The 57,671-nt window shown below is 40.3% G+C and carries 62 protein-coding genes (2 of these 62 cut by a window edge); 21 read left to right on the top strand and 41 right to left on the bottom strand.

Features of this window, described 5'->3' with window-relative positions; all coding sequences use genetic code 11:
* The 6 genes in view from WKF66_RS00525 to WKF66_RS00550 are tightly spaced (at most 41 nt apart) and all read left to right on the top strand, a layout consistent with a single transcriptional unit that may run on beyond the window.
* Window positions 1-438, top strand: partial view of a DinB family protein gene (locus tag WKF66_RS00525; RefSeq protein ID WP_489672443.1) — the 3' portion only. The gene continues 75 nt to the left of window position 1, outside the view; only the last 438 of its 513 coding nucleotides appear in the window; its start codon lies off the left edge, out of view; its stop codon occupies window positions 436-438.
* 18 nt (window positions 439-456) lie between these two features.
* The gene (locus WKF66_RS00530; RefSeq protein WP_489672444.1) at window positions 457-1,788 is read left to right on the top strand and encodes a flippase; all 1,332 of its coding nucleotides are present in this window, start codon (window positions 457-459) and stop codon (window positions 1,786-1,788) included.
* 41 nt (window positions 1,789-1,829) lie between these two features.
* Window positions 1,830-2,456 carry a class I SAM-dependent methyltransferase gene (locus WKF66_RS00535; RefSeq protein WP_489672445.1) on the top strand — a complete coding sequence of 209 codons (627 nt, stop codon included), beginning with the start codon at window positions 1,830-1,832 and terminating at the stop codon, window positions 2,454-2,456.
* Window positions 2,457-2,461: 5 nt separating this feature from the next.
* Entirely contained in the window at window positions 2,462-3,106 is a 645-nt protein-coding gene (locus WKF66_RS00540; protein WP_489672446.1) for a class I SAM-dependent methyltransferase, read from the top strand.
* A 15-nt stretch (window positions 3,107-3,121) separates the two neighbouring features.
* Window positions 3,122-3,889: a class I SAM-dependent methyltransferase gene (locus tag WKF66_RS00545; RefSeq protein ID WP_489672447.1), complete on the top strand. Its 768-nt coding sequence runs from the start codon at window positions 3,122-3,124 to the stop codon at window positions 3,887-3,889.
* 1 nt (window position 3,890) lies between these two features.
* The gene (locus tag WKF66_RS00550; RefSeq protein WP_489672448.1) at window positions 3,891-4,805 is read left to right on the top strand and encodes a glycosyltransferase; all 915 of its coding nucleotides are present in this window, start codon (window positions 3,891-3,893) and stop codon (window positions 4,803-4,805) included.
* Between the two features lie 248 nt (window positions 4,806-5,053).
* Here WKF66_RS00550 and WKF66_RS00555 read toward each other — a convergent pair whose 3' ends face one another.
* Complete coding sequence (locus WKF66_RS00555) at window positions 5,054-5,806, bottom strand: class I SAM-dependent methyltransferase (protein WP_489672449.1); 753 nt, start codon at window positions 5,804-5,806, stop codon at window positions 5,054-5,056.
* A 1-nt stretch (window position 5,807) separates the two neighbouring features.
* A complete protein-coding gene (locus WKF66_RS00560; RefSeq protein ID WP_489672450.1) occupies window positions 5,808-9,029 on the bottom strand; it encodes a S41 family peptidase in 3,222 nt (1,073 codons plus the stop codon).
* A gap of 115 nt (window positions 9,030-9,144) precedes the next feature.
* Between WKF66_RS00560 and WKF66_RS00565 the strand changes: the two genes are divergently transcribed.
* Together WKF66_RS00565 and WKF66_RS00570 are read left to right on the top strand one after the other, a co-directional pair.
* A complete protein-coding gene (locus tag WKF66_RS00565) occupies window positions 9,145-10,416 on the top strand; it encodes a glycosyltransferase family 4 protein (protein WP_489672451.1) in 1,272 nt (423 codons plus the stop codon).
* 18 nt (window positions 10,417-10,434) lie between these two features.
* Window positions 10,435-11,184, top strand: a complete 750-nt coding sequence (locus WKF66_RS00570) for a glycosyltransferase family 2 protein (RefSeq protein ID WP_489672452.1) — start codon at window positions 10,435-10,437, stop codon at window positions 11,182-11,184.
* A gap of 6 nt (window positions 11,185-11,190) precedes the next feature.
* On the opposite strand, the gene WKF66_RS00575 is transcribed toward WKF66_RS00570, so the two are convergent.
* Both WKF66_RS00575 and typA read right to left on the bottom strand, forming a co-directional pair.
* On the bottom strand, window positions 11,191-11,907 hold the full coding sequence (locus WKF66_RS00575; RefSeq protein WP_489672453.1) for a 3-ketoacyl-ACP reductase: 717 nt from the start codon (window positions 11,905-11,907) through the stop codon (window positions 11,191-11,193).
* A gap of 108 nt (window positions 11,908-12,015) precedes the next feature.
* The gene (gene typA / locus WKF66_RS00580) at window positions 12,016-13,821 is read right to left on the bottom strand and encodes a translational GTPase TypA (RefSeq protein ID WP_489672454.1); all 1,806 of its coding nucleotides are present in this window, start codon (window positions 13,819-13,821) and stop codon (window positions 12,016-12,018) included.
* A gap of 217 nt (window positions 13,822-14,038) precedes the next feature.
* On the opposite strand from typA, the gene WKF66_RS00585 reads away from it, so the two are divergent.
* Entirely contained in the window at window positions 14,039-14,281 is a 243-nt protein-coding gene (locus tag WKF66_RS00585) for a hypothetical protein (RefSeq protein ID WP_489672455.1), read from the top strand.
* On the opposite strand, the gene WKF66_RS00590 is transcribed toward WKF66_RS00585, so the two are convergent.
* Window positions 14,268-15,092, bottom strand: coding sequence for an alpha/beta hydrolase (locus tag WKF66_RS00590; protein WP_489672456.1), 825 nt, complete (start codon window positions 15,090-15,092; stop codon window positions 14,268-14,270). The genes WKF66_RS00585 and WKF66_RS00590 overlap by 14 nt on opposite strands.
* A gap of 109 nt (window positions 15,093-15,201) precedes the next feature.
* On the opposite strand from WKF66_RS00590, the gene WKF66_RS00595 reads away from it, so the two are divergent.
* From WKF66_RS00595 to WKF66_RS00635, 9 genes are all read left to right on the top strand, one after another.
* The gene (locus tag WKF66_RS00595) at window positions 15,202-15,906 is read left to right on the top strand and encodes an esterase family protein (RefSeq protein WP_489672457.1); all 705 of its coding nucleotides are present in this window, start codon (window positions 15,202-15,204) and stop codon (window positions 15,904-15,906) included.
* Window positions 15,907-15,961: 55 nt separating this feature from the next.
* Window positions 15,962-17,011, top strand: coding sequence for an ATP-grasp domain-containing protein (locus WKF66_RS00600; protein ID WP_489672458.1), 1,050 nt, complete (start codon window positions 15,962-15,964; stop codon window positions 17,009-17,011).
* Between the two features lie 7 nt (window positions 17,012-17,018).
* Window positions 17,019-18,122, top strand: coding sequence for a carboxylate-amine ligase (locus tag WKF66_RS00605; RefSeq protein ID WP_489672459.1), 1,104 nt, complete (start codon window positions 17,019-17,021; stop codon window positions 18,120-18,122).
* Window positions 18,122-18,964, top strand: coding sequence for a glutamine amidotransferase-related protein (locus WKF66_RS00610; RefSeq protein WP_489672460.1), 843 nt, complete (start codon window positions 18,122-18,124; stop codon window positions 18,962-18,964). The genes WKF66_RS00605 and WKF66_RS00610 overlap by 1 nt, the downstream gene beginning before the upstream one ends.
* Window positions 18,961-20,148 (top strand): hypothetical protein, encoded by a 1,188-nt coding sequence (locus WKF66_RS00615; protein WP_489672461.1) that lies wholly within the window; start codon window positions 18,961-18,963, stop codon window positions 20,146-20,148. The genes WKF66_RS00610 and WKF66_RS00615 overlap by 4 nt, the downstream gene beginning before the upstream one ends.
* Window positions 20,149-20,210: 62 nt before the next feature.
* Window positions 20,211-20,357: a FeoB-associated Cys-rich membrane protein gene (locus tag WKF66_RS00620; RefSeq protein WP_489673324.1), complete on the top strand. Its 147-nt coding sequence runs from the start codon at window positions 20,211-20,213 to the stop codon at window positions 20,355-20,357.
* Between the two features lie 9 nt (window positions 20,358-20,366).
* A complete protein-coding gene (locus tag WKF66_RS00625; RefSeq protein ID WP_489672462.1) occupies window positions 20,367-20,966 on the top strand; it encodes a Crp/Fnr family transcriptional regulator in 600 nt (199 codons plus the stop codon).
* 86 nt (window positions 20,967-21,052) lie between these two features.
* Window positions 21,053-21,583 (top strand): YceI family protein, encoded by a 531-nt coding sequence (locus tag WKF66_RS00630; RefSeq protein WP_489672463.1) that lies wholly within the window; start codon window positions 21,053-21,055, stop codon window positions 21,581-21,583.
* A 41-nt stretch (window positions 21,584-21,624) separates the two neighbouring features.
* Window positions 21,625-22,500 (top strand): pirin family protein, encoded by an 876-nt coding sequence (locus WKF66_RS00635; RefSeq protein ID WP_489672464.1) that lies wholly within the window; start codon window positions 21,625-21,627, stop codon window positions 22,498-22,500.
* Between the two features lie 57 nt (window positions 22,501-22,557).
* On the opposite strand, the gene ispF is transcribed toward WKF66_RS00635, so the two are convergent.
* Together ispF and porV are read right to left on the bottom strand one after the other, a co-directional pair.
* Window positions 22,558-23,040, bottom strand: coding sequence for a 2-C-methyl-D-erythritol 2,4-cyclodiphosphate synthase (ispF, locus tag WKF66_RS00640; protein ID WP_489672465.1), 483 nt, complete (start codon window positions 23,038-23,040; stop codon window positions 22,558-22,560).
* 31 nt (window positions 23,041-23,071) lie between these two features.
* On the bottom strand, window positions 23,072-24,247 hold the full coding sequence (porV, locus tag WKF66_RS00645) for a type IX secretion system outer membrane channel protein PorV (protein ID WP_489672466.1): 1,176 nt from the start codon (window positions 24,245-24,247) through the stop codon (window positions 23,072-23,074).
* Between the two features lie 164 nt (window positions 24,248-24,411).
* On the opposite strand from porV, the gene WKF66_RS00650 reads away from it, so the two are divergent.
* Window positions 24,412-26,043: an SUMF1/EgtB/PvdO family nonheme iron enzyme gene (locus WKF66_RS00650; protein WP_489672467.1), complete on the top strand. Its 1,632-nt coding sequence runs from the start codon at window positions 24,412-24,414 to the stop codon at window positions 26,041-26,043.
* A gap of 40 nt (window positions 26,044-26,083) precedes the next feature.
* On the opposite strand, the gene WKF66_RS00655 is transcribed toward WKF66_RS00650, so the two are convergent.
* The 29 genes from WKF66_RS00655 to WKF66_RS00795 form a co-directional block, all read right to left on the bottom strand.
* Window positions 26,084-26,581 (bottom strand): acyl-CoA carboxylase biotin carboxyl carrier protein subunit, encoded by a 498-nt coding sequence (locus WKF66_RS00655; RefSeq protein ID WP_489672468.1) that lies wholly within the window; start codon window positions 26,579-26,581, stop codon window positions 26,084-26,086.
* 4 nt (window positions 26,582-26,585) lie between these two features.
* On the bottom strand, window positions 26,586-27,239 hold the full coding sequence (locus WKF66_RS00660; RefSeq protein ID WP_489672469.1) for a DUF4159 domain-containing protein: 654 nt from the start codon (window positions 27,237-27,239) through the stop codon (window positions 26,586-26,588).
* Window positions 27,236-27,940 carry a 16S rRNA (uracil(1498)-N(3))-methyltransferase gene (locus WKF66_RS00665; protein ID WP_489672470.1) on the bottom strand — a complete coding sequence of 235 codons (705 nt, stop codon included), beginning with the start codon at window positions 27,938-27,940 and terminating at the stop codon, window positions 27,236-27,238. Before WKF66_RS00665 ends, WKF66_RS00660 begins: the two co-directional genes overlap by 4 nt.
* A gap of 12 nt (window positions 27,941-27,952) precedes the next feature.
* Window positions 27,953-29,311 (bottom strand): hemolysin family protein, encoded by a 1,359-nt coding sequence (locus tag WKF66_RS00670; protein ID WP_489672471.1) that lies wholly within the window; start codon window positions 29,309-29,311, stop codon window positions 27,953-27,955.
* 71 nt (window positions 29,312-29,382) lie between these two features.
* The gene (locus tag WKF66_RS00675; protein WP_489672472.1) at window positions 29,383-29,928 is read right to left on the bottom strand and encodes an inorganic diphosphatase; all 546 of its coding nucleotides are present in this window, start codon (window positions 29,926-29,928) and stop codon (window positions 29,383-29,385) included.
* Window positions 29,929-29,933: 5 nt separating this feature from the next.
* Window positions 29,934-30,593, bottom strand: coding sequence for a DedA family protein (locus tag WKF66_RS00680; RefSeq protein WP_489672473.1), 660 nt, complete (start codon window positions 30,591-30,593; stop codon window positions 29,934-29,936).
* Window positions 30,594-30,638: 45 nt separating this feature from the next.
* Entirely contained in the window at window positions 30,639-32,012 is a 1,374-nt protein-coding gene (locus WKF66_RS00685; RefSeq protein WP_489672474.1) for an NADH-quinone oxidoreductase subunit N, read from the bottom strand.
* Window positions 32,013-32,016: 4 nt separating this feature from the next.
* Window positions 32,017-33,483, bottom strand: coding sequence for a complex I subunit 4 family protein (locus WKF66_RS00690; protein ID WP_489672475.1), 1,467 nt, complete (start codon window positions 33,481-33,483; stop codon window positions 32,017-32,019).
* Between the two features lie 21 nt (window positions 33,484-33,504).
* Entirely contained in the window at window positions 33,505-35,397 is a 1,893-nt protein-coding gene (gene nuoL, locus WKF66_RS00695; protein ID WP_489672476.1) for an NADH-quinone oxidoreductase subunit L, read from the bottom strand.
* 18 nt (window positions 35,398-35,415) lie between these two features.
* Window positions 35,416-35,745, bottom strand: a complete 330-nt coding sequence (gene nuoK / locus WKF66_RS00700; protein ID WP_410885526.1) for an NADH-quinone oxidoreductase subunit NuoK — start codon at window positions 35,743-35,745, stop codon at window positions 35,416-35,418.
* The gene (locus WKF66_RS00705) at window positions 35,745-36,242 is read right to left on the bottom strand and encodes an NADH-quinone oxidoreductase subunit J family protein (RefSeq protein ID WP_489672477.1); all 498 of its coding nucleotides are present in this window, start codon (window positions 36,240-36,242) and stop codon (window positions 35,745-35,747) included. Before WKF66_RS00705 ends, nuoK begins: the two co-directional genes overlap by 1 nt.
* Entirely contained in the window at window positions 36,243-36,743 is a 501-nt protein-coding gene (locus WKF66_RS00710; protein WP_489672478.1) for a NuoI/complex I 23 kDa subunit family protein, read from the bottom strand.
* A 33-nt stretch (window positions 36,744-36,776) separates the two neighbouring features.
* Window positions 36,777-37,814, bottom strand: coding sequence for an NADH-quinone oxidoreductase subunit NuoH (gene nuoH / locus WKF66_RS00715; protein ID WP_489672479.1), 1,038 nt, complete (start codon window positions 37,812-37,814; stop codon window positions 36,777-36,779).
* Entirely contained in the window at window positions 37,814-38,818 is a 1,005-nt protein-coding gene (locus WKF66_RS00720) for an NADH-quinone oxidoreductase subunit G (protein ID WP_489672480.1), read from the bottom strand. Before WKF66_RS00720 ends, nuoH begins: the two co-directional genes overlap by 1 nt.
* Window positions 38,819-38,823: 5 nt before the next feature.
* Window positions 38,824-40,191, bottom strand: coding sequence for an NADH-quinone oxidoreductase subunit NuoF (gene nuoF, locus WKF66_RS00725; RefSeq protein ID WP_489672482.1), 1,368 nt, complete (start codon window positions 40,189-40,191; stop codon window positions 38,824-38,826).
* Window positions 40,191-40,703, bottom strand: coding sequence for an NADH-quinone oxidoreductase subunit NuoE family protein (locus tag WKF66_RS00730; RefSeq protein WP_489672483.1), 513 nt, complete (start codon window positions 40,701-40,703; stop codon window positions 40,191-40,193). Before WKF66_RS00730 ends, nuoF begins: the two co-directional genes overlap by 1 nt.
* Window positions 40,696-41,910: an NADH-quinone oxidoreductase subunit D gene (locus WKF66_RS00735; RefSeq protein ID WP_489672484.1), complete on the bottom strand. Its 1,215-nt coding sequence runs from the start codon at window positions 41,908-41,910 to the stop codon at window positions 40,696-40,698. The genes WKF66_RS00730 and WKF66_RS00735 overlap by 8 nt, the downstream gene beginning before the upstream one ends.
* A 6-nt stretch (window positions 41,911-41,916) precedes the next feature.
* Window positions 41,917-42,420: an NADH-quinone oxidoreductase subunit C gene (locus tag WKF66_RS00740; protein WP_489672485.1), complete on the bottom strand. Its 504-nt coding sequence runs from the start codon at window positions 42,418-42,420 to the stop codon at window positions 41,917-41,919.
* Entirely contained in the window at window positions 42,420-42,962 is a 543-nt protein-coding gene (locus WKF66_RS00745) for an NADH-quinone oxidoreductase subunit B (RefSeq protein WP_489672486.1), read from the bottom strand. The genes WKF66_RS00740 and WKF66_RS00745 overlap by 1 nt, the downstream gene beginning before the upstream one ends.
* A gap of 105 nt (window positions 42,963-43,067) precedes the next feature.
* Window positions 43,068-43,439, bottom strand: a complete 372-nt coding sequence (locus WKF66_RS00750; protein ID WP_489672487.1) for an NADH-quinone oxidoreductase subunit A — start codon at window positions 43,437-43,439, stop codon at window positions 43,068-43,070.
* Between the two features lie 79 nt (window positions 43,440-43,518).
* On the bottom strand, window positions 43,519-45,240 hold the full coding sequence (locus tag WKF66_RS00755) for a tetratricopeptide repeat protein (protein WP_489672488.1): 1,722 nt from the start codon (window positions 45,238-45,240) through the stop codon (window positions 43,519-43,521).
* A 136-nt stretch (window positions 45,241-45,376) separates the two neighbouring features.
* Complete coding sequence (locus WKF66_RS00760) at window positions 45,377-46,294, bottom strand: PstS family phosphate ABC transporter substrate-binding protein (protein ID WP_489672489.1); 918 nt, start codon at window positions 46,292-46,294, stop codon at window positions 45,377-45,379.
* A complete protein-coding gene (locus tag WKF66_RS00765; protein ID WP_489672490.1) occupies window positions 46,294-46,521 on the bottom strand; it encodes a hypothetical protein in 228 nt (75 codons plus the stop codon). Before WKF66_RS00765 ends, WKF66_RS00760 begins: the two co-directional genes overlap by 1 nt.
* Window positions 46,522-46,523: 2 nt before the next feature.
* The gene (locus WKF66_RS00770) at window positions 46,524-47,345 is read right to left on the bottom strand and encodes an energy transducer TonB (protein WP_489672491.1); all 822 of its coding nucleotides are present in this window, start codon (window positions 47,343-47,345) and stop codon (window positions 46,524-46,526) included.
* 25 nt (window positions 47,346-47,370) lie between these two features.
* Window positions 47,371-47,901 (bottom strand): ExbD/TolR family protein, encoded by a 531-nt coding sequence (locus WKF66_RS00775; RefSeq protein WP_489672492.1) that lies wholly within the window; start codon window positions 47,899-47,901, stop codon window positions 47,371-47,373.
* 23 nt (window positions 47,902-47,924) lie between these two features.
* On the bottom strand, window positions 47,925-48,530 hold the full coding sequence (locus tag WKF66_RS00780) for an ExbD/TolR family protein (RefSeq protein WP_489672493.1): 606 nt from the start codon (window positions 48,528-48,530) through the stop codon (window positions 47,925-47,927).
* Window positions 48,531-48,616: 86 nt separating this feature from the next.
* Window positions 48,617-49,447: a MotA/TolQ/ExbB proton channel family protein gene (locus WKF66_RS00785; protein ID WP_489672494.1), complete on the bottom strand. Its 831-nt coding sequence runs from the start codon at window positions 49,445-49,447 to the stop codon at window positions 48,617-48,619.
* A 338-nt stretch (window positions 49,448-49,785) separates the two neighbouring features.
* Window positions 49,786-50,142, bottom strand: coding sequence for a translation initiation factor (locus WKF66_RS00790; protein ID WP_489672495.1), 357 nt, complete (start codon window positions 50,140-50,142; stop codon window positions 49,786-49,788).
* Window positions 50,143-50,157: 15 nt separating this feature from the next.
* A complete protein-coding gene (locus tag WKF66_RS00795) occupies window positions 50,158-51,042 on the bottom strand; it encodes a diacylglycerol/lipid kinase family protein (protein ID WP_489672496.1) in 885 nt (294 codons plus the stop codon).
* A gap of 230 nt (window positions 51,043-51,272) precedes the next feature.
* Between WKF66_RS00795 and metK the strand changes: the two genes are divergently transcribed.
* Entirely contained in the window at window positions 51,273-52,523 is a 1,251-nt protein-coding gene (gene metK / locus WKF66_RS00800; RefSeq protein ID WP_489672497.1) for a methionine adenosyltransferase, read from the top strand.
* 47 nt (window positions 52,524-52,570) lie between these two features.
* On the top strand, window positions 52,571-52,918 hold the full coding sequence (locus WKF66_RS00805) for a hypothetical protein (RefSeq protein ID WP_489672498.1): 348 nt from the start codon (window positions 52,571-52,573) through the stop codon (window positions 52,916-52,918).
* Window positions 52,919-53,001: 83 nt separating this feature from the next.
* Here the strand turns inward: WKF66_RS00805 and WKF66_RS00810 are convergent, their stop codons facing one another.
* The 5 genes from WKF66_RS00810 to WKF66_RS00830 form a co-directional block, all read right to left on the bottom strand.
* Window positions 53,002-53,733, bottom strand: a complete 732-nt coding sequence (locus WKF66_RS00810) for a superoxide dismutase (RefSeq protein ID WP_489672499.1) — start codon at window positions 53,731-53,733, stop codon at window positions 53,002-53,004.
* 100 nt (window positions 53,734-53,833) lie between these two features.
* The gene (locus tag WKF66_RS00815; protein ID WP_489672500.1) at window positions 53,834-56,002 is read right to left on the bottom strand and encodes a cation:proton antiporter; all 2,169 of its coding nucleotides are present in this window, start codon (window positions 56,000-56,002) and stop codon (window positions 53,834-53,836) included.
* A 2-nt stretch (window positions 56,003-56,004) separates the two neighbouring features.
* The gene (locus WKF66_RS00820) at window positions 56,005-56,562 is read right to left on the bottom strand and encodes a hypothetical protein (protein WP_489672501.1); all 558 of its coding nucleotides are present in this window, start codon (window positions 56,560-56,562) and stop codon (window positions 56,005-56,007) included.
* 204 nt (window positions 56,563-56,766) lie between these two features.
* Window positions 56,767-57,600: a sulfurtransferase gene (locus WKF66_RS00825; protein ID WP_489672502.1), complete on the bottom strand. Its 834-nt coding sequence runs from the start codon at window positions 57,598-57,600 to the stop codon at window positions 56,767-56,769.
* A 66-nt stretch (window positions 57,601-57,666) separates the two neighbouring features.
* Window positions 57,667-57,671, bottom strand: partial view of a TlpA family protein disulfide reductase gene (locus WKF66_RS00830; RefSeq protein ID WP_489672503.1) — the end only. The gene runs 604 nt beyond the window's last position; the window shows 5 of its 609 coding nt (coding positions 605-609); its start codon lies beyond the right edge, outside the window; the stop codon is at window positions 57,667-57,669.

Here is a 57,671-nt window from a genome sequence, read left to right on the forward strand (position 1 = left end):
ACCGAAAAGTGGCAGGCTACTCCGCCAATTCAAGGTTGGTCCTATAGTGAAGTCTATTACCACATATTTGACGCTAGCCTATTATCGCTGCTGCAACTTAACGACAGTGCTGAAGGAAAAGGAAAAGTTGAACCTACTGCATTTGCAGTCCAGTTTATCCTCTTCCTTGGAATGTTACCACCTGGAAAAAAGTTCAAAGCACCCAAGCAACTGTTGGAGCGGCTGAAGAAAGTGAGCAAAGCCGAGGTCCTGCAGATGATCGGATCTTTCCTCAACCAGCTGGAACTGGCCTATCCCAAAATCAAAAGCGCTGATCTTTCCATTAAAGCAGCACATCCTAAAATGGGCTATCTGAATGCAGCGCATTGGTTAAGATTTATTGGGGTCCACCTAAACCACCATTTGAAGCAATTAAATAGAATTGACAAAAGCTTTTAAATTTACATCTTTGCAGCAATGAAGATTCCTGCAATTAAAGGTTTTGATGAAGAGGCATTTCAAAAATACGTAAAGAATACAGGCTGGCTAATGTTTGGAAAGATCCTTAGCATGGCCGTCGGATTCATCATCGCCAGGTATCTGGGTGCTTCCCGGTTTGGAGAACTAAGTTTCGCTGATGCTTTCACCACCATAATTGCTGCGGCCGGAGCTTTGGGGCTAGACAGTTTTATCATTAGAGAAGTCATCAACGAACCCCACAAGAAAGAAGAAATCCTGGGAACCTCGCTGCTTATGCGACTGGGTGTTAACCTCTTGCTCATCCCGATAAGTGTAGCAATATATCTTTCGCTACATCAGTCAGCTGATAATCCAGGAAACCCCTTAACGTGGATCATCCTGATTCTGGCTTTCGCCTCCTTTTTCAAATCCTTTAATGTTATCGATTCTTACTTCCAGTCTCAGGTCGCATCGAAATACGTTGTTCAAGTTCAGAATGTATGTGTAGTTCTTTCGGCAATTGTCAAAGTACTGCTTGTTGTTTTCAACATGCCATTGATCTATTTTGCTGCTTCATTGACTTTTGACAGTTTCATTCTGGCCATGGGCTTAGTATATATGTATCACAAGAGAGGCATGACCATGAAAAGCTGGACTTTCAGCTTGAGCAGGGCGTCTAGCTTATTGAAGCAGTCGGCTCCTTTGATTATTTCTTCCGTAATGGTGTCCATTTACATGAAGATAGATACAGTGATGCTTAAAAGTGTCGGTAGTACTGCTGTTGGGATATATAGCGCTGCGGCAAAAATCAGCGAAGCCTGGTTTTTTATCCCAATGGCCATAGTGACCTCCGTCTTTCCCGCGTTAATTAATGCCCGTAAAACTGATATGGATCGATATAATAAACGACTGGTTAATCTTTACGATCTTCTTGTCTATATCAGCATTCCAGTTGCGATCGTGATTAGCTTTTCCGGCACTACCATAATTACGATGTTGTATGGAAATTCTTTTAATGGCGCAGGTCCAATGCTTTCCATCCATATTTGGTCAGGAATTTTTGTTTTTCTGGGCAGCGCAAGCTCGATGTATCTGTTAGCGGAAGGCTATACCAATATCTCCTGGCAACGAACGGCTGTTGGGGCCATTGTGAATATCGGTTTAAACCTCTGGTTGATTCCATTATATGGAGGTATAGGAACTTCTGTGGCCACATTAGTTGCTTGTTTTGTGAGCACCTTCTACATTTTACTGATTCCTAAAACCAGACAACAGGGAATTTTGATGCTTAAATCGCTGTTCTTAATCCATTTAATTCAAAAAATAAGTGCCAGAGTCAATAGACGATAAGCCTATTATTTTAACTTTGGTGCTGAAACCGATAATAAGCCATGAAATCCTTAAGAAAGGCAATAAGAGAACTTTTATATATACCAATTAACTTTTTTACGAAGCTAAGGCTACGGTCCAGGATAAAAAGCACATCAAACAACCTTCAAATCATTATAGGCGCACACAACACCGAGTATAAAGACTGGCTTCCAACTAATATTGATAGCTTAAATTTATTACAGACCGATTCTTTTCAACACTTATTTGGTGATAAAAAGGTAAGTCGTTTTTTAGCGGAACACGTTTTTGAGCACATCACCTATGCAGATGCCTTGACAGCACTCAAGAACTGTTATAGCTATTTAGAGAAAGGTGGCGCAGTAAGAATCGCTGTTCCAGATGGCTTGCATCCAAATCCAGACTATATCAACATGGTGAAGCCCGGAGGATTCGGCGAAGGTGCTCACGATCATAAACTATTGTATGATTATAAAAAGCTGTCCAAAGTATTTGAGGAAGCTGGTTTCAAAGTGAACTTGTTGGAATACTATGATGAAGAAGGTACCTTTCACTACAATGATTGGGATAGCAAGGACGGACATGTCATTCGTTCGAAAAGATATGACAAGCGTTTTAACGAGCCTTTGGGATACTCTTCTCTAATCGTTGATGGCATTAAAGAATAAGTATTGTGGAAAATAAACTATCAAGACTGTCGCTGCTTCAGCCAGGAAAACTTAAAGTGCTACTATCTCTTGGCTTTAAAGGCTATTTGGCAGATAGGGGCTGGTTTGATGCCTACAAGACAAAATCGGCTATTGATGAAAACGGGAATGCGATACCATGGGTAACCTACTCCTTTATAGACTTCATTAAAGAGCGCATCAGCAAGGCTCATGACATATTCGAATTTGGCTCTGGCAATTCAACGATATTCTATGCTAAACTTGCAGGTTCCGTCTATTCTGTGGAGCACGATAAAGACTGGTTTGAAAGAAGTTCAAAGATCAATCTGCCAAACGTAAAAATGATCCAATGCGACCTTGTACCTGGAGGGGATTACTGTAAAAGTGCGGCTCCAACTGGCAAGAAGTTCCATGTGATCATTGTAGACGGCCGGGACCGCGTGAACTGTTGTAAAGAGGCAATTAAGTCCTTGACAGAAGATGGCGTGGTCGTGTTAGATGATTCTGAACGTACAGAGTATGCAGAAGCACATGTGTTTTTTAAAGCCAATGGTTTTAAATATTTACCTTTCTCAGGTATGGCTCCCGGTGTCATTATATCAAAATATACTTCGATATTTTACAAGCCAAACAACTGTTTGGATATTTAAAGACAAGCAAAAATAATGGCTATTGTAACTGATAATATTGCTGATGCATATAATGACTTCTATACCGGAAATGAGGTAGAATGGAGGATGCTGGGTGCAAGATCAAAGGCTAAAAACATCATGGAAGTCTGTAAAAGTATCAAGCCTAAAAAAGTGTTGGAAGTTGGTGCTGGTGATGGAAGTATTCTGCACTACTTAAACGAGTGGAATTTCGGAGAAGAACTTTACGCACTCGAAATTGCAGAAAGTGGAGTGTCAATCATCGAGAAAAGAAAACTTTCAAAAATTAAAGAAGTAAAAAGCTTTGATGGATACACTATTCCTTACGAGAACAACTTTTTTGACCTAGTTATTTTAGCCCATGTGCTTGAGCATGTTGAACATGAGCGGGTACTGCTTCGAGAACTAAAACGAGTGGCAAAGTTTCTGGTTATAGAAGTACCATTGGACTACCGCTTTGGCGTAGATAACAGGATGAAACATTTCCTGGATTACGGACACATCAACATGTACACCCCTACCTTAATCAGATTTCTTGTTCAAAGTGAAGGCTTTGCTGTTAAAGCAGATAAAACATCCTTGACACCGGTCGAAACGATAAGATTCTGTGAATTCAATGTGCTTAAAAAACAAAAGACGCTACTTAAGATTCTGAAAATTGAGCTTGAGTTCCGTATTAAAAAGACGCTTGGTAAGCTTTTAGGCAAGAAGAGAATAGAGCAATTTGGAAATGCCTATACTGTGCTTGTTGAAACGTCCACTGAAAACCTGCGAATATTTTAACATGCAGAACTTTGCGCCAATCGCCTTGTTTGTTTACAACAGACCTCAACATACTGCTCGTACGCTTAAGTTTCTGCAGCAGAACGAGCTTGCTTCTGAAAGCAGATTATTTATATTTTCAGATGGAGCAAAGTCAGAGACTGATCGCAAGCTGGTTGAGGAAGTAAGGGCGCTGATTAAGGGGACAGATGGTTTTAAATCCGTCGAGATCGTTCAGCGAAAGGAGAATATGGGACTGGCCAATTCAATTATTGCTGGCGTTACCCAACTCATAAAAGACTATGGACAGGTTGTTGTGTTTGAGGACGACTTGGTCTCTTCTCCACATACGCTAACCTATTTTAACGAAGGGCTTAACAGGTATCGCAGTGAGGATCGTGTGATGCACATAGGAGCCTATATGTATGACTTGAAAGCCGATGGCCTACCTCAAACGTTTTTTTACCGGGCTGCTACCAGTTGGGGCTGGGCGACATGGGATAGAGCCTGGAAGCATTTCGAACCTGATATTGATAAGCTGATGGTTCAATTTGATGCGGCAAAAAGGCGATCTTTTTCGATCGAGTATACGATGAACTTCTGGAAACAGATGCAAGACTTCAAGAAGGGTAAGAATAACTCCTGGGCTATCAGATGGTATGCTTCCATCTTTTTAAAGGGGGGTCTGACCTTGAATCCATCACAGTCATTGGTTAATAATATCGGACATGATGGATCCGGAATTCATTCGGGCATCAATGAAATATATAATGTAATCATTAATCCAAAACCAATTACCCAGTTTCCTCCAACTATAGTGGAAGACCAGCAAGCCTATCTTGCTGTGAAGGCATTTCTGGCCAACAGAAAGGGTTCTCTATGGCAACGCCTAAAAAGATACTTAGCTGAAAACAAATTCTCTATTTTCTCCCAATAAGAGTATAGTCTGGTAGGACACTGGCTTTGACTGCTCCCGCATTGATCCCGCCATGCTCCCGCGTTGGGTCCGCCTTTTGCCTAGAGAAAAGGCGGTCATACCGCGCGAACATCCCAACTCCAGGGCGCAAGCAACTAAAGTCAGACCAAAGCCAGACCAGAGTAATATTGGATCTTGATACACAGCTAATAAACTGCCGTTTGTTCCCTCTTAAAAAACGAAACAAGTCATCTGATTAGAAGCTTGATTTAATAAGGTTTCCTTGCTTCTAAAATGATATAGGGAGAAAGTTGTTTTGAATCAAATGGGATAAGCTTTGTAAACAGCTTTCCTGCTATCCAAATCGATTTCTTTAAGAATCTTGTTCCTATTGATTTTTGATTTTCATTTTCCAACCAGACGCTAAAGCGCCCGAAATAACCAGATTGAACAACCTCTAGTCCTGCTGTCTTGCAGATTTCCGCCAGAAGTACAGGATCCATGCATGCTATGTTGTGTTTATCGTAATTTTCTTTATCGTAATTCTTCTGAAACCATCCATTAACCGCTTTGAGATTAGGCAGTGTGATGAACAGGGTACCGCCGGGCTTTACAAAGGCAATGTGTCTGTTAATAATATCTGCAGTATCATTAAAGTGTTCTATTAATCCACAGGATAATACCAGATCAAATTGCTGTTTAGGCGTATAGTTAAAAAGATCAGTCTCAACTATACTAATATCGTCTGGCTTAAGGCCGTTGGCTGCCAGTAACGTATTAGTAACGGGTTCATGAACAAAGTAGTCCAGCAGAGTCACATCCAATTTGAAGTATTTTCTCAGGAACACGGCATAATAACCTGGAAATCCACCAAGCTCAATAGCGGTTTTCACGCCGCGGCCTTCTATAATCGTTGCAAGCTGGTTAGAAAATAAATAGCTCCGTGGGATGATGGTCGACAATCCTTTCTTACTCTCCCAGTAATCAACCCAAAACTTTCTATCAGTGAGCAGGTTCTCCATTTTAATTCTTTAGGTCTTTAAGTATTTCAGATACGGCGCGTTCGATTTGAGGATCTCTTCCTTCCAGCCTATCTAAAAATGTATTCTTGACAAATATGTCTGGCTTTACCCCTTCTTTTTCAAGATCCTGACCATCCAGTGTATAACATCCCCAGGATGGCAGGCGATAGGAAGATCCATCAACAAGTCCTTTTGCAGAAGTAAAAATGATCCACCGGTAAGATTCCGTACCAATGATCTTGCCCAGCTTTAGTTCTTTAAAACCTGCAGCTGTCATCTCGGCATCACTTAGGGATTGTTCGTTGATCAATAATACAATCGGCTTTGCCGCAGGCGCAAAGTTACTTTGGGGGGCAAGTTTACCTCCTCTGTATTTCCATTGTAAATAGGGCCGCTGGGCGAGGAACTTCAACACGTCATCGTGCACGTTCCCGCCGGTATTGTATCTTAGGTCTAGTATAACAGCTTCCTTATTGTTTTCCTGAGCAACCATGTCTAAAAGGAAACTCTCTAATTCTCCGCCGCTCATATTCTTCATGTAGGAATACGCAATCCTATCATTTCCTAGTTTCTTTACACGTTCTCTATTGGTAGCGATCCATTCATCATACAGGTTGCTTTTTAAAGCACCCGAAGACTGAGGATGAACTTTGGCAATGACCTGCTTCCCTGCACGACTAAAAGTCAGCGAAATTTCCTGGTCAATCGAAGGACTGGTGAAGTAATAGTCCCGATCAATCTTAGAGTCAACCTTGGTGCCATTTACCGCTGTTAAAACATCTCCCGGAAGAATGTTTACTCCGAAATGTCTGCCATTACTACGTTCTACAACATGATCCACTTTTAATGGATCGTCGTTAGAAAAGACGATTCCAGTCTGGTTGGTTACATAGTTCAGCGGCTTCCGCTCTTCCATTCCAGAGCTGTTGAAACCTTGATGCGAAGAATTCAGCTCGCCTAACATGTCATTTAATAGAATTCTTAAATCTGTCCGGTTATTTACGAAGGGCAAAAATGCTGCATAGGTGCTTTGAATCTTTTGCCAATCTACCCCATGGAATTTTTCATCATAGAAGTTCTCCTCCATGCCTGCCCAGGTTTCATAGAACATTTGGTTGAACTCCTGACTCAGATTTCTATTGAACTTAAAACTGATGCTAACTGCATCCATTTTGTTGGCATCAATGTTATATTTATTGATGGTTCCTCTAGCTAAGGCATAGTACTTTCCTCCTGACTCGATGATGTCTCCTTCTCCATCATTAACCTTCTCTGTTTTGTTGGCTTCAAAGGGCTCTAACGTCGTCCTGTACATAGCTGGATTGCCGCCTTCATGATCCGATGCATAAAAGACATATGTTTTCTCTCCTTTAGAAAAAACGATTGTACCATATTGCGTTCCAAAGGAGGGGCTTATTTGTTCGATCCTATCCATAATATGTTGCAGATTGATGGTAATCACGTCCTTTGACTTTACCGTTTTGGAAGCGATCTTCGCAGTAGAATCTGCTTTTGCTTTCTCCTTCTTTGAGGGCTTTTTATCTGCAGGATTTTTTATCTCAGGAGTAGTCTCGGTTTTTTCGATCTTTTTATCCTTGAATAAGTCATCGAACTTATTACTTCTGTAAGGCTCATCGTATTCGTCAAGCGACATGCGATATACCCTGGCGTTGGAGAGCCCGAAGGGATAAGAAGCTTTATTACGAAGGCTATTGAAGAAAATGTACTTCCCGTCTGGTGACCAGGATGGGGAGGCTTCGGTGACTCCAGTGTTCGTTAAATTAATGGTTTTGTTATCCTTGATGTGATGTACAAATATGTCTTGTTCAAAATTGCGATAAGCCGTAAACAAAACATATTCTCCGTTTGGGGAAAACGATGGTGCTGAATTCTGAAAAGCCCAAATCTCATCTTTTACAATGACTTTGCTCTCCAGGGTTTTAAGGTCAAGAAGGCGAACTTCGTCGCGGCCACTTAAATAAACAGCTTGAGTACGCGTTCTGTTAATTGCTAGATCCCTATTGTTTCTGTTGTCTTTGGTTAACTGCTTTAGCTTTCCACTACCATCTGCACTTATTGTAAACCAGTTTTGATAGCCCTTATAGGTCTGATTAAAGATGATGCTCCGACTATCGGGCAGCCATTTCACCTCTAACGCTCGTTCTCCACCTTCACCAGGTGCTTCTCCGCGCTCCATCTTTTTAATGTACTTTCCGTCTGCGTCACTTACGAAAACCTCTCCTCGGGATATGAAAGCCAGTTTGTTCCCATCCGGAGATAAGTCGAACGCAGAAATCGCTCCTTTGACATCAAATTCCTGACTCTTTTCAAGCACATTATTTCTGGAGATGCTTATGGCAATTTTATCGCTCTTTTTTGTAGCAACATCATAAAGGTAAAGCTGATAATCCTTTTCAAAGACGACCTTATTACCTGATGCGGAAACGAAAGGCCTTTTGACAGAGGATTCAAAACTAGTGAGCTTGGTCTTTTTTCCGTTCAGAAAAGTGTAGAGGTTGTACTCTTCATTAGCCTCATCAGAAATGAAATATACATTGCCTTTTCTATCTATAGTTGCCCAAAAATCCTTGCCGATGTAATCTGTGTATTGTTTGTAAGTCTTTGTTTTAGGGTTGTAAGACTGGATATCAGGGTTGAATGCTCCTTTGTATCTTTTACGGTTAGCAAAGTTTTTGCTTTCCCAGGTGTCATTAAAAAATAGCTCGCCAGTCGGAGATTCCGTGATATTATGTGTGGTATTGAAGTAATTGCTGAAGAGCCTTGATGCGGTTCCACCGGTTACCGGCACCCTATAACTGCTATAGTTATTAAAACGACCTGAGGTAAAATAGAGACTTTTAGAATCCCAGCTCCAGCCATCAAGTTCGTCAGATGCATCATTAAAGGTGAGTTGTTTGATTACACCGCCTGCCAGGGGCATAAGGTAAACATCATAGTTACCAAATTGATTGGAGGAAAAAGCGAGCCACTTTCCGTCCGGAGAAACTTTAGGATTAATCTCGTCGCCAGCCATTGCAGTAATTCTGTTGGCTGAGCCACCCGCAGCGCCTACTTTCCAAAGGTCACCTTCATAACTAAAAATTACAGTCTGGTCATCTGGTGTTAGCGATGGATATGCCGCAAAATACGGATCATTCTGAGCGAATGTTGCGGTGCCAATAAATGTAAAGGCTACTGCGAAAGCGCAAAATAGTTTTTTCATAAAGAACTTGCCTGTGATATTTGAACGAAAATACGCAAGAATTTAATAAAGGCTAAAACTTTATGTAATTTTCGGCTTTAAATCCTTTTTATCTCCATTTAGACGAATCAAGCCATTGAAAGTAGTACATCTAAACACATACGAAGGAAATGGTGGAGCCGGAAGGGCTTGTTTGAGGTTAAATAGCGCATTAAATGCGATTGGAGTAGAGTCTTCTGTGATGGTCTACTTCCAATTTAAAGAAAGTAAAGCAACCGGGACTTTTACAAAGGGGCCGATTCAGAGAGCCAAAGCCGTAATTAATATATTAGCGGAGAGATACCTTTCCAAAGCAGTTGCCAAAGCGCTGAAAACCCCTTTTTCATTAAGTTGGTTTGGCCAATCTATTATCGCCCATCCAGAGGTACAATCGGCGGATATCATTCACTTACACTGGATCAATCACGGCTTTCTTTCCCCGAAATTTCTCGCAGAACTAGATGAGTTGGAAAAGCCTATTGTTTGGACCTTTCACGATAGTAATGCATTCACAGGGGGGTGCCACGTTCGCTACTCTTGTGAAAACTACCATAAAGAATGCGGTAATTGTCCCTTGCTAAAGATGAGTGGCAAGGATGACCTTTCCCATAAAACCTGGCTCCGTAAAAAGAAAGCCTATTCAGAATTAAACTGTCACATCGTTGCGCCAAGCAATTGGATGGCGCAATCTGTTAAACTAAGTAGTTTAATGGGCTTCAGGGCTGTTAGTGTGATTCCGAACACCATTGAGACAGATATTTTTAAACCTTATGTAAAAGCAGAAGCAAAAAAGATCTTAAGGATCGATCCGGATAAATTTGTTCTGATGAGCGGCTTTATGCCTTCAAAGAACGACAAGCATAAAGGGACGTCCTATCTAATAGAGGCATTAAATGACCTATCAACAAGACCTGGAATCGTCAAGGAAAAGATAGAGCTTATCATCTTTGGAAATAAGGAAAATGTGGAGATGCCTGAATTTCCTTTCAAAACCACTTTTCTGGGAACGATTAACAGCGACGATCACCTGGCTAAATGTTATTCTGCGGCCGATGTATTTATAACCCCTTCCCTTGAGGATAATCTACCTAACACAGTAATGGAAAGCCTAGCCTGTGCTACGCCAGTGGTAGCTTTTACCACCGGAGGAATTCCGGACATGGTAAAGCATCTACAGAACGGTTATCTGGCTGAATACGAGTCTTCTGAAGATCTGGCTACAGGGATCGAATGGTTGTATCATGAAGAGAACTTTGCAGATATACAAAAGGAAGCAAGAAAAACGATCCTTACTCACTTTTCTGAACCCGTTATTGCAGAAAAGCATTATGATTTATACCAGTCACTACTGGATTTGATGCCTAAATAACTATATTGGGAACACCAGATGCAGCCAAAGTTAAGTGTCATAACCATCGTTTATAACAATGTCAAAGACATTGAAAGAACAATGTTGTCTGTACTTAATCAAAGTTACCCTAACATTGAATATATACTGGTGGATGGCGCGTCCAATGATGGTACGCAGGCGGTCATACAAAGATACCGCCAACGGTTGGCCGTTTTCGTATCAGAACCTGATCAGGGAATCTACGATGCAATGAATAAAGGTCTTGCTCTTGCTACAGGTGATTATGTGCTCTTCATGAATTCTGGTGATGAGATCTATGCTCCTGAAACCGTTCGGGACGTTTTTGAGAGTGCAGATTCAGCAGACATTTACTATGGAGAAACAGAAATGTACAATGAGCGATGGGAAAGCTTGGGTCAGCGCAGGCATTGTGCTCCAGAGAATTTCAACTGGCGAAGCTTTAAATATGGCATGAGCGTGGGACATCAGGCGATTTATATTAAACGCGCTATTACAGCGCCATATGATCTGCAATATAAGTACAGCTCAGATATAGACTGGGTAATTAAGGCGGCAAAAAATGCATCCAGCATTGTCAATACGCACATCTACGTAGCTAAGTATCTGGTGGGCGGGATGTCCAAGAAGAAACATTTGGCCAGTTTGACTGAACGCTTTAGAATCTTTACTAAATATTATGGCCTTATCCCCAACCTAGTTAATCATTTCGTGATCGCGGTAAGCTTGCTCACGTATTTCGTCAAGCACCGAAAAACAAACGACTAAACGCAGTTAGGGGTTTGTAGACCAAAGACCTGCTTCTTTCAAAAAGACTCTTCTGTTCAGCTTAAGCTGAGCGATAATAAGTTCAGCAAGGTCTTCCGGCTGCATGACGCGTTCTGGATTGCCATCTGTCAGTTTCAGATCTTTAGCCATATCGCTTGCGACTGTGCTTGGCAATAAGGTAGATACTCTTATGTTGTGCTTACGAACCTCCTGCATTAAAGATTCTGACATGCCGATCAGCGCAAACTTTGATGCACTATAAGCACTGGTTACTGCAGCTCCGTTTTTACCGGCAGTAGATGAGATGTTGATGATGTCTCCGGATTGCTTTTCGATCATCTCAGGCAATACAGCACGAGCGGTATAATAAGCACCAAATAAATTCACCTTGACGATCTCCTCCCATCTTGAAGGCTCCAGTTCTAAAAACTTACCAAATGAAGCTATTCCTGCATTGTTAATCAGGATATCAATTGGACCAAGATTACTCCTGACCTTGAGAACAGCAGCATTTACCTCATCTATGTTGGCAACGTCTACAGTTGAAATCGAAACCTTTACTTGATATTGCTTTAATTCTGCTGCCAAATTCTCCAGGTCGGATAGTGTTCTGGCGAGCAGACCAACATTTACGCCTTCCTGTGCCAAAGCGATCGCTACAGCTCTGCCAATGCCTTTTCCAGCGCCTGTTATAATTGCGTTTTTTCCTTTGATTGATTCCATAATATCTATAATGAAGAGCACAAATCTAGATAAAAAAATGCCTGTAAACTTTCGCTTACAGGCATTTTCATATTTGTGTAGCCTTTCTTTACGAAAGGACGACGTTAGCTATTGAAATTGTTTTCCTTTAGTCTTACGCTCATTTTCTGTTAAGAAGATTTTACGTAAACGCATGCTTAACGGTGTAATTTCAATATACTCATCAGCCTGGATATACTCCATTGCCTCTTCTAAAGAGAATTTAATTGCAGGAGCAATTCTGTTACTATCATCTGTACCTGAAGCACGCATGTTAGTTAACGCTTTACCTTTCACAATATTTACAACTAGATCGTTGTCACGGATGTGCTCGCCCATGATCTGGCCTTCGTAAACGTCAACACCTGGATCAACAAAGAAGCGACCTCTATCTTGTAACTTATCGATAGAATAAGCAGTTGTACTGCCTTTTTCCATAGAAACCAATACACCATTCAATCTACCAGGTATAGTTCCTTTCCAAGGCTCGTAAGCTTTGAAACGGTGAGCCATAATGGCTTCTCCACCTGTTGCTGTAAGTACATTGTTTCTTAAACCGATGATACCACGTGCGGGTATTTCAAACTCCAAGTGTTGCAAATCACCTTTAGGCTCCATGATTAATAATTCACCTTTACGCTGAGTTACTAGTTCAATCACTTTACCTGCAACCTCACCTGGTACATCAACGATCAAAGTTTCAACTGGCTCACATTTCTTACCATCAATTTCTTTAATGATAACCTGTGGCTGTCCAACCTGAATCTCATAACCTTCGCGACGCATAGTCTCGATCAATACTGATAAATGGAGGATACCACGACCATACACCAAATAAGCATCAGGAGACTCAGTTTCCACAACTTTAAGTGCAAGGTTTTTCTCCATCTCTTTGTACAAACGTTCTTTAATACGCTGAGAAGTAACAAATTTACCTTCTTTACCGAAGAATGGTGAGTTATTAATAGTGAACAACATGTTCATTGTTGGCTCATCAATCTTAATTACTGGCAATTGCTCAGGAGCATCAAAGTCGGAGATCGTATCACCAATATCAAAACCATCAATACCAACTACTGCACAAATATCTCCAGATTTAACTTCAGTGGTTCTGATTTTGCCTAAGCCTTCAAAAATATAAAGCTCTTTAACTCTCGCTTTAACCATTTTACCATCACGCTTAATCAGAGTAACCGGTTGGTTTTCTTTAATTGTACCTCTGTGTACACGTCCAACTGCAATACGACCTACGAAAGAAGAATAATCTAACGAAGTGATTTGCATTTGTAGTGTACCTTCTATCATTGGTGGCGCAGGAATATTTGCAACTACTGCATCCAACAAGGCAAAAATATCTGTAGTAGGAACTTTCCAGTCTGTACTCATCCATCCTTGTTTAGATGAACCGTAAATTACAGGGAAGTCTAACTGATCTTCTGTAGCCTCAAGGTTGAAGAACAATTCAAAGATTTGCTCGTAAACTTCTTCAGGGCGACAGTTTTCTTTATCAACTTTATTAACAACTACGATTGGTTTCAATCCCAATGCAAGTGCTTTTTGCGTAACGAAACGTGTTTGAGGCATTGCACCTTCAAAAGCATCGCACAACAACAGAACACCATCGGCCATTTTCAATACGCGCTCAACTTCACCTCCAAAATCCGCGTGACCAGGAGTATCGATGATGTTGATCTTAATATCTTTGTACATTACTGAAACGTTTTTCGAAACGATGGTGATACCACGTTCACGCTCCAGGTCATTATTGTCAAGAATTAAATCACCTGTTTGCTCGTTATCACGAAAAATGGAACAAGAGTGTAATATCTTATCAACCAGCGTTGTTTTACCGTGGTCAACGTGTGCTATAATAGCTATGTTTCTTATTTTTTGCATAAAATGCGTGTAAATTTTGGCGCAAAGATAATGTTTATTATCGATATATCAACGTGTTAGTGCAGGAAAGGTTTCACTGAGGGCTCGGTGTCCGGTCGCACTGGGTTGGTACTGGGTTGAAACGGCTATAGCGGTACCAGCCCGGACCCAAGGCCCTTCCAAACACCAGCCAACCACCAGTCAACCTGCAAACAAACTTGATTAGATATTGTTGGTTATGGAAAAACCGCATTTGCTTGTAGAAACTACTATGGACGATCAAAATCTTAATCCTAAAGCCGCTAAAGATAGCGCCGATATTCAAAGCCCTTCCAATGGCAATGTAAATAAGACTGGCCTGGATGACTGGAATGACCGTCTGGACAACAATTTAGAGTCAGAGGGCGCAGCCGATGTCCAAGCAGATCAAAATGCCGAAGACTTTCAACAGTCTGCAGACAATGAAGCTAAACCCGCTTAGCTGGAAAAGCCCATTTTAAAAAGGCAGGTAAGGCCTTAGACCAGGTTGGTACATTGTGCTCCCCTCCTACCATTTCATAGTAACAAATATGCTCAGGTCGTTTGTAGCCTTTGTTTAACAGTTCTTTGATGATATCGATGGTATCGTCAATAGAATCTATAATGTAATTTTGATCACGATCTACTTTTTCATCTTCTGTTCCCGTCATTAGCCAAAACTTGAGATCAGGTTTAGGAGTAGTTTCTCTGATTACCTGGTGCATGATTCGATTGGCAGCCGTGTATCCATCCTCTAAATCCCTATCTCTCCACCAGAAAGAGCCAGACAGAACTCCTACAACATCAAAAAGACGGTCATTATTCCAGGCAATATCAAAGGCACTTAGTCCACCTAAGGAAAACCCAGCGATTGCACGGGTGCCTGTTAACGGCAAGCCCACGATTTTTTGTACACGCGGAAATAGCTCTTTAACCATGAAATTATTATAAGCTTCTGCTTTGTCGCCACGAGCTTGAAAATCTGGCCTGCCAGCGACCCCGTACTCCTTTAGTCTGTCCTCCGAAGCTTTAATGGCCACCACGGCAATGGGCGCTACTTTACCTTCGGAATATAAATCAGTAAGCGTTTCCTGAATTTCTAGTTCATTAGCGTCCTGACCGTCATTCATTAACAGCAGGTTTAGTTTTTCATTGCCTAAAAGATTTTCAGGTCTGAACACAACGATCTCAACGGTCCTTTTAAGGTATACTGATTTCAACGCATGTTCAACTTTCACAAATTTTGGCATTAACATATTGGTATTAATATTCATTAAACTTTAACTCATTTTGAACTGCAAAGTTTCCAGTACCTCAAAAATATTTATTCAGCATTGGAAATTTACCAAAAATACATACCTTAAAACTTCTAAACGTATCGCCATGCAGGAACAATACAAAAAATGGTATAGCAATAACCTCAGTGGCGACACAGAGCTGTTGGTGTATGGTCATAGTGGCTATCCGGTCATAATCTTCCCTACAAGTATGGGGAGGTACTACGAAAGCAAAGAATTTAAAATGATAGACTCTATAAAATGGTTTATAGAGGAGGGGAAGATTAAGGTTTACTGCGTAGACAGCATAGATAAACAAAGCTGGTACAATAAGAACGCGCATCCGGCTGACCGTGTCAAGAATCATATCTGGTACGATAAAATGATTTTAGAAGAAGTTGTCGGACTAGCAAGACATGAGACGGGTCACAATAAAGTGGTAATGGCTGGCTGCAGCTTTGGCGGATACCATGCGGTAAATTTCGCCTGCAAACATCCGTGGTTAGTTAGTCATGTTTTTAGCATGAGTGGGGCTTTTGATATGCGTGGTCAGCTTGACGGCTTCTATAACGACGACGTCTACTACAATAACCCGGTAGACTTTTTAGTAAATGATGGCAACCCAGATTTATGGAATATTAAGATCGTGCTGGGAACATCCGATCGGGACATTTGCAGGGCAGACAACGAAAGGCTCTCTAAAATATTAAGCAATAAAGGCATCGACCATTGGTTAGATTTGAGGCATAACGCGGATCACGACTGGCCTATTTGGCGCACGATGCTGCCTGACTATTTATCAAAATTATAAAACCTTTATAGAGCTTAACTCTTTAAAAGCTTAGAACTAAACACTAAAAACTTTTATGAAGAAAATTGGAATTTTATTTGGCAGGGAGAGATCCTTTCCCGAGGCAGTAGTAAAGCGAATTAACGAGATATCAGAAGAAGACATCATTGCCGAGTTTGTTCTCATTGACAGAATTTTTCAGGCGGAGCCGTTGGACTATGCGGTTATAATCGACAGGATTTCCCAGGATGTACCTTTCTACCGTGCGGCGTTGAAAAATGCGGCGCTAACAGGAACTGCAGTGATTAATAATCCTTTTTGGTGGAGTGCAGATGAGAAATTTTTCAACAGTGCTTTAGCATTAAAGATAGGAGTTCCAGTACCTAAAACTGCATTAATTCCGTCCTATGAAATGCCTGAAGATACCTCAGACCAATCTTTCACGAATCTTTCATTTCCAATGGCCTGGGAGGAAATTTTTCAGTACACTGGTTTTCCAGCTTACATGAAGCCTTATGATGGTGGAGGTTGGAAGGAGGTTTATAAGTTACATGATAAGGAAGATTTCTTCGACAAGCATAGTCAGACAAGGCGTACGGTTATGATGCTACAGGAAGAGATTCAGTTTACGGAATACTTCAGATGCTATTGTATTGGTGGAGAGCACGTACGCATTATGCAATATGAGCCCCGGAATCCATTCCATCTTCGTTATCAGGTTGATACCCCACCTTCTAGTGAAGCATTATTACAAACCATTCATAATTATACGCTTAAATTGAATCAATACCTGGGCTACGACTTCAATACAGTCGAGTTTGCGGTACGTGACGGGATCCCATATGCGATTGACTTCTGTAATCCGGCTCCTGATGCGGAAGTGACAAGTGTGGGACAAGAAAACTTTGATTGGGTTGTAGAGACTACTGCGCGATATGCTATTGAGCGTGCTAAAGCTCAAATTGATGGTCAGGACAATCTTACATGGGGAACTTATATCAAATCGTCATCCGCAGGTTTAACACCTACCGGGACAACTGAACCAAAGATTACTAAAAAGGCCCAAGCTGCACCAAAAAAGCTTGCAGCTGCTGTGAAAAAAGCCGTCGTTAAACCAAAGAAATAAACTGGTTATGAAAAATGAATTTACGCTGGGTGTCGAGGAGGAATATATGGTCGTTGACCCTGTTACGCGCGAACTTACCTCTCACGATCAAAAAATAGTGGAAGCCGCGCAGAAGATCCACAAGGATCAAGTCAAAGCAGAAATGCACCAGGCCGTAGTTGAGGTGGGTACAGGGATCTGTAAAAATACAGATCAGGCACGGGCGGAAATTTCTCAGCTTCGCTATACGGTTTCTCAACTTGCCGGAGAACAGGGATTGCGGATTGGCGCTGCCGGTACTCACCCTTTTTCTCATTGGGAAAAACAGTTGATCACCGAACATCCACGGTATAGCGAAATTGTAAATGAGCTTCAGGAAGCTGCACGGTCCAACCTGATCTTTGGTCTCCACGTACATGTTGGCTTTCAGTCGAGAGAGTTGGCTATCCACATTGCGAATCAAGTTAGATATTTCCTTCCGCATGTGTTTGCGCTGTCGACCAATTCACCGTTCTGGGAAAATAGGAATACGGGTTATAAATCCTTCAGAACTAAGATTTTTGATAAGTTTCCCAGAACGGGGATACCAGATATTTTTAATAGCATCGAAGATTACGACAGTTATGTCAAGCTTCTGATTAAAACCAATAGCATTGACAATGCTAAAAAGATCTGGTGGGATATACGCGTGCACCCCTTTTTCGAGACCATTGAGTTCAGAATATGTGATTGCCCGATGTTAATTGATGAAACCATGGCTATCACAGCATTATTTCAATGTTTATGTGCAAAGCTTTATAAGCTCAGGCTGCAGAATATGAAGTTTATCAGTTATTCTCGGGCGCTTATTAATGAAAATAAGTGGAGAGCAGCAAGATATGGTATTGATGGAAATCTGATCGATTTTGGCAAAGAAATGGAGGTGAATTGCCGCAACTTGATTCTTGAACTTTTGGACTTCATTGATGACGTAGTAGATGAACTGGGCTGTAGGAATGACATTAATTATGTGCTCAAGATAATGGAGAACGGAACGGGTGCTGACAGGCAATTGGCTGTTTACGAACAAAGTGGTAACTTTGAGACCGTGGTGGATTACATCACTTCACAAACATTAATAGGAGCAAAATAGTGGACATAATTGATAGGAGCCGGGTTAAGGTAGCAGTAATAGACATGAATAATGGCACTGCTAATCAAGGCATGAGGGGAATACAGGAAATATTGTTGCGTTACCGTGAGGAACATGACATAGACCTTAGTTTTGATATTTTTGACCTAAGACAGAAGGGTGAGATTCCTGACTTGAGTTACGATATTTATATCTCCAGTGGCGGTCCCGGGAGTCCCTTCGACGGTGTTGGCACTACGTGGGAAAACGACTTTTTCAATTTACTGACAGCTTTAGAAAACTATAACAAGCAAACTGATTCAGCAAAGAAGTATGCATTTTTGATCTGCCATTCCTATCAGCTAGGCTGCAGGAAATTCAATGTTGGTGAGGTAATCAAAAGGCATTCTACAGCTTTTGGAATCTTCCCTGTCTTTTTAACCGACTCAGGAACCAGTGATTTAATCTATGAAGGCCTGGGCAATCCTTTTTATACGGTTGACAGTCGTGATTGGCAGGTGGTGAGAGTAGATGAATCGGGAGATAGCCCGTATACAAATGTTTTGGCGCTTGAAAAAGAAAGGCCGCATGTGGACTTAGAGCGCTGCGTTATGTCTGTTCGTTTCACCAATGAGATTGTCGGCACACAATTTCATCCCGAGGCAGATCCTGTTGGCATGAAGATGTATTTGCTTCGGGATGATAAAAAACAGGCGATTATTGAAAACCATGGTATGGAAAAATATCAGGATATGTTGACTAGTCTGGATGACACCCGGAAGTTACAATTGACGCAAACCATCATTTTACCAAGGTTTATAACTGAAGCTATAAATGCCTTGAAACAAGAAGCTCAGCTATGATTGACGAATACCGAAAGTCCTTCAATGAAAATTTTTCTAATGAAAAATATCAGGCATTCTTAGCTGCTCTCCAAGAAAGCTTTCTAACGATTCCTTTTAGGGTAGCTGAAACTCCGGTGTTCATTCCTAAAGACCTTGCGGAAAAACTGATAGCGGCTGGCGATGAAATCGTGAAGCTTATACAGAAAGAGGATTTCAAAAGGTTGACCGACGCTGCCATTCCCGATCTTTGGAGGGTGCCGTCAGAGAATATACATCCGCACTTTCTAACGTTTGATTTTGGCATTTGCAAGGACCAAGACGGGCAGCTCAACCCAATGCTAATTGAGATGCAAGGCTTCCCATCTCTGTATGGCTTCCAATTGCACCTTACAAAGAAATTCGCAGAGACATATGGACTGGATAAAAACTTAACGCCTTTTTTTAATGGTCTTGACGAAGCAACCTATTTAAAGTTGTTAAGGGAGGTAATTCTTGGCAAGCACCAAGCACACGAAGTAGCGCTGGTCGATATTAATGCCCTGGATCAAAAAACCGCTATAGATTTCCTGGTAACTCAAAAGTATATCGGAATGAAAGTATTGGCAATTGCTGATATTTTTAAAGAAGGTAAGTCGTTGTTTTACTTTGATGATGGTGAAAAAATAAGGCTAAAGCGTATCTATAATAGATTAATTTTTGACGAGATAGCAGATAACCCAGATGTTTTTAAAGGAAACTTTGATCCGCGGGACGAGCTGGATATTGAGTGGGTAACTCATCCCAACTGGTTCTATAGAATTAGCAAGTACACCATGCCACTTTTAAAAAGCAAGTATGTGCCAGAGACGCTATTTCTAAACGAGATATTAAGTATTCCAGCTAATCTTGAGGATTATGTTCTAAAACCATTATTTTCTTTTGCCGGAATGGGGGTGATCATTGATGTGAAGCCCGAAGATATTACGGCAATTAAAGATCCGGAGAACTGGATTCTTCAGCGAAAAGTTATCTATGAACCCGTAGTTGAGTCGCCAGATGGAGGCGTCAAGGTTGAGCTTCGTCTGATGTACCTGTGGCCGGATGATGGAATACCACAACTGTGCATCAATCTTGCCAGAATGAGTAAAGGAAAGATGATAGGTGTAAGGTATAATAAAGACTTCGACTGGGTTGGTGGTACAGTTGGACTTATGGTCCGCTAAATTGACATTTTTAAGACTTCCTGACTACAGGCATTCATTATTTTTGTAATATGGATATCCAAATGATTTTGATCGTGTTGATATTTGCAGCTGCAGTCTTCTACGTTGCCCGCATCATTTATAAGGCGGTCTCCTCTAAGAGCGGTGGCTGTGCTTCTAATTGCAAATGTGGTGTAGACTTTTCGAATATCAGTCCTGAAAAGAGATAGATCTCATCTATGGACACTCATTTAGAACCTTTCAAGTCATATCTTCAACAAAAAGTTTCAATTACGGATGAACAATTTTATCACATTGCCGTTCATTTAAAAGTTAAGACCTTCGATAAAAATGAGATGATTCTTATGAAGGGGGATATCTCTTCCCAAGGTTACTTCGTATTAAGCGGATTGTTAAGAAGCTATTCAATAGACAGTAAAGGTAAAACACATATCATACAATTTGCTCCCGAACAATGGTGGTTAAGTGAACGAAATGGCATGTTGTTTAACGAACCTTCAGACTTTTTCATAGATGCGACTGAGCTTACGAAGGTTGTAATTGTACATAAAGATTTTATGAATGAGGCTGCCAAGCATGTCCCTTGCATAAATGATTTAAATCATACTATGCTTAATAACGCAATTCGATTTATGCAAAAAAGAATCAACATGTTATTAAGCGCCACCGCAGAAGAGCGTTATCTTAATTTTATAACCCTTTATCCAAACCTTACTTTACGGGTTCCACAATGGATGATCGCCTCTTATCTAGGAATCACGCCGGAATCATTAAGTAGAGTTCGTAAAGATTTAGCGCACAAGCATTTTCGAACCTAGTTCTTTCTTAACATAGGTCAATGTGGACCTGATTGTTCCGCCATATATTTGTGTTGTTAAATAATAACAACCTAAAAAACACGGACATGGCAACAACTACATGGGTATTAGACCCAACACACAGCGAACTTCAGTTTAAAGTAAAACACTTAATGATTACTACTGTAACTGGAAGCCTTAGCATTTTCAGCGCAACTTTAAGAACTGAAGCTGATGATTTCGAAGACGCACAAGTTTCCTTTGAAGCAGATGTAACTTCTGTTAAAACAGGGAATTCTGACAGAGACACTCACCTTATAGGAGCTGATTTCTTTGATTCAGAAACTCATCCTAAGATTAGCTTCACTTCTACTTCCTTCAAAAAAGACGGTGATGACTATATTTTAGAAGGCAATTTGACGGTTAAAGGAACCACGAAATCAGTGAAGCTGAACGTTGAGTTTGGTGGTATAGCTACAGATCCGTGGGGAAACACTAAAGCCGGTTTCACTATCGCTAGTAAAATTAATAGATCTGATTATGGCTTGACATGGAATGCTGCTTTAGAGACTGGCGGTGTGATGGTAAGTGAAGAAGTGAAATTAGCAGGTGAATTGCAGTTTGTTAAACAAGCCTAAGTAAAATATAAGCATCCAGTCAGTAAAAAGAAAGGAGACAAATGGAAGCGAACGTTAAAGAGGTAGCGGGGATCTTAAATCCCCCTGCACCCCATATGGTAGGAGATGGATTTAGGGTTCATAATTTCTTTCCAAATGGATATAAGCTTAAGATGAATCCTTTTTATCTGCTTGATTATAACGCAAAAATCAACTTTTCTGCACGCAAAGAACCAAGGGGCGTTGGTGTACATCCACATCGTGGATTTGAAACGGTTACCATAGCCTATCATGGCGCTGTAGCGCATCATGATAGTGCAGGAAACAGCGGGATAATATACCCGGGAGACGTGCAATGGATGACGGCGGCGAGTGGTATATTGCATAAAGAGTATCACGAAGAGGCATTTAGCCTTGAAGGTGGAACGTTTCAAATGGTGCAGTTGTGGATCAATCTTCCAGCTAAGGATAAGATGAGCAAGCCGAAATATCAGGACATAAAGCAGGTAGATATGAGGAAGTATGCTTTGCCTGAAAATGCCGGGATGGTTGAGGTTATAGCTGGCGAATACGAAGGCCTGAAGGGAACTGCGAGCACCTTTTCTCCGTTACACGTGTTAAATGCCAGGCTAAATAAAACTGGAAAGGCAGCCTTTAAATTTCCAGCTTCCTTCAATACCGGTTTTGTAATTATTGAAGGCTCACTCTTAATCAATAATAAGGAAGTAGCAGCTGCTGATCAATTTGTATACTTCTCTAATAATGGGTCTGAAATTCAAGTTGAAGCATTAGAAAATTCTGTTGTTCTTGCGTTGAGCGGCGAGCCCATAAATGAACCCATCGCACAATATGGCCCTTTTTTGATGAATAGACCTGAAGAGATACAGCAAGCTATCAGCGATTATAACCAGGGTAAATTTGGCTATCTCGATGAATAATAGGTAGTATCGACCTGTAAGTGAACCGGTGTCTATTAAGATTTCCGGTTTTTTCTATTACATATCTTTTTGGATCAAACACACTGCATAAGCAACGACCCCCTCTTCCCTGCCAATAAACCCCATAAGTTCGTTTGTTGTCGCCTTTATTGAAATATCGTCAGATGAGATGCCAATGGCATCCGCTATATTTCGTTGCATTTTAGGTATGTGCGGATTAATCTTTGGTGCTTCCAGACAGATCATAGCATCTATGTTTCCAATCTCCCAGCCCTTTTCTTTCAACAGTCTTACACTTTCCTGCAATAGAATAATACTACTTATGCCCTTCCATCTTGGGTCAGTGTTGTTAAAATGAAAACCAATGTCTCTTAAATTAGCTGCTCCGAGTAAGGCGTCACAGATAGCATGCAATAACACGTCAGCATCAGAATGACCAAAGGCGCCTTTGTGATGCTCAAGATCCACTCCACCCATCACAAAGGGATGGTTATCTCTCAATTGGTGGACGTCAAATCCAAAGCCTACTTTTATCTTCATATCAAATATTTATATTGTTTATTAAACAGATCTAACGTACTTCTCCAAAATTAAATAGCAGGCCAAATCGGAGCGTATTTGCGAGAGGGCTTTCTTGGGGGTTGGCTAAGAGATAAGAGAAGTCAATGTTGAATACATTATATTTCAACCCAACTCCCATGGTAAAATAGCGCTGGTTTCCTTTCATGGGGTTCTCATAGAAATAACCTGCTCGGAATGCAAATTGCTGATTGTACCAGTATTCTAAGCCCGCTGCAATACTAATCTCTTTGAGTTCTTCGGAAAATCCACCAGGAGCATCACTGAAAGATCCAAATATCCCGGAGGGCACGGATCGGTTTGGATCCTTCCCTGAGACAATGTTTCCTTGTGGATCATAGAATGGTTGTGTTGGAACAAGCAACTTATTTAGATCCAGTGCAAAAGTGAACATGCTGTAATCATCAACTAAAAAGGTTGTAGCTCCACCCAGCTTCAAATTCGTCGGTAAAAATGCTTTATCAATGGCATCACTATAGCCAATTTTTGTACCGATATTAGAAATATTAGCTCCTGCAGAAATGATTGCGTCAGTCCCGAAGAGGATTGAGTTCGTTTTGTAATATGCTGAAATATCTACAGCAACGGCTTGCCCGGCATGTGTTTGTTGCCCAACCACTGTCTGGCCCGATGAGAGATCAGAATATATGTACCTCAATGTTGTGCCTAGTGAAAAAGAGTCTCCAAACCTTTTCGCATAGGTTACATCGAAGGCGAATTCACTAGGATTGTAAATTCCGAGGTCTTGTTGATTGACATCAACAAATTGTATTTCGCCCAATGAGAAATAACGTAGTGAAGCAGCTATTGTATTCGTTGCATCAATTGAGTAATAGCCACTTAGGAAGCCAAGATTGACATCTGGAACAATGCTCTTTAACCATGGACTATAGGAGGCTGAAAATCCGTAAGGTTTTTCTAAAAAAGCGAGCTTTGCCGGATTAATGCTCATTGCGTTGGCATCTGGATGGACCGCAACTCCTGCATTACCCATACCCCCGGCGCGGGCATCAGGAGTAATTAACAGAAAAGGAACACCTGTAAAAATAGAATTGGATTCACTCCCGTTAGTTAGTGTGCCCGGCTCGACAACCTGAGCATGTATAGTAATAGTCGCTGTTACTAAGAAAAAGACAAAAACACTTTTTAAAAAGTAACTATAGCTCATTAACTGTGATTATTGAAAACCTATTCAACGCAAGTTAGCATAGTACACAGTAATTTCAAAGCAGTTCTACAATAATAATCCTCAAACACTGCTGTGCTATTTTTTTTTGGCTCGTACACTATTTTTTATGTAATTTTAAGACAACTTTGATGAATCAGCACCCTATGAGAAATAACATACTTTATTCACTTGCCTCACTTCTTGTCGTAGCCAGCTCTTTAAATTCCTGTAAGCAGTCCAAGCCAGGAACTTCAGATAAAACTGGAATGGCTTACAACAAAAAGGAATATGGGGGATTTGAAGTTAATAACAAGTTTAGAAGAGGCCCCGGACCAGGATTAGTTGAGATTGAAGGTGGAGTGTTTGTAATGAGCGGAAGTGCAATAAATACGCCTGGACAAGAACTTAGCACTTATAATCGCAAAAGGGAGACCACCGTCTCTTCCTTTTATATGGATGAAACGGAAGTGTCAAACACAAACTGGCTGGAATACTTGAACTGGATCAGAACCAATTATCCTACAGACTACGAGTACTATTACGATGAGCTTCCCGACACGCTAGTTTGGAGAAGACCATTATCCTATAATGAACCTTACGTGGACAATTATTTCAGGCACCCTGCTTATCAGGATTACCCTGTGGTTGGCGTGTCCTGGGAGCAGGCAAATAGGTATAGCTCATGGAGAACAGATAGGGTAAACGAGCTTTTGCTTCGCGATCAGGGATACATGACTAGCTTTAAAGATTTAAATGGTGATAACAAAAGTGGTCCTACTCCCGCTGCTGGCACCGATGCTACCGCTTCCAAACCAAGCGGAGCCTTTAATACAGACATTTACTTAAATGGTCAGTATGACGACAAAGGCAAGAAAGCCATGAAGGATCTTAATCCGAAAAGCGCCGCCAACGCTGCTACTGGAACTACTACGACTGCGGCAAGGGACGGCGCGGCAACAAGGAACGTAAGGTTAGAAGATGGGATACTTAAACAGCCATATCGCCTTCCAACTGAGGCAGAATGGGAATATGCAGCACTGGGACTGATAGGCAATACAGAATATGAAAACATTTCAGAGAACAAAATCTATCCATGGAATGGACTAGGTTTGAGTTCCGCTAAAAAGAAAACACGAGGTTTGATTTTAGCCAACTTTAAAAGAACAAAGGGTGACTACATGGGCGTCGGGGGTTCACTTAATGATAAAGGAGGATTGACAGTTGCGGTAAGGTCATACCTGCCGAATGATTTCGGTTTGTATAACATGGCAGGAAATGTTAATGAATGGGTGGCTGATGTTTATAGACTAAATACGTTTGAAGCTGCTGACGCATTTAATCCATATCGAGGTAATTTTTATCAGGACAAAAAAGTAGCTGATCCAATTACAGGCAGGTTAGAGAAAGATAATCGCAACAGACCAGTTCTGGTAGCCGCTCAAACTCAAAAGAAACAAACATGGGCGGAGAAACAAGCTGCAGCAAGCGCAGTACCTGATTCAACTGCTGTTAATAATTACGCTGATCAAAGAGGCTATCGCGATCTGGCTGGCGATCTCTATGGTGAAATAACGCTTGTTAACGACAAGTCAAGGGTTTACAAAGGTGGTTCCTGGGATGATCAGGCATTATGGCTTAATCCAGCAACCAGGAGGTACTTGCAACAGGATGAGGCAACAGCCGACATAGGATTCCGTTGTGCAATGACAATGCTTGGTGCCTCTGAAATACGTTCATCAGGGAAACCACAGTTTGCACCTAAAACCTCAAAGGCGTTCAACAGCAAAAAGAGATAATTTATAAAGTATTAGAAAAGGGGCACGGCCCCTTTTTTAGTTAATCAAATTGAAGAAGTATTGTATTCTTTTCAATCTTGTCACCTGTCCCCACTAATAGTTTAGTTACTACTCCATCTGTAGGAGACTTGATCATATTTTCCATTTTCATAGCTTCTAAAACCAACAGATTGTCGCCTTTAAGTACCTTTTGCCGTGGCACTATCAATACCTTCAAAACGAGTCCGGGCATAGGTGCCTTAACATCAGCAATCTTACCCGATCTGGAATTGTCAAGCCCCAGTTGTTTGAGTAACAGGTCATACTGGTCTTCAATATCCACTAGATAAATATTACCATTTACTTTAACGGTGAAGGTCTTATCTAACGTGTTCTCTTCAACCAACTCAACGTTGAACGACCTGTTTTTATAAAGAATATTAGCTTGTCGGGTATTTATTTTTCTGTAATCAAGATCAACTAGTTTTTCATCAAGTGTGATGTCGCTCGCTCTGATGTCCAGCTCGTAAGTAAGCCTTTTATTTACTTTTACCTTCATTTCATTATTGCGTTAAGGCATACTGTATTAAATTAGCGCCCATTTTAAGTGCATTAGAGCGACTGTTTTCGGTATCCTCAGGATAGGTTCCGAAATCTTCCCATCCATTCCCTAAATCGCATTCAAATGTATAGTAACATACCACTCTTCCTTTCCAAAGCAAAACTAAACCCTGAGGTCGTTTGCCATCGTGTTCGTGGATTTTAGGAAGGCCGTTTGGAAACTTAAACTTCTGCTTATAGAGTTCATGGCTTGCTGGAAGTTCTATAAAGCTAAGTTCAGGAAATACCTTTTTCATTTCTTTACGAATGAACTTATCCAGCCCGTAATTGTCGTCAATATGCAGAAACCCTCCTCCGATTAGATACTTTCGCAGATTTGATGCTTCGGTTGTGCTGAACACTACGTTACCATGCCCCGTCATATAAACAAACGGGTAGCTAAAAAGCGTCGGACTACCAACTTCCACAATTTCTTCCTGAGGAGAAAAATTGGTCTTGAGGTTTGCATTGCAGAATGCAATAAGGTTTGGAAGCGCAGTTCTATTGGCATACCAATCACCGCCGCCACTATATTTTAACTTAGCAAGCTTGTAGGTCGGCGCACTGAAGCTGGTCGATAGCAAGAATAGTATGAATGCAAAAATCTTTATTCTCATCTGTTTAGGTAATTGACTTCAAAGCACGCAGCAAGCGCCGCAGTCTCTGTACGCAATCGTGTATTACCTAAAGTTAATGGTTTATAATTGTTAATCAAAGCCAGCTGTATCTCTTCAGCTGTAAAATCACCTTCGGGGCCAATTAGGATTAGGTACCTGCTTTCTTTTACCGGAATCTGACTTAGGTACTGTCTTGATTCTCCCTCTAAGCAGTGCGCAATCATTTTAGTTCCTTCTAGCTGCAAGTTGAGGAAATCTGAGAGATTTATGCCAGGATTCAGTTTTGGATGATAGGCCTGAAGCGATTGCTTTACGGCTGAAGTAATCACCTTATTTAAGCGATCTCCTTTGACTACTTTACGCTCAGATCGCGCACAGATGATAGGTGTTATTTCATCAATTCCAATTTCTGTCGCTTTTTCGAGAAACCATTCCAATCTGTCAATATTCTTTGTAGGCGCTACCGCAATATGCAGATAATGGCTTTTTTGCTGATAATTTAAGATGGTTTCAACAACCCTGACCGTAACATTTCTTTTATGATCAGAGATAATCTCGGCATGATATAAACCACCTTTTCCATCAATAAGAGAAATGATGCTATCCTTTGATAACCTTAATACTTTGGTACAATGCCTACTCTCCTCTTCATTTAACGTGTATTCATTTGAATCGATATCTGGAGTATAAAATAGGTGCATCAGCGCATTTAGTTAGTGAATGTCAACCATATCACTTTTTGAAATAACCAGTTCTAATTTGATGGTCTCAATATTCTGTTCCGTCTTCTTCAATATTGTAAACAGATATCCATAACACTCTTCACTGTCACCTACCTCTGGAATCTTGCCAAAAGCGTGTGAAACAAGTCCACCAACAGTGTCAAAATCTTCATCCTCGGGCAAGTCGTGAGGCAAATGTTCATTTACATCATACACAGTCGCATAGGCGTTAATGATAAATTCAGTCTCGGAAATCTTTTCGACTGTGGGTTTTTCTTCATCATACTCATCCTGGATTTCACCAACGATCTCTTCAACAATATCTTCCAGGGTAACCATTCCAGCCGTGCCACCAAATTCGTCAATAACAATTGCAATCTGAATTCTCTTCTGTTGAAGTTCACTTAGCAAATCATTGATCTTCTTAGTCTCCGGCACAAAATAAGGTTTCCTTATAATGTCGCTCACAGCCCACTCTTTATTGCCAGCCAATAGAGGCAGTACGTCCTTGGCGTGGACAATTCCTATGATCTTATCAATGATCTCGTCATAGACAGGCATACGTGAATAACCTTCACCAATTATTGTTTCTACCACTTCTTCTTTAGACGTATTCAATTCAATACCTGATATCTTAGTTCGGGGAACCATAATATTTTTGACAACCCGCTCATTGAAGTCGAAAACGTTCTTAATAAGTTCGTGCTCGTTATCTTCTAAAGCACCACTTTCTTTTCCCTGGTCTAGCAAGTATTGTAGCTCCTCGTTACTGTGAAGCGATTCATGCCCGCCTGCAGTGTTGATGCCAAAAGGCTTTAATATGATTGATGCAAGACTGTTCAACGTCCAGATAAACGGCTTAAATACAACATAAAATATTTGTAATGGAACCGAGACAAATAGCGTGGTAGCAACTGGTCTCTGTATTGCAAGAGATTTCGGAGCAAGTTCGCCAAACACAATGTGCATAACGGTAATGACAGAGAAGGCAACAACGGTTGCAGCAGAATGAATAAAAGCATTGCTGACCTCTAAATGAAACCCTTCAAAGATGTTGAGAAAAATAGTATGCATGACATTTTCACCCACCCAACCGAGACCCAGTGAAGCAAGAGTAATACCTAGTTGAGTTGCTGCAAGATAACCGTCAAGGTTATGAACTATGTTTTTGGCCATTTTACCCACCCTGCTTCCAGACTTGGCTTTGATCTCAATTTGAGATGCACGAACCTTGACAATAGCGAATTCAGCAGCGACAAAAAAGCCGTTTAGCAGCACTAGAAATAATGCTAGAAGTAAACGCCAACCGACGGAATCGCCGTCGGCTTCTACGGGCGTTGCTACGGCCATAATTGAAGCTGGTAAGAATCCATTAACGGATGTCAATACGAACATACAAATTGAGTGGGAGATCATTCAGGTTACTGTCTAAATTTTTTGTCGTAAAGCTCTATGCTTTCTTGTATTACCTTATGGGCATAACGTAAGCCTAATAGATGCTCAATCGTTACTTGCTTTTCTTCTAAAGCCTTATAATCCTGAAAGAATTTTACAATCTCTTTCATTGTGTGTGGAGGAAGGTCAGCAAGATCGTTGATATAATTGACTGACATGTCGTTTTTAGCTACCGCGATGATTTTATCATCTTGCTCGCCATTGTCAACCATATGCATCACGCCAATTACTTTAGCTTCGATTATTGTCATAGGATACACATCCACAGAACATAAGACAAGGATGTCTAATGGATCATTGTCGTCACAATAGGTTTGTGGTATAAAGCCGTAGTTAGCAGGGTACATAACAGATGAAAAAAGAACCCTGTCTAGTTTGATCAGGTTCGAATCTTTGTCTATCTCATACTTTGCTTTTGAGCCTTTAGGAATTTCGATAATAGCATTAACGATTTCGGGTAAGTTCTCTCCCGGAGAAACGCTATGCCAAGGATGGGTGTCGTAGTTACTCATTGTTACTATTTTGTATTAATTGTTTCATCATCATTGTTTTTTACAACCTTCTTTTTAACGAAGGTTATGATTAGTGGAATCGTTGTAACAACAATAAAGCCGATAATTATGTATAATAAATAATCATTAATTTGCTTTTCAAATCTTTTACCAAGAAAATAGCCCAACAATGTCAGGGAGCTTATCCATAGAATCCCCCCTAACACATTATAAAATGCAAATCTCTTAAATTCTAGCTTTACTATTCCGGCAAATATAGGAGCAAAGGTTCTCACTATCGGCACAAACCTGCCCATTATTAGTGCAAAGGCGCCTTGTTTATTATAATAAGCTTCAGCTGCTTTTAAATAACGTCTCTTGAAAAAAAAAGAGTCCTTTCTGTCATACAGCATAGGCCCGGTGCGCCGCCCGAACCAATATCCGGTAAAATTACCCAACACTGCACAAACGGTCAAACCTAGTATAAGCACGTAGATATTAACATCAAGCTTGCCCGTGGCTACGAACATTCCTGCAAGAAAAAGCAGGTAATCTCCTGGCAAAAAGAACCCGAAAAAGAGACCAGTCTCCGCAAATATTACAAACATAACCACGTAAAAACCACCTTCTTTAAGTAATTTTTCAGGGTCAACAAAGTGTTGTAATGATGTCCAGAAATCCTGCATAATTCGATTATTCGTAAAACTACAAATAATAATGAATAGTAATCATTATATCAAATTTAAAATCACTGTAGGGTATACGCCTAGAAAAACAGTGATTACCAACGAAAGAACCAGCACTAAACGATACTGAACTGGTGTATCCAGATCAATTTCATGCCCATCTTTGAAGTACATCGCTACAATAACTTTGAAGTAATAATAGAAACCAACAAGGGCATTCAAAATCGCAAACGCTACCAGATAAATTTGATAGTCTCCCATTACATTCAGGAACATGAGATACTTTCCTATAAAGCCGGCAGTCAATGGAATGCCCGCAAGGGACAACATTGCAACTGCAAGTGCCAATGAAGTCATGGGGTTGCGCTTAGCCAGACCATTAAAGCTATCAAAATGGTCATTCCCCGTTTTTTGCTTAACAAGAATTAAAACGGCAAAAGCGGTAATACTGGCAAAAGTATAAGCTGCAGCATAAACCAAGACGTTGTTAGATGAATTAGCAGATAAAGTGACTAATGAAAAAAGCAAGTACCCAGCATGTGAAATGCTCGAATAGGCGAGCATTCGTTTAAAATTCTTTTGAAACAGCGCAGTTACATTACCTATAAATAGTGTTAGACATACGATTACGATAAGCGGCGGAAGCCAAAAATCATGAAGCGGGGCGAACGTACCAGCAAAGAGTCTTAAAAATGCAGCAAAACCAGCCGTTTTTACTACTGTTGACATGAACGAAGTAATAAGTGTAGGTGCACCTTCATATACATCGGGAGTCCAAAAGTGAAAGGGAGCCGCACCTATCTTAAAGCTCAATCCTATTAAGATCAATATCACACCGGGGTAAAAGAGAGGTGACATATCCTGATAATGATCCACTAAGTACCGATTGATCTTTATCAAATCAAATGTACCCGTTGCACCATATATCAAAGTGATACCAAATAGCAAAAATCCGGTTGAAAACGCACCCATCAAAAAGTATTTAAGGGAAGCTTCGTTGCTACCGAAATCGCTTTTGCGAATACCTGCGAGAATGTATAAACTTACCGACATGATCTCCAAGCCGATAAACAGCATGGACATATTTTGGTATGAAACCATGATGATAATCCCAGCAAGAGAAAATAATATCAGTGTGAAATATTCTGCGATATTTTCACTATTGGCCGCAAAATAATTCTGAGTAAGTAGAAAAATGAACAGTGTTCCAAGAATGGCTATTCCGGAGAAAGCTAATGCAAAATTATCCATCTGCATCATTCCATAATAAGACGTATTCGTATTCCAGGAGGTAACTACAAAAGCCAGGGAAGTAAGCAGTCCAATTATAGTAAGAGGCAGTAGCGCTCTTTTTGCTTTAAACAAACCTGCATAAAGCACTACTAAAGCCGTAATAGCAATTGTTATAATAATATTCATTTGCTTAATTTACCGATGTTAATTTTTGTGTAACCTGATCTACAAATTGTTGTACTGCCGCCTCTGAAAGATGTAAAATAGGTTTGGGATACACACCAATGATGATTATCAGCGCACAAATTATATACAAAACCAATTGTTCAGAACCTTTGATATCTTTAAATACTACGGTTAACTCATTCGTTGTACCTAGCATAATATTTTGATACATCCTCAGCATGTAAACCGCTCCAAAAATGATAGTGAGGCCGGCAAATACTCCTAACCAGGCGTTGTATTGGTACACTCCCATTAACAAGAGAAATTCTCCAATAAATCCGTTGCTACCAGGTAATGCAACTGTACCTAGTACAATAATTAAGAATACGATTGCAAGTTTTGGAGCATGTTTGGCTATGCCACCAAGATCAGCGATTCTGTTAGTCTTCAGCCTGCTTGAGATAATGTCTAACACAAAGAAAAGGCCTATTACGTTAATACCGTGACTAAGCATCTGAATCATTGCTCCCTGCATCCCCTGAGTATTTAATGCGAAGATACCAGCACTAATTAACCCCACGTGGGCTATAGAAGAATAGGCAACTAATTTCTTTGCATCTTTTTGCATAAAAGCAATGATAGAAGCATAAACAATTCCGATTACAGAAAGCACGATTGCTAAATGGCCCCATTCCTGCACCCCTAATGGAACAATAGGTAGCAACCATCTGATCACACCATAAACTCCCATTTTTAGCATGATACCCGAAAGCAACATTGTCCCAGCTGCTGGAGCCTGGTTGTATGTATTCGGTTGCCAAGTATGGAATGGGAACACCGGCATCTTAATTGCAAAAGCTACAAAGAATGCCCAAAATATCCAGCCCTGCTGACTACGATCCAAGTTTAGATTGTAGAATGCCTGAATGTCAAAGTTGTGTGCTGGATTTTGAAGGAACAAGTAGATAATCCCCATTAGCATGAACAACGATCCTGCAGTGGTATAAACAAAAAATTTCATGGTTACTTTAATCCTATCCTTACCACCCCAAACTGCACAAATAAAGTAAATTGGGATCAATGCAGCTTCCCAACCAATATAAAACAAGAATGCATCTAACGCTGTGAACACCAATAACAATCCACTTTGCATAAAAAGAATCAATGCAAAAAACGCATTTGAATTTTTATAATCATGGTTATAAGCAGCAACAATTATCAAAGGGATCAGGGCATTAGTTAGCAATACAGTAATGATGCTGATCCCATCGATACCAGCATGGAAGTTGATCCCCAGCTCTTGTATCCACTGGTAGTTAACAACAAATTGCATTGTTGCATCTGGATTGAAATTACCTATAACAACAATTGTCAAAGCCAGAGTAACGAGTGCCGAAACAAGCGCCACATACTTACCTGTCTTTCCTGAAAGGGCCGTAATGATGGCTCCGAGTAGTGGTAAAAATATTAGAAGTAGTAAAAGTTGTTCCATTATGTTCTCTTGGACGATCTTTTATAATGATAAATAAGTATACAATAACAATGAGATGATTCCTACCACCATCATAAAAATATAGAACCCTACATTTCCTGATTGCAGAAGGCGCAGCCCCTTACTCGCTTCAGATGTTCCTAAACCTAAGCCATTGATGATTCCGTCAACGACCTTTGTATCGACAACTTTATAAAAGAATGTAGACAATGCATCCAAGGGTTTACGGATTATCGCGTCATAAATCTCATCAACATAGAACTTATGATAAGAGATATTGGCTAGCACCGGCCGCTTAGATTCATGCGGTACTGGTACATGGTTTTGTTTTACATATCTTGTGTAAGCTATACCAATGGAAATTAATACCCCTACAATCGTAATGCCCATGAGCATAAATTCAGTAGCGTGATCCCCTGCTTCCGGATGATGCATAATTACAGGAGATAGCCATTGGGACAACCAATGATGGCCCCCTAACACTTCAGGAATCCCAATAAATCCCCCGACAGCCGAAAGGATAGCTAAAACGATTAATGGGATAGTCATTGTCTTAGGCGACTCATGTATCTTTTCTTCTGCATGATGTGTACCCCTATAAGCGCCAAAAAAGGTTAAGAACAGCATTCTAAACATATAGAAAGCCGTCAGGAAGGCCGTAAAAACGCCAATTACCCACATAATCTTGTCATGTTCGTACACATGCGCTAAAATTTCATCCTTTGAGAAAAACCCGGAAAACGGAGGTAAACCGGCTATGGCCAAGGTACCTATTAACATGGTTACAAAGGTAATTGGCAATTTCTTGCGCAGACCACCCATATGACGCATGTCTTGTTCATGGTGCATTGCATGTATTACAGAACCGGCACCAAGGAATAATAACGCTTTAAAGAAGGCGTGAGTAATAACATGGAAAAAACCCCCGTCATACGCACCGACGCCTAATCCTAGAAACATGTAACCCAACTGGGATACCGTAGAGTATGCCAGTACTTTTTTAATATCCGTTTGTGTAAGTGCGATCAGAGCGCCTACAACGGCAGTTGCTAAGCCTACTATAGCAATAAGATGCTGCACTACTGGTGCAAGATCAAACAATATGTTAGATCGGGCAATCATGTAAATACCAGCGGTTACCATCGTTGCGGCATGAATTAACGCCGACACTGGTGTCGGACCGGCCATTGCATCTGGCAACCATGTAAATAGTGGCAATTGGGCCGACTTACCGCAAGCGCCTATAAATAGCAAGAATGCAATTAATGTGATCGTGCCATCTCCAGGAAGCATATTTGCTGCCTGAGGAAATATCTTGGAGAACTCTACGCTGCCGAATGTAGTAAACAGGAAGAATACCGCTAATAAGAAACCTAGATCTCCAATCCGGTTCATGACAAATGCCTTTTTTGCTGCAGATGCATAACTACTATTGGTATACCAAAAGCCAATCAATAGATAAGAACATAATCCTACTCCTTCCCATCCAATGAACATCACAATGTAGTTTGAGCCTAGGACAAGTAACAACATAAAAAAGATAAAAAGATTCAGGTAGCTAAAGAATTTACCAAAACCATCATCATCATGCATGTATCCGATAGAATAAATATGAATTAGAAAGCCCACTCCTGTAATGATTAGCAACATGATCGAACTTAACGGATCAACAAGGAAGGATAGCGGTATTTTTAAAGTACCTGCTGAGATCCAATCGAAGAGGAATATTTCATGAGATTTTGAAGTATCAGATCCCAACTCAAGAAAGATACCTATGCTCAATATAAAGGAAATTAATATAACTCCACTTCCTATGATACCAATCAATCCCTTGGAAAAGGTATTCCTTCCAAGCCCATTTAATATAAAACCAATCAGGGGAATCAACGGAACCAGCCAAACTAAATTTATCATCTTATAACTTATACTTAATTACCACTTAAGGCGATTCAAAACATTGATATCTGTTGACTGGGTATTCCTATAGACCATTACAATTATACTCAGCCCTACAGCAACCTCAGCCGCTGCTAATGCCATAATGAAGAACACAAATACTTGTCCGGATGGGTCGTTGCTATGGACAGAGAACGCGGTTAGCAGTAAGTTGACTGCATTCAACATAAGCTCTACCGACATGAAAATTACAATCGCATTCCTTCGGGTTAGAACCCCAACAACTCCAATTGTAAAAATGATTGTACTCAACCATATATAATGGTTAAGCGGTACTCCCTGCAACTCTTGTGTAATATTCTGCACTATACTTTCTCTTTTTTAGTTAACAATACTGCTCCAACCATCGCGGTTAGCAACAAAATAGACGATAATTCAAAAGGCAGCATAAATGGGCCAAATAATTCCTTACCAAGGTTCTTCAATAAGCCAAGATTAGGATTTTTTAATATAACAGGGTCTGAAATTGATGTGGCTTTTAGAGAACCAATAACGGTCACGATTAAACAGCAGCCTGCTATCACGCCTACTATCTTAACCACGTTAGATTTCAAAGGCTCATTGTCTTTGTTAAGATTCAGTAACATCAATACAAAGAGGAACAACACCATAATCGCCCCCATGTACACAATGAAATTGACTACCGCTAAGAACTGTGCATTCAATAGGATGTAATGAACAGTGAAAGTGAAAAATGTAACAATTAAGTAAAGTACGCTATGCACCGGATTTTTTGCGAAGACGACCATCAGTGAAAAGATTACACTTAATGTTGCTACAAAATAGAATACTGAAATGCTCATTTATTTATTAGTTAGTGGTTGTTCAACCAATTTGTCTTTACCGTAGATAAAGTCTTTGCGTAAATAATCAGAAGGAACAATCGGCCCGTCAAGATATATTGCCTCTTTAGGACAAGCTTCTTCACATAATCCGCAGAAAATACAGCGAAGCATATTAATCTCGTAAACAGCCGCATACTTTTCTTCCCTATACAAATCCTTTTCCTCAGGTTTCCGCTCAGCTGCGATCATGGTAATAGCTTCTGCAGGACAAGAAAGTGCGCATAATCCACAGGCTGTACAACGTTCTTTGCCGTTTTCGTCTCTTTTTAAAGAATGCAATCCACGGAAATTGGTAGAAAATTCTCTTTGTACTTCCGGATATCTAATTGTAGCCTCTTTTTTAAATAAGTGACTTATTGTAATAGAAAGCCCCTTTACAATAGCAGGCAAGTACATGCGCTCTGCAAATGTCAACGGCTTCTGTTCTAATATCTTTTTCTTACTGGTTAATGGTTCCATTAAACCTCCTTATTATACCGCAAAAGCGGATGATTAAAATTTTTCAATTATAGCAATCACAATACCTGTGATGATAATGTTTGCAATAGCTAAAGGAATCAACCCTTTCCAGCCTAAATGCATCAACTGATCATAACGGAAACGTGGAATCGTCCACCTTACCCACATGAAGAAGAATATAAAAGCAAAGATCTTAGCAAAGAAAACAACTGTTCCAATTAACGGACCTATCATAGGCCCCGTATGCAAGAGTACCCAATCCATTCCAGGATAATTGTAACCGCCAAAATATAGGGTAGCCATTACTGCAGAGGACACAAACATGTTGATATACTCAGCAAATAGATAGAACCCTAATTTCATAGAAGAATATTCGGTGTGATAACCACCAATTAACTCCGTTTCGCACTCGGGCAAATCGAAAGGGGCGCGGTTCGTCTCAGCGAACGCACACACAATGAATATGATAAAACCCAGAGGTTGATATAAAACATTCCAGTGCCATCCATGCTGCTGGTCAACAATTTCTTTCAAACTCATGGTATTGGTAACCAGTAATAACGCAATTATTGATAATCCCATTGCAATCTCATAACTGATATTCTGCGATGCTGCACGTATAGCGCTTAACAACGAATATTTATTATTTGAAGCCCATCCGCCTATCATAACCCCGTAAACACCAAGCGATACTACACCGAATATGTATAAAATACCTACGTTAATGTCTGTTACTTGCAAAGGCACCACTCTGTCGTTAATCAAAATAGGACTTCCCCATGGAATCACTGCTGTTCCAATACAAGCCGTAAGCATCGCCAGACCAGGACCAACCATAAATAACCACTTGCTGGCATTTGTGGGAATGATCTCCTCTTTCATAAACATCTTTAATCCATCTGCCAGAGGCTGTAATATCCCAAAAGGACCTGCTCTATCTGGACCTAACCGATCTTGTAAAAAAGCAGCAACTTTACGTTCAGCATAGGTAGAATACATCGCAATTACCAAACTGATAGCAAAAATAATAGTAACAAGTATAAATTTTTCTATAACAAAAGCTATATCCATTAGAATTTGGCTGTTTTTTCTAGTTCTACTTTATTCGCTTGTTGCAACAGAGGATTGTTCTGTATCACTGGAAGCGGTTTCATTGTTTCGTAATGGTTTGATGCAATCACGGAAGCATCACTAATATGTGTAGGATGTTCAATTACCCAGTCATCTGTTCTCTTTTTGTCGAAACGACAGGTGTTACAAATGAACTCCTCTACCTCGCCATAAATGTCCTTTCTCGCCGTCACACGTAAAACATCAGCTCCCTTATACCATAAAGTCACTTTTCCCGAACATGTTGGACAATCTCTATGTGCATCGATCGGCTTTGTAAACCAAACTCTATTTCTGAATCTAAAAGTTTTATCGGTTAAAGCACCCACTGGACAAACATCTATCACGTTTCCGGAAAAATCATTATCAACAGCGGTTTGTATGTAAGTAGAAATTTCAGAATGATCTCCGCGATTCAAGATGCCATGAACACGTTTATTGGTAATCTGGTCGGCAGTAAATACACAGCGGTAACACAAGATGCACCTATTCATGTGCAGCTGGATCTTATCCCCTATATCTATACGATCAAACGTTCGTCGCTCAAATTCATACCTGGTTTTCTGCAAACCATGCTCGTAGCCTAAATTCTGTAGGTCACACTCTCCTGCCTGGTCACAAACTGGACAATCTAAAGGATGGTTAATTAAGAGCATTTCTACTACACCGCTTCGCGCTTCAATTACTTCGGGTGAAGTTATATTTTGCACTTCCATGCCATCCATAACTGAAGTACGGCATGACGCAACCAGTTTAGGCATTGGCCTTGGATCCTTCTCAGAACCCTTGCTTACTTTGACGATACAGGTCCGGCACTTCCCACCACTACCCTCAAGCTTACTATAGTAGCACATAGACGGTGGCACAATATCCCCGCCTATTTGCCTTGCGGCATTTAAGATGCTTGTACCTGGAGCTACCTCCACTGTTATCCCGTCAATGGTTACCTTAACTTTATCACTCATGATTGTTAGTCTCCTGTCGTAACTTCTGCTTTAGCAATAGGTTCAGCATAATTTGCTAAACCATAATTAGTTTCTAACGCTTTCGCTGGCTCTTTTACATGCCACTCGAATTCATCTCTAAAATGTCTTATTGAACTCGCAACTGGCCATGCTGCAGCGTCACCCAGTGGGCAAATGGTATTTCCTTCTATGTTTTTAGAAACGTCAACCAGAAGGTCAATATCACTCATCTTACCATGGCCATACTCAAGCCTATGTAACACTTTCTCCATCCAGCCTGTCCCTTCTCTACAAGGTGAACATTGACCACAGCTTTCATGATGGTAGAACCGTGAAAAGTTCCACGTATTTCTAACAATACACTGATCTTCATCAAAGGCAATAAAGCCGCCCGAGCCCATCATTGTTCCAGTGGCAAAACCGCCTTCAGATAACGATTCGTAACTCATTAAACGTGGTTCTCCATTGGCAAGCTTTAAAGTTAGGTTTGCAGGAAGAATTGGTACCGAAGATCCGCCGGCAACAGTTGCTTTTAGTCTTTTTCCGTTTGCGATACCACCGCACCCTTCATCTGAGTAAATAAACTCTTCAACAGGTAAGCCCAGTTCAATTTCATAAACCCCTGGTCTCACAAGATTACCTGATGCAGATATTAATTTTGTACCGGTACTTCTGCCTATACCAACTTTTGCATACTCCTCTCCTCCATCATTGATGATGGGAACAATAGCAGCAATTGACTCAACATTGTTCACCACTGTCGGACAACCATACAGACCTGCGATAGCAGGAAATGGAGGTTTAATACGAGGATTACCTCTTTTGCCTTCTAATGATTCCAGCAGCGCTGTTTCTTCACCACAGATATATGCACCACCACCTGGCTGAACGTACAATTCAAGATTGTAACCTGTTCCTAATATATTCTGGCCTAAAAATCCCGCATTTCTTGCTTCAGCAATAGCTTTTTCTAGAATGCGAATTTGAGGCATCATTTCCCCTCTAACGTAAATGAAAGATGTACTTGCTCCCAAAGCAAAACTGGAGACGATCATTCCCTCAATCAACGCATGAGGGATATGTGTCATTAAATAACGGTCTTTAAATGTTCCTGGCTCTGATTCATCTGCATTACAAACCAGATAACGGGCTACCCCTTCAGGCTTAGCTAAAAAGCTCCATTTCATCCCCGTGGGAAAGCCAGCACCACCTCGTCCTCTTAAACCAGACTTCTTTACTTCCTCTACTATCTCATCGGGACTTAGCGTCTTTAAAGACTTCTCAACAGACCGGTACCCACCCTTTTGGCGATAGACCTCCAACGTGTTAATTCCGGGTACATTTATATGTTCTAATAACAGCTTCCGTCCCATTATTTATTTCGTAAATCGTTAATTAAATCGTCTACTTTCTGTTCGGTTAAGTTCTCGTAAAAAGTATACTCGGGACCAATTTGTAAAACCGGCCCGTATCCACAGGCGGCAAGACATTCAACACCCCTCCAGCTAAATAAGCCATCAGCAGTTACCTCACCTTCCTTTACACCAAGACTCGTTTCAAGATGGCTCATTATTTTTTCAGCACCAACTAAACAACATGGTCCCGTCCTGCACACTTCCATTACATATCTACCTTGAGGCTTCAAAAAGTACATGCTATAAAAAGAAGCAACCTCATAAACTTCAATGCTTTGAATATTTAGGTAAGCAGCAACTTTGTCCATAGCACCAGGACTAAGCCATCCCAGTTCTGCTTGTGTTTCGTGCAACATAGGCAGCAAAGCGGATTTCTGTTTCCCTTCAGGATACCTCTTAACAATTTCATCAAACTTCGCTGTTAGCGCTGACGAAAATTCCTGAGGTTGGTATTCTTCTACTTTAAGCATCTAATTCTCCTGCAATAATGTTCATGCTACTCATATTAATAATGGCATCTGATAATAACATTCCTTTACTCATTGGAGCAAACATTTGATAATTTATAAAACTTGGTCTCCTGAAATGAAGGCGATATGGCGTTCTGCCTCCATCATTGATCAAATAAAACCCAAGTTCTCCATTACCCCCCTCAACAGAATGATAAACTTCCGCTTTTGGAGCATCAATCTCACCCATTACAATTTTGAAGTGATAAATTAAGGCTTCCATGTTATTGTAAACCTCTTCCTTGGCTGGCAAATAGAATTCAGGTACATCAGCATGAAAAATTCCAGCTGGTTCCAATTTAATCTTTTCTAAAGCTTGCTCGATAAGCCGAACGCTTTGCCACATTTCTTCATTTCTTACCAAATACCGATCGTAGATATCTCCGCTGGTCCCAACTGGAACATCAAAGTCAAAATCATCATAGGATGAGTATGGATCGCTTACACGAACATCATAATCTACACCAGCAGCACGTAACAAAGGGCCTGTCCAACCATAGTCAAGTGCTTGTTCTGCAGTTACCGGCGCTACTTTAGCGGTTCGGTCTATGAAAATACGATTACGGCTTAACAAACTTTCAAATTCTCTTAAAGCAACAGGGAACTCAATAAGAAACTTGTTGATCTTTGCAAATGCAATGTCGTTAAAATCTCTCTCGAAGCCTCCGATACGACCTATGTTAGTTGTCAAACGCGCTCCACATATCTCTTCATAGACCTCATATATGTGCTCTCTGAATTGGAACAGATACAAAAACGTAGTTGTCGCACCTGTATCCTGAGCGATAATGGTATTGCAGATAATGTGATCAGAGATGCGGGCTAGCTCCATAATAATTACACGGAGATAGTCAACACGCTTAGGCATCTTTATATTCAAAAGCTTTTCAACTGTCATATGCCAACCCATATTATTGATGGGAGACGAACAATAGTTTAAGCGATCTGTTAAAGGAGTGATTTGATAAAATGGTCTGTGCTCAGCAATCTTCTCAAACGCACGGTGGATATAACCGATCGTGGAGACACCACTTACAATACGCTCACCATCTAACTGGATCACATTTTGAAATACACCGTGTGTTGCAGGATGAGTAGGCCCTAAATTTAGCGTTACTAATTCATTCTGAGGATCATTATCTGTATATACTGGTTGATTCTGATTCATATGTTCTTATCTACCAAAGTATTCATCTTTTTTATCAACTCTGTTAGGATCTTCCAGAGGGTATTGCTTCAACATCGGATGAACACCGAGTTCATCCATGTTCAGTATTCGTCTTAAATCAGGATGACCATCAAACTTAACACCGAAGAGGTCATAAGTTTCTCTTTCCATCCAGTTGGCCGCATTCCACAAACCCGTCAAAGTGGGGATAGTAGGATTATGTTCGTCTATAAATACCTTTACTCTTATCCGGACCCGCTTAACCATACTGTGTAAATGATATACCACAGCAATACCTAGTTTCTTTTCGGGATAATGAACAGCAGTAATATCAGTTAAGAAATTAAAGTCTGCAACGGTGTTGGTCTTCAAAAACTCTAGAACGTCTACAATGATATCCTTTTGAGTCTCAAAAGTTAACAATCCGTAGGGTTCATTAACTCCAATAATTTTCTCACCGAACCTTTCAGTTAGCGATTGTATCAAATCATGGTTGAGGCTTTCAGACATTATTCTATACCGTATGAAGCCAACATATCTTTGTACTGATCAGAATTTCTTCTTCTACCAGATTCATTTCTAACCAGCTCCTGAATCTTTCCAAAGCCGTCGAGTATAGCCTCCGGTCTAGGCGGACAGCCTGGAACATAAACGTCCACAGGTATAATTTCATCTATTCCTTGCAATACTGAATAAGTATCAAAGATACCGCCGCTTGATGCGCAGGCTCCAACAGCCATTACCCAACGAGGCTCTGCCATCTGTAAGTACACTTGCTTCAATACAGGACTCATCTTTTTAGCGATAGTCCCCATCACCATCAAAAGATCTGCTTGACGAGGAGAAAAGCTTAAGCGTTCAGAGCCAAATCGACCGAAGTCATAATGAGAGCCCATAGTTGCCATAAATTCAATCCCACAGCAAGACGTTGCAAAAGGTAAAGGCCATAATGAGTGTGAGCGGGCTAACCCGATTACCTTATCTAACGAGGTTGCGAAAAAACCAGACCCTTCAATGCCTGGAGGCGCGTCTACAATATTGATGTTACTCATGATATAAAACAGAAAAGGCTCATCCTACACAGAATGAACCACAAATTTACAAATTTTGTAACCAAATGAATTAGGCTTCAATCATTTAGAAACGATCTAAATAGTTTAATCCCAGTCTAACGCTTTTTTCTTTAACACATAAATAAAGCCTAGCAAAAGCGTGCCCATAAAGATGAACATTTCTATCATGCCATTCATTCCAAGCTCTCTGAAATTAACAGCCCATGGATACATAAAGATAACTTCAACATCAAATAGCACAAACAAAATCGCTACCAGGAAGTATTTGATAGAAAAGGGTTGACGGGCATTCCCGACTACTTTAACTCCAGCCTCGAATGTTGACAGTTTGTCCGCAGTTTTTCTCCGTGGTCCAAGATAGTGAGTAGCAATCAAGGTGACTACAACGAAACCCAAGGCAACAATGATTTGAAAAATGATGGGTAAGAAATCGACAGCTCCACTTTGAGTTTCCATATGCTTATTTATTTGCTGCAAAACTAAAATAAAAAGGCAGGATAACAACCCTGCCTTTTCATTAAAGTTATAAATGCAATTATTTTTTCTTCGTAGGAGTTTTAGCTGCTGCAGCAGGAGCTGTTAACGACTTGATGCCTTCTGAAGCTTTACTATTAGCAGGATCAACCGCTAGGGCTTTGTCCCAATACAATTTCGCTTTGTCTTTATCATTTTTGTATAAAGCAAAACCCGCAATATTGTTATAAGCTTCTGTCATAGTTTTCTTAATTGCAGGAGTCTGTTTGTCAACATGCGCTTCGGCTGAATCCAAGTATTGTTGGTAGTAAGGCAATTGTAATCCTACTGGCTCAGTGTCGCTATCAAGAAACGTATTTACTCTTCCTCTCCAAAGATAAGCATCAATTGTACTCGGCGCCAATTTCGCTAATGTGGCGAATGAACTGTCTGCTTGTACCAGTATCTCTCTAGAAGGTTTAGTTGCGCCTTTCATAAGTGAACCATAGTAATAATATGAAGCTACACCATGGTAAAAGAAATTGTAAGCAGAACCTTTACCACTTGGATTTAACTTATTAACTAAGGCATAGGTTGAAACAGCTCTAGGATAATCTTTTGCATCATAAAACGATTTCGCAACATCAGCTAAAGATTCAACTTTAGTAGAGTCCATCTGAACAGCTTTCATAATATTCTTAACTGCAAGACTGTCTTGTTTACCTTGTAACTGAGCTTTACCTAAATATAGATAATCATCAGAAATCAAACGAGTGGTATCTTTCATTTGAGCGAAGAAGTCATTCATATATTGAAGACTCTGCGGATAATTCTTATTCTCAAATGCAGAATAGCCTCTTAATCTAGAAACAAAGATGTTTTTACCATCGCTAGGATTCATAGCCGCTAACGCAGTAGTCTCTTTTTCCAAAGTCTGGAAATCTTTTGCATAAAATAAGAATTGAGCATAACGCAATCTCGATTCGTAAGAGTTATCTGTTAACTCCAAATACTTTTTGTAGTTCGTTAATGCATCAGCAGCTTTAGCAGCAAAATTCTGCGGCTCCTGATTTGCCCATTGCATATAAAGCTCTGCAAGCTCTCTATAAGCCGGCCCGTAATTCGCGTCAGCTGCAACCACATTTTTTAGTTCAGTCTCAGCATCAGTAAATGCCCTTGACTCTTTATACATCCTACCAATCTGTACCGTAGCACGTTGTAATGTCTGATTGATACTTAATGCACGCATATAGTTCTGAAGTGCCTCAGAATTTTTACGCTGCAAAGCAAAGTAGTCACCTAATGCAAGGAACGTCTCTGGATCCTTATCTTTATCGTCCAACTCATCTGCCTTCTGAAGATTAGGAAGTGCAGCTGCGAAATCAGGTTTGTCTAAAGCCAGGTATGATTTTCCTATGTAAAGGTAAGGTACATAATCTTTCTTCGACGCAACTTCAATTGCTTTATCAAAGTTGGTTTTCGCAGACGCAGCATTAGTTCCCATCAAATCTGCGTGGCCTAAACCTACATAATTCAATGGATTTTTAGCATCGGCAGTAACTCCTTGTGTAAATGCAGCACGCGCAGAGTCTAAATAATCTCTTTGCAAATAGACATCTCCAAGGCTATAAAAATTTTCCGCTTTTGCGGATGACTTTACCAATGCTTTAAGCATTGTAGTCGCTTTTTGGTACTGTTCGGCATCTATCGCCTTCTTTGCATCAGCTAAACTTTGAGCAAAAGTGGCAGAACCCATCACTACTAAACCTAAACTTAAGGTTATTGCTTTCTTTGTCATTTTCATCGGTTCTCTTTTTTAATTGTAACGAAGTCAGCTTTGACTCCACGTTTCGTTTTAAATGTTTAGGTAAGTTAGCAGAAATTGATTAAATAAATATCATTTCATTGTAACTGTTTCTTTAGTTCTCCAAATATATAATTTAGTTTGGAATCTTCAAGTTAAATTCGCGAGGCATCATCTTGTGTGGACCCAAGCCTGACTTAAGTACAATAAGCTGACCTCTTTGACTCATCACCCAGTTTGCAAAACCGGTGCCTAGCCCATCTTTCGCTTCACAATTGATAATATAAACGTTTCTTAAAAAAGGATAAATACCTTTGATAAGGTTTGTTTGAATCGGCTTATAAAAATCGTCTGCTCCAGGTTTCCCCTTTAAATTCTTCACGCCCATCATCTTCACCTTTCCAATAAAACTGTTCATTCCCGCATCATTGGCCAATAACCAATTTACGCCAACAACACCAATATAGTTTTCATGATCCACCACATATTTGATCACGTCATTGTTATCTTTAAGTGTATAGACGCCTGTAGCAGGTAGCTTCTTTACATTAGCTAACGTCATAAAGTAACGTAAAGTGCTAGAGCCAACGTTGTCGAAAACTAGCCCTTTGCCACTGGTAGAGGTTCCTTTTAAAATATCGATAACCTCGGCCACATTGATATTAGAATCTACATTTTTATAGCCTGTGATCAAAGCAATTCCATCAATAGCGAACCTTGAAGTTTTAGGGGCTATGCCTCGTCGTCTAAACGCCGTATCTTCTTTATGTGTGAGCATCCTTGAGAGCACAACCAGACGAATACTGTCATTTACAAAAGCTGGTATGATTTGGGCTTCATCTCCTGATGTAACCTTAAATGTAGCATTCTTATAGTCGCTCTTGAAAACTGCGATCTGATCTGATATAATTGACGAAAAGGACTCGTCAACAAATATATTAACCTCTCCTGATGTTCTTCTTTCAATAGAAGAATCAAGTGAGACCGTTTTCTTGTCCGCATTAGTACAAGATGCAAAAACTACAAGGCTCAGTAATAACTTCCAATGCTTCATTACTCTTCTTCTTTTTGATTAATTAAACGACCAAATCTTATCCCTGCGTAAACAATAAGCAGTACGCCAAGAACGATTCGATAGACACGGTCGATGTTAACAGGGAAGTCTTTCCACAGGATCAATCCAAGCCCAAGAACAAGGTAAAAGGCAAACATGACTAGGCCTAAAATAAACAGAAATCGCTGTTGAGGCGATTTCTGTTGAAATGATTTGAAGTTTAACATATCTATTGTGACAGTGTAAAACTAATCGGGATGTTATATTTAACACGTACTTTTTTACCATTTTGAATACCTGGAATCCACTTAGGACTCGCTTTAAGGACTCTCATTGCCTCTTCATCAGTACCTCCACCAAGCTTTCTATCAACCTTGATATCTGTCAAGCTACCATCTTTCTCTACTACGAAAGAAAGAAATACTTTACCTTGAATATTGTTTTCTTGAGCCATTGTCGGATACTTCACCGTCTTTTTCAAGAAAGCGTAGAATTTCTCCATACCTCCAGGAAAAGTAGGTTGCTGTTCAAGACTCACAAAGTCATAAACTCTTGTATCTTCAACAACTGCAGCCTGTTTCGGACCATCACCTGCTGCTGTAGCAATAACGATATCCGCATCAGGGTCACCTTCCATTGTTTTTTGACCAGGATCTGCCTTCTTCAAATCTTCGATGGTAGGCGGCTCTTCCTCTTGTACCTGATTATCTGGTTTAACAATCGGAGGAGGGAATTTGATCTGATCTTGTTTCGGTGGCGGTGGCTCTACCGGTGGCGGTGGCGGAGTTTCCGGATTAACCGGTGGTGGTGTGGCAATTGCCATCTCAACCGGAACAACAACTTCTTCCTCAGGCTCCGGTCCTTTAAACAAGGATGCGATTCTTGGGGAAAGGAACAACAGTATAAATACTGTTGAAGCTATCAGCAATGATTTCGCTGTATTTGAAGAACTTTGCTGACGGAGCTCGTAAGCACCATACGCTTTATTCTTGTCTGCAAATACAACATCAAGCCATTCCTTTTTTAATAAATCTATTTTAGAACCAAACATAGCTTAATATTTTATTATTAATAATTTATAATATTCCGGCCGCTTTCATCGCTTCCTTCTCACTGTCCAGAATATATACATCATCGATCGCAGGAGCCGTTTTAATACCAGCGATATTTAATTCGTCCATGATGTCAACAAAATTCTTGTAATTCGCACCCTCAGTAGGTTTGATAATTACAATGAGTTGTCTCCTTCTGGCCTTCATCAAATCTTCTTTATTTTTGATAATGGATTTTCTGATGTCACCAAATCCTTCAATGTTAGGCTGACTCTTTCCTGCTTCTCCCATATACCAGGCTATCTTATTATTTTTACCTAATAGAATAGTCATAGTCTCAGAAGCACGTAGTTCAAGCTTAACATCATTGTCTTCCTGATCTGGCTTGGCGATGTCCATCGCGATTGGTTTGGACAGGGACGTAGTTAGCATAAAGAAAGTGATCAATAAGAAGGCAAGATCCACCATCGCAGTTAAATCTACCTTGGTGCTCGCTTTCTTGCTTCTTACTTTCCCGCCTTTTTTGCCTCCGCCGGAGGTATCTAATTCTGCCATAGTATTTTTTTATCTGGCACCGCCTATTCGGTGGATGTAATTAAACTGAATTTATTTATTTTTTGTTTCTGGAGTATGTCCACAATCTTTTTAACAGCAGGATATTCTTCTGCACCGTCACCTCTTAAGGTTACCCTCATTTGTGTCTGATGCAATTCAGCAACGGAATTACGAGATTGTAAAAGCCATTCAGACAATTGATTATTTACTGAATCTGTCGGAATTCCCTCGCTACTGTCTAAATACTTAGTACGTTGGTCTCCACTCATATCAATAAAAGCCGGAAGGTTTGCTATCGGAACTCCAAATGCTCCAATTACTCCAAATCTCTCTCTCTGTTGAGGAGTAAACTTAATGTTGTAACGCTCGCCCATCTTATCAAGGGTAGCCATCTTTACATCTTTCCCTACTACCTCGTAAAACACTTTTCCTTTCCCAATGGATAAGATAGCGATATCGACGTCAGGAACTTTAAATTTGTAAGTCGAAGTCGGTATAGTTACCTCCAAAGGATCGGGCTGACGCGCTGTCGCTGTTAATATAAAGAAAGTAAGCAGTAAGAAAGATACGTCGCACATTGCGGTCATATCTATCGAAGTACTCTTTCTTTGAACCTTTGCTCTTGGCATAATGTTTAAAAATTACTTATGTTTTTACTAATGATGTTAATTCTTCCGGTTTTCCATAAAGCCGGTAAAAAATAATTCATTATTTTTTATTTATGCGTACTTGCATAAGTTTGGATGATGCTAAATCCTGCTTCATCAATCGCATAAGTCAACTTGTCAATTTTCGAAGTAAGAATGTTATACATGATAATTGCAAAAGTTGAAGTTCCGATACCAGTTGCTGTGTTGATTAGGGCCTCAGAGATACCAGTTGCTAGTGCAGCCTGATCCGGAGCTCCAGAGTTAGCCAATCCACCAAAGGCCTTGATCATACCTGTTACCGTACCCAATAGACCCATTAGTGTACCCACTGATACTAATGTTGCAATAACAGTTAAGTTTTGCTCTAACATCGGCATTTCAAGAGTTGTGGCCTCTTCGATATCTTTTTGGATAGCTAAACATTTTTGATCTGTATCCATGTTAGTTTCAGTTTCCATCTCACGATATTTTTTCAATCCTGATTTGATCACGTTCGCAACCGATCCTTTTTGTTTGTCACACTCAGCAACTGCTGCTTCGATGTTGTTAACATTTAAGAATCCTTGAACTTTTTTTACAAAGCCATCTAAGCTACCAGTTCCTGTTGCTTTACTAATAACGATCAAACGCTCTACTGAAAAAACGATCACCATCAAAAACATACCCATTAGGATTGGTACAATAACTCCACCTTTGTAAGCCATACCAGCGTAGTTTCCTACTTTAGGCAAGTTTTCTGCATTATCATCAATGAAGTTAGTTGGATCTCCAAGTATGAACTTGTAGATTAAGATTCCAATGATGATACAAATTGGAATAGTTAAGGTTGCAAATAAATTTGAAGCCGAAGAAGAGCTTTCTTTTTTCACTGTTGTTGGTTTTGGTGCGTTTGCCATTTTTTTTTTAGTTTTTAGTTTTAGTACTTTGTTTTTTAAATTTAGATTTATTATTCCGTAATACACACAACGACTATTAAAAACAATTGTTGCAATAACAAATTTATAACTTTGATTTTAAATCCAAATTAAATTATAGTTATGTATCCAATTCGTTTCGTTGATCGTTTCCCCTTGTTTGTAATACCTTATAAGAAAAAAAAGACTGCCTCTCTTAGGGAGACAATCTTTCACAATTAAAACTAAAAAAAAACTAAAATGCAAATTTTAGACTAAAAAAAAATGCTTTAGCATGATTTTAACAACCCTATAGAATAGCAGTCAGAATATTCTTCGGTTTATCCCCCTGACTTCTTAACCTTAAACCCCTCCTTTAGAAGCAGATCCACAATCTTGTCCCTAAAATCGCCCTGAATTAATATTTCTCCCCCTTTTGCAGAACCACCAACGCCACATTTCGTCTTTAACTGCTTCCCGAGTTTTTCAATCTCCTCTTCATCCATATTAAAACCTGTAACTAGCGTCACCGCCTTTCCTCCCCGGTTCTTTTTATCTAGCATTACACGCAAGTTCTGCTGATTCTTCGGAACAGTCATAGCGGGCTGATCATCTTCAACAGACGACACAACAAATGACGGATCTGTTGAATACATTATTCCTCCCAGGTCGCTCAACGTTTTCTTTTTCGGTTTCATACTATATTCTTAGTGTTAATACGTTGGGATAATTACATTCAAGGAAAGCGGCACAATTGAGATTTTAATGTCTTTACCCATAAATAAAGGTTCGCCATCAATATGTACCGCGCCCTCATCCACACGCTTGATAGTGATTTCCCGACCTTTTATGATATTTACATATTTTGACCGATCCGTTTTCGCCATCAACATCTCATAGGCTAAAACCGGCAGCTTCATCATTGAAAACTCCTTAACTATACAAATATCCAACAACCCATCGGTTACAGAGGCTGCAGGTGAAATGTAAGCATTGTTTCCATACTGGGAAGAATTAGCGATACTGATTAAAAAAGCCTTAAAGGAATATTTTTTATCGTCTATAATCAAATCGTACGTTTGCGCCTTATACCTTAGTACTTCTTTCAGACCAAGCTTTAAATAACCTGTTAGGCCCCTGGACTTATCCTCAGCAAAAACAGAACTGATATAAGCATCAAATCCCATTCCAGCCATATTAAAAAAGCCACGGCCATTAAACAATCCGGTATCAATGGTGATCACATGAAGGTTGTTGATAACCCGTACTGCACTAGAAGGTGTAAGCGGAATCTTTAAAAAGCGAGCTAAGCCATTTCCAGACCCAAACGGAATGATCCCCAATATCTTATTAAACTTTTGAACTTTTGAAGCTACCTCGTTTATTGTTCCATCACCTCCAACCGCTACTATAATATCAAAATTCCTGTTAGCTGCCTCTTCCGCAAGCTCAGCTGCATGCCCGGCATATTCAGTAAAACTGTAGCTTGGAATGAATTTGCTAAGATCTAATAACTTGCCAATCAGCAAAGGAAGCTTCAATTTGTTTTTCCCTCCCGAAATGGGATTTATGATAAATAAGATATTGGATCTAGACACAAGCTGCGGGTTAACGGCACCGCAAAATAATCGATATTTTTTGACTATTTTAAATATATGTAGTATTTTAGCCGCGTCAAGTGGACTGATTTGCGATGCTATTCTTTACAAATAGCGGGATTGCAACCACGTAAAAAAAAGTGCTAATAGTACATACACTTCAATTTACTGCCTGTTTTCAGGATCAGTTACATTTGTATAATTGTTTAATCCAAAATAAATTATATATAATGTCATATCTTTTTACGTCCGAATCAGTTTCTGAAGGTCATCCTGATAAAATCGCAGATCAAATCTCAGATGCCCTTATTGATAACTTCTTAGCATTTGACCCCGAGTCAAAAGTAGCCTGCGAAACACTGGTTACAACCGGACAAGTGATTCTTGCAGGAGAAGTAAAGTCTAAGACTTACCTGGATGTTCAGCAAATTGCCCGCGATGTAATCAAAAAGATTGGCTACACGAAAAGTGAATATATGTTTGAAGCAAACTCATGTGGTATCCTCTCTGCAATCCATGAGCAATCACAAGACATTAACCAAGGTGTAGATAAAACCAACAAAGAAGAACAAGGGGCCGGTGATCAGGGAATGATGTTTGGTTATGCAACCAACGAAACCGAAGATTTCATGCCTTTGGCATTAGACCTTTCTCATAAATTGCTGCAGGAGCTTGCGGGTCTTAGACGTGAGAATACAACCATCAAATACCTCCGTCCTGATGCTAAATCCCAGGTAACGTTGGAATATGACGATAACAACAGACCTGTCAGAATTGATGCTATTGTAATATCTACTCAACATGATGACTTTGATGAAGAAGCAACAATGCTTTCTAAAATAAAGAAAGATCTTGTTGACATCCTGGTGCCAAGAATCATCTCAAAATATCCTAAGTACGCACATTTGTTCAATGATCAGATCAAATACCATATCAACCCGACCGGGAAGTTTGTAATAGGCGGGCCACATGGTGATACCGGCCTAACCGGACGCAAGATCATTGTAGATACCTACGGTGGTAAAGGCGCTCATGGCGGTGGAGCATTTTCTGGAAAAGATCCAAGTAAAGTAGACAGAAGTGCTGCCTATGCAACTCGTCACATTGCAAAAAACTTAGTGGCTGCCGGTGTTGCAGAAGAGATTCTAGTACAGGTCAGTTATGCAATTGGGGTAGCAAAGCCAATGGGAATTTATATCAATACCTATGGAACAAGTAAGGTGGATAAAACAGATGGTGAGATCGCTAAGATTGTAGAAGAGCTATTTGATATGCGCCCTTACTTCATTGAGCAACGTTTAAAGTTAAGAAACCCAATCTACAGTGAGACTGCAGCATATGGCCACATGGGACGTAAACCGGAAACGGTTACCAAAACTTTTAGAGCTCCGGGTGGAGAAGAAAAGGTAGTTACCGTCGAATTGTTTACCTGGGAAAAGCTTGATTTTGTTGATCAGGTTAAGTCAGCCTTTAGCTTGTAAGTCAAAACCATTCACTTCAATATATGTTATTAAAATAAACAATTGTTATGGAACGTCCAGCAGAAATGAATACCCTTAGCCAAATACTAGAAAAATTAAGGCTTAAAGGTTTAGATAACGAAATAAAAATGACTGATCACGGCAAAATGCAAGGGGTTGGTGTAAATAAAATATATAAACCAGAAGATCTTACAATAATCAAAACTTACCGTTTTGAAGGAGACTCTGATCCGGGAGATAACTCAGTTCTTTACATTCTGGAAGATAAGGATGGTCAGGTAGGCTACATATTAGACGCTTATGGGATGTACAGTTCACAGGAGAGTCCTGGTTTTGATGACTTCCTAAAGAAAATTCCAACAGCAGATAGGGACATGCAAGAACTCCTAAGCTAAGTCATACTAAATTAAAAAGCCCCGCAAAAAACGGGGCTTTTTTTTTATAACAAGAAATTGCCTTAACCTTGCAGACCGAACTATCAGCTGAACCTTTTCGAAACCTGGTCCCAATTCACCAGGTTCCACCATGCAGTCACGTAATCAGGTCTTCTATTTTGATATTTAAGATAATAGGCATGCTCCCATACATCTATTGCTAAAAGCGGCTTGCCTTTTATACTTGCATCATCCATGAGTGGATTGTCCTGATTCGGAGTACCACCAATCTTTAACGTCCCATTGTCAGATACTAACCAAGCCCATCCCGAGCCGAACTGACCCGCTGCAGCTTTGGAAAACTCAGCTTTAAAAGCGTCGAAAGAGCCGAACGACTTATCAATTGCTGTTTTCAATTTTCCTGCTGGTAGTGTTGAGGGGGTTGGTCGCATAGAGGCCCAGAAGAAATTATGGTTCCAGGCACCACCCGCGTTGTTTCTAACTTTTGGGGATAATTTAGAGGCATTTGCAAAAAACTCAGCCTCCGTTTTATAACTCAGATTTTCTGCCTTGATGGCCTCATTCACATTTTTAATATAGGCAGCATGATGTTTAGTATAATGAATCTCCATCGTCATAGCATCAATAGAAGGCTCTAATGCGCCATACTTATAAGGCAAAGGGTCTTGTTTAAAGATAAAACCCTGCATATGCTCTTGTTCTAAAGAAGTTGTACTAAAAGCCTCCAACGGCGATCCCGTAATAGCTCCCACAGTAACAACGCCAGCAGCAGTGAGACTTAAACCAATAAACTTTCTTCTCTTCAATGATTCCATAATAGCATCTTTCGATAAAAACAAACGACCTGCTCTTTAGTTTTTAATGTTATATCCCCTTTTAGCCGCTTGTCTATATCTGCAGCAGATAACATAACCGTTATTTTGATTTGATAAGACCCCTTAAATACTTACCTGCTTTTCCTATTGTATCTATCTGACCAGAAATCGATTCAATTAGATTGCTATCAGCCTGCTCAATATCTCCCATGTTAATCCCAGACTCCAGTTGCTTGGGATATAAAATGATGAAGCTCTGCTCAGCAAAATAATTAGAAAGGTGATAGGGCAGTTTGTTCAACTGGGGAATATAAGAATCGTGACCTTTTCTGGAAGAAACAATAACGAATAGGTCATTTGCCTTTAATTCTTTACTGAAAATAAGGAAGTCATCCCAATTATCAAATGTTTTAAAATGTAGCTCAGTCGCTCCAGGTGACTTCTCAACTACTCTTCTCACCGAATCGTTAGCAGTCAGGGTGCCATAAAAATAGATAGGTATAGCAGCTTCCTTACCCATCAACACTAGTTTTTTTAACCAATGTAGAAAGCCTGGTTCGGTCTCCGCTTTTGGTGGCATCACGACTACAATTCGCTGGAAGGTATTGAAAGGCTGAATTGGCTTATAAATATAAATAGTTTCATGAACCCGTCTAATGATGCTTTCTGCTTTAGTACCTAAAAAAGTATGTTGATCTGCCTGCTTGTGGAGCCCAATAACCACGTCACTCACTCGATGTTCTTTGATTGTATATACAATTCCATTGCTGATACTGGAATCGTATCTGGTGATAGGAATCAGGCTGTTTTCAGAAGATGAAGCATGTGAGATGGCTCTTTCAATTATCTTCTTTGAAGCTCCAATGCCGTTGGTAACAGACCGTTCATCGTCAATTACATTTAACCCATAAATGGAAGAATGCATTCTCTTAGACTTCAACATGATACCAAAATCAACAAGGGAAGCGATCATATCAGGATAAGCCAGAGAAACTAATACCCTATCGTTCGGTTGCTCCTCCTCTGCGGAGCTTTCTTCTTGTTCCATGGCCATCCTTTTCGAAGCTCCCTCCACTACGAATGAACTTACACCACAACTGACAAGGATCAACAAAATGGTGCCATTTAGAACATCTTCACTTAACAGCCTAATTGGTTCCCCAGAACTTGTTTCACCTGTGATGATATTGTAGCCAACCAGAATAATAGCCAAAGTAGCCGCCGCATGAGAAGCACTTAATCCAAAGATCATCGTCCCCTCCACTTTAGTCATATTAAAAATTCTTTGGGTTAGCCAGGCAGCCAGGTATTTGGTAGAAAGCGCTACAGTCAAAATCACACCTGCAACCTTCAATGCCCCCCATCCTTTCACCAGTACGGTCACATCAACCAGCATTCCTACACTGATCAGAAAGAAAGGAATAAACAAGGCATTGCCAACAAAATCTATTCTGTTCATGAGGGGTGAACTGTGCGGAACAAACTTGTTCAGTACCAATCCCGAAAAGAAAGCGCCAATAATTGCTTCAATACCGGCAACTTCTGCCAGGAAGGAAGCCAGGAAAACCATCGCCAAAACGAAAATATATTGAGAAATACTGTCTTCGAAATGCTTAAAGAACCACCTAATGATGTAAGGAAATATACCAAAAACTACCCCAACGAAAACCGCCGCTGAGCCGCCAAGTTGAATCCAAAACGCTGAACTCACCGTGTCTTTTGTCATGCCTGCTATTCCGGCAAGAATGAGTAAGGCAAGGATGTCTGTAATCATTGTCCCTCCTACAGTCATGCTGACCGCTTTATTTTTGATCACTCCGTATTTACTCGCAATTGGATAAGAAACCAAGGTATGGGTTGAAAACATGCTGGCTAACAGCAAAGACGATAAAAATCCATAGCCGAGCAGATAATAGCTTGCTATTGTGCCAACAGTAAGCGGAAATATGAAGGTAAGCATCCCGAAAGTCAGAATCTGCTTACGGTTCTTCTTGAATTCAGCGAGATCGATCTCTAGTCCGGCTAAAAACATGATGTACAACAAACCGACCGTTCCAAAAAGAACAATACTGCTATCTCTTGTTAATAGATTTAATGCATATGGACCAACGATTACGCCGGCAATAATTAATCCGATAATATGCGGGACTTTAATCTTATTAAATAATATAGGGGCGAACAAGATGATAAACAATACCAATGAGAATATAATCACTGGATTTTTAAGTGGCAGCGAAAAGTCCAGGGAAGATAGTAAGATCATGTTCATAATTACTTCGACTTCTCTAAAGTCAGCTCGTAAATGATCTTGCAGTCTTTCTGACTAATCTCTCTTAGGCCATCCATTCTGGTACTATCGATAAAATTCAGATTGGCACTAATTAGCGCTTCTAGGTTTGGCTTTTCATCTACGATTTTAAGGACTTTATTTTTGTAGGAGCCGGTATATACCCTGATTAACACCGGGCCTGAATAAGCTTTGACCACTACCTCTTCGCCATTATAGCTGATATCCCATTGTTCGGTCTTTGTGTCTCCAATTGCTGAGCCGTCGCAACTGGTTTTAGTACAGATCATCTTAGCGACCCATTTACCAGTAATTAAAGGATTATAAGCAGTATCAATCTGAAGGTGAGAACTATCAAGAACGTGTCTGGCAGCATTGAGTTCTTGTTCCCTTAATTTCAAACGTTGTTCCCAAACAAATAGCTGTTGCTCTTTCTTGTTGATTTCCATCTGTTGCTCTTGTAAATTCTTTTCGCGCTCACTTTGGCCGCAACCTTGTAATGAAAGTGCTAGAATAACAATCAGAATTGCCGGTTGCTTCATAAGACATCGCATTTTGTAATGATGAGATTGTTGCTAACTTACAAAAATAGGTGCTAAAAGCAAAGTTAAAGTAATCAAGTTGAGTCTGACTGCTCCCGCCTTGAATGCGCCATGCTCGCGCGTTGGATCCGCCTTTTGTCTAGAGAAAAGGCGGAAATACTGCCCGAGCACTTCTCCTTCGAGGCACACTCACATAAACCAAATCTATAACCCAGGCCGAGTCACGCTCAAGTTATTGCTCCTGCTCCATTCACTCCAACTTCCAACGTAGAGTCGTGGAATTCCAAGGCCAGCATAATCAAACGCCAACAGGGTATGACAAGCGGTTACTCCAGAACCACAGTGAACAATAATGTCATCTATATCCAAATCTCCAACGATGATCTGATACTTTTTTGCAAGATCATCTGCGAACAGGAACAACCCATTAGCATCCAAATTTTCAGTGAAAGGAACATTTATAGCATCGGGGATGTGACCGGCAATCAAATCAATTGGCTCGGTTAACCCTGCAAACCTGTCCGCATCCCTTACGTCGATAATAAGATTTTTAGTGCTTTCTCTTGCAAGTTGCACCTCAGCAATTGTTGCGGTCTTTAGCTGCCACTCTTTGGTTCTCAAATATATCGAGGGCTTGGGGGAGCCTACATCCAATGAGACCGGAAATCCCGCAGCAAGAGCAGCCTGATATCCGCCGTTTATCACTTGAACCTTCTCATGCCCTATTGATCGCAACATCCACCAAAATCTTGCCGCTGCATTAGCGCCATTTTTATCATCATAAAGAATCACATGACTATCCTTGGTAACGCCAAAGGACTCCAATACCTTAAAATAATCGTCGAGCAAGGGAAGGGGATGCCTTCCTCCTTTAGCATAATCATCGATCTTCGCTAAATCAGTATTCAAATCAATGTAAAAGGCGCCCTTTAAATGTTCTGAATCATACCTCGGCCTGGAACCTGCGCTAACATCAAAGAGTATGAACTTAGCTTTATTTAAGGTATTGAACTCCTGAGCATCTATTATTGGTTTCATTTACTTCGTGCTTTAGTTTTTTCACCCAGGCTAACTCTTTACTGGGGGCATTTATTACAGATGACATTACA

This window comes from Pedobacter sp. (assembly GCF_037719805.1).
Lineage (GTDB): Bacteria > Bacteroidota > Bacteroidia > Sphingobacteriales > Sphingobacteriaceae > Pedobacter.

Bases quoted from the DNA above. Each gene is read 5' to 3' on its own strand.
- WKF66_RS00530 (WP_489672444.1), top strand. From the start codon at position 457: ATGAAGATTCCTGCAATTAAAGGTTTTGATGAAGAGGCATTTCAAAAA.
- WKF66_RS00535 (WP_489672445.1), top strand. From the start codon at position 1,830: ATGAAATCCTTAAGAAAGGCAATAAGAGAACTTTTATATATACCAATT.
- WKF66_RS00545 (WP_489672447.1), top strand. From the start codon at position 3,122: ATGGCTATTGTAACTGATAATATTGCTGATGCATATAATGACTTCTAT.
- WKF66_RS00550 (WP_489672448.1), top strand. From the start codon at position 3,891: ATGCAGAACTTTGCGCCAATCGCCTTGTTTGTTTACAACAGACCTCAA.
- WKF66_RS00555 (WP_489672449.1), bottom strand. From the start codon at position 5,806: ATGGAGAACCTGCTCACTGATAGAAAGTTTTGGGTTGATTACTGGGAG.
- WKF66_RS00560 (WP_489672450.1), bottom strand. From the start codon at position 9,029: ATGAAAAAACTATTTTGCGCTTTCGCAGTAGCCTTTACATTTATTGGC.
- WKF66_RS00570 (WP_489672452.1), top strand. From the start codon at position 10,435: ATGCAGCCAAAGTTAAGTGTCATAACCATCGTTTATAACAATGTCAAA.
- WKF66_RS00575 (WP_489672453.1), bottom strand. From the start codon at position 11,907: ATGGAATCAATCAAAGGAAAAAACGCAATTATAACAGGCGCTGGAAAA.
- typA (WP_489672454.1), bottom strand. From the start codon at position 13,821: ATGCAAAAAATAAGAAACATAGCTATTATAGCACACGTTGACCACGGT.
- WKF66_RS00585 (WP_489672455.1), top strand. From the start codon at position 14,039: ATGGAAAAACCGCATTTGCTTGTAGAAACTACTATGGACGATCAAAAT.
- WKF66_RS00590 (WP_489672456.1), bottom strand. From the start codon at position 15,092: ATGAATATTAATACCAATATGTTAATGCCAAAATTTGTGAAAGTTGAA.
- WKF66_RS00595 (WP_489672457.1), top strand. From the start codon at position 15,202: ATGCAGGAACAATACAAAAAATGGTATAGCAATAACCTCAGTGGCGAC.
- WKF66_RS00600 (WP_489672458.1), top strand. From the start codon at position 15,962: ATGAAGAAAATTGGAATTTTATTTGGCAGGGAGAGATCCTTTCCCGAG.
- WKF66_RS00605 (WP_489672459.1), top strand. From the start codon at position 17,019: ATGAAAAATGAATTTACGCTGGGTGTCGAGGAGGAATATATGGTCGTT.
- WKF66_RS00615 (WP_489672461.1), top strand. From the start codon at position 18,961: ATGATTGACGAATACCGAAAGTCCTTCAATGAAAATTTTTCTAATGAA.
- WKF66_RS00620 (WP_489673324.1), top strand. From the start codon at position 20,211: ATGATTTTGATCGTGTTGATATTTGCAGCTGCAGTCTTCTACGTTGCC.
- WKF66_RS00625 (WP_489672462.1), top strand. From the start codon at position 20,367: ATGGACACTCATTTAGAACCTTTCAAGTCATATCTTCAACAAAAAGTT.
- WKF66_RS00630 (WP_489672463.1), top strand. From the start codon at position 21,053: ATGGCAACAACTACATGGGTATTAGACCCAACACACAGCGAACTTCAG.
- WKF66_RS00635 (WP_489672464.1), top strand. From the start codon at position 21,625: ATGGAAGCGAACGTTAAAGAGGTAGCGGGGATCTTAAATCCCCCTGCA.
- ispF (WP_489672465.1), bottom strand. From the start codon at position 23,040: ATGAAGATAAAAGTAGGCTTTGGATTTGACGTCCACCAATTGAGAGAT.
- porV (WP_489672466.1), bottom strand. From the start codon at position 24,247: ATGAGCTATAGTTACTTTTTAAAAAGTGTTTTTGTCTTTTTCTTAGTA.
- WKF66_RS00650 (WP_489672467.1), top strand. From the start codon at position 24,412: ATGAGAAATAACATACTTTATTCACTTGCCTCACTTCTTGTCGTAGCC.
- WKF66_RS00655 (WP_489672468.1), bottom strand. From the start codon at position 26,581: ATGAAGGTAAAAGTAAATAAAAGGCTTACTTACGAGCTGGACATCAGA.
- WKF66_RS00660 (WP_489672469.1), bottom strand. From the start codon at position 27,239: ATGAGAATAAAGATTTTTGCATTCATACTATTCTTGCTATCGACCAGC.
- WKF66_RS00665 (WP_489672470.1), bottom strand. From the start codon at position 27,940: ATGCACCTATTTTATACTCCAGATATCGATTCAAATGAATACACGTTA.
- WKF66_RS00670 (WP_489672471.1), bottom strand. From the start codon at position 29,311: ATGGCCGTAGCAACGCCCGTAGAAGCCGACGGCGATTCCGTCGGTTGG.
- WKF66_RS00675 (WP_489672472.1), bottom strand. From the start codon at position 29,928: ATGAGTAACTACGACACCCATCCTTGGCATAGCGTTTCTCCGGGAGAG.
- WKF66_RS00680 (WP_489672473.1), bottom strand. From the start codon at position 30,593: ATGCAGGATTTCTGGACATCATTACAACACTTTGTTGACCCTGAAAAA.
- WKF66_RS00685 (WP_489672474.1), bottom strand. From the start codon at position 32,012: ATGAATATTATTATAACAATTGCTATTACGGCTTTAGTAGTGCTTTAT.
- WKF66_RS00690 (WP_489672475.1), bottom strand. From the start codon at position 33,483: ATGGAACAACTTTTACTACTTCTAATATTTTTACCACTACTCGGAGCC.
- nuoL (WP_489672476.1), bottom strand. From the start codon at position 35,397: ATGATAAATTTAGTTTGGCTGGTTCCGTTGATTCCCCTGATTGGTTTT.
- WKF66_RS00705 (WP_489672477.1), bottom strand. From the start codon at position 36,242: ATGAGCATTTCAGTATTCTATTTTGTAGCAACATTAAGTGTAATCTTT.
- WKF66_RS00710 (WP_489672478.1), bottom strand. From the start codon at position 36,743: ATGGAACCATTAACCAGTAAGAAAAAGATATTAGAACAGAAGCCGTTG.
- nuoH (WP_489672479.1), bottom strand. From the start codon at position 37,814: ATGGATATAGCTTTTGTTATAGAAAAATTTATACTTGTTACTATTATT.
- WKF66_RS00720 (WP_489672480.1), bottom strand. From the start codon at position 38,818: ATGAGTGATAAAGTTAAGGTAACCATTGACGGGATAACAGTGGAGGTA.
- nuoF (WP_489672482.1), bottom strand. From the start codon at position 40,191: ATGGGACGGAAGCTGTTATTAGAACATATAAATGTACCCGGAATTAAC.
- WKF66_RS00730 (WP_489672483.1), bottom strand. From the start codon at position 40,703: ATGCTTAAAGTAGAAGAATACCAACCTCAGGAATTTTCGTCAGCGCTA.
- WKF66_RS00735 (WP_489672484.1), bottom strand. From the start codon at position 41,910: ATGAATCAGAATCAACCAGTATATACAGATAATGATCCTCAGAATGAA.
- WKF66_RS00740 (WP_489672485.1), bottom strand. From the start codon at position 42,420: ATGTCTGAAAGCCTCAACCATGATTTGATACAATCGCTAACTGAAAGG.
- WKF66_RS00745 (WP_489672486.1), bottom strand. From the start codon at position 42,962: ATGAGTAACATCAATATTGTAGACGCGCCTCCAGGCATTGAAGGGTCT.
- WKF66_RS00750 (WP_489672487.1), bottom strand. From the start codon at position 43,439: ATGGAAACTCAAAGTGGAGCTGTCGATTTCTTACCCATCATTTTTCAA.
- WKF66_RS00755 (WP_489672488.1), bottom strand. From the start codon at position 45,240: ATGAAAATGACAAAGAAAGCAATAACCTTAAGTTTAGGTTTAGTAGTG.
- WKF66_RS00760 (WP_489672489.1), bottom strand. From the start codon at position 46,294: ATGAAGCATTGGAAGTTATTACTGAGCCTTGTAGTTTTTGCATCTTGT.
- WKF66_RS00765 (WP_489672490.1), bottom strand. From the start codon at position 46,521: ATGTTAAACTTCAAATCATTTCAACAGAAATCGCCTCAACAGCGATTT.
- WKF66_RS00770 (WP_489672491.1), bottom strand. From the start codon at position 47,345: ATGTTTGGTTCTAAAATAGATTTATTAAAAAAGGAATGGCTTGATGTT.
- WKF66_RS00775 (WP_489672492.1), bottom strand. From the start codon at position 47,901: ATGGCAGAATTAGATACCTCCGGCGGAGGCAAAAAAGGCGGGAAAGTA.
- WKF66_RS00780 (WP_489672493.1), bottom strand. From the start codon at position 48,530: ATGCCAAGAGCAAAGGTTCAAAGAAAGAGTACTTCGATAGATATGACC.
- WKF66_RS00785 (WP_489672494.1), bottom strand. From the start codon at position 49,447: ATGGCAAACGCACCAAAACCAACAACAGTGAAAAAAGAAAGCTCTTCT.
- WKF66_RS00790 (WP_489672495.1), bottom strand. From the start codon at position 50,142: ATGAAACCGAAAAAGAAAACGTTGAGCGACCTGGGAGGAATAATGTAT.
- metK (WP_489672497.1), top strand. From the start codon at position 51,273: ATGTCATATCTTTTTACGTCCGAATCAGTTTCTGAAGGTCATCCTGAT.
- WKF66_RS00805 (WP_489672498.1), top strand. From the start codon at position 52,571: ATGGAACGTCCAGCAGAAATGAATACCCTTAGCCAAATACTAGAAAAA.
- WKF66_RS00810 (WP_489672499.1), bottom strand. From the start codon at position 53,733: ATGGAATCATTGAAGAGAAGAAAGTTTATTGGTTTAAGTCTCACTGCT.
- WKF66_RS00815 (WP_489672500.1), bottom strand. From the start codon at position 56,002: ATGAACATGATCTTACTATCTTCCCTGGACTTTTCGCTGCCACTTAAA.
- WKF66_RS00820 (WP_489672501.1), bottom strand. From the start codon at position 56,562: ATGAAGCAACCGGCAATTCTGATTGTTATTCTAGCACTTTCATTACAA.
- WKF66_RS00825 (WP_489672502.1), bottom strand. From the start codon at position 57,600: ATGAAACCAATAATAGATGCTCAGGAGTTCAATACCTTAAATAAAGCT.